At 71.5% G+C, this 55,633-nt stretch carries 55 protein-coding genes (1 of these 55 cut by a window edge); 22 read left to right on the forward strand and 33 right to left on the reverse strand.

All coding sequences use genetic code 11. From position 1 onward, the window contains the following. The first annotated feature begins 92 nt into the window (after nucleotides 1-92). Complete coding sequence (locus tag ABT232_RS29085) at nucleotides 93-1,100, forward strand: hypothetical protein (protein ID WP_502975491.1); 1,008 nt, start codon at nucleotides 93-95, stop codon at nucleotides 1,098-1,100. Nucleotides 1,101-1,281: 181 nt separating this feature from the next. Continuing rightward, on the forward strand, nucleotides 1,282-2,157 hold the full coding sequence (locus ABT232_RS29090; RefSeq protein WP_351845212.1) for an alpha/beta fold hydrolase: 876 nt from the start codon (nucleotides 1,282-1,284) through the stop codon (nucleotides 2,155-2,157). A gap of 96 nt (nucleotides 2,158-2,253) precedes the next feature. On the opposite strand, the gene ABT232_RS29095 is transcribed toward ABT232_RS29090, so the two are convergent. After that, nucleotides 2,254-3,159, reverse strand: coding sequence for an NYN domain-containing protein (locus tag ABT232_RS29095; RefSeq protein WP_351845346.1), 906 nt, complete (start codon nucleotides 3,157-3,159; stop codon nucleotides 2,254-2,256). 225 nt (nucleotides 3,160-3,384) lie between these two features. On the opposite strand from ABT232_RS29095, the gene ABT232_RS29100 reads away from it, so the two are divergent. Continuing rightward, nucleotides 3,385-3,537 carry a DUF8834 family protein gene (locus ABT232_RS29100; RefSeq protein WP_166002179.1) on the forward strand — a complete coding sequence of 51 codons (153 nt, stop codon included), beginning with the start codon at nucleotides 3,385-3,387 and terminating at the stop codon, nucleotides 3,535-3,537. A gap of 80 nt (nucleotides 3,538-3,617) precedes the next feature. Here ABT232_RS29100 and ABT232_RS29105 read toward each other — a convergent pair whose 3' ends face one another. The 3 genes from ABT232_RS29105 to ABT232_RS29115 form a co-directional block, all read right to left on the reverse strand. Next, nucleotides 3,618-4,223 (reverse strand): MarC family protein, encoded by a 606-nt coding sequence (locus tag ABT232_RS29105; RefSeq protein WP_351845214.1) that lies wholly within the window; start codon nucleotides 4,221-4,223, stop codon nucleotides 3,618-3,620. A 73-nt stretch (nucleotides 4,224-4,296) separates the two neighbouring features. Then, complete coding sequence (locus tag ABT232_RS29110; protein WP_351845216.1) at nucleotides 4,297-5,157, reverse strand: PHP domain-containing protein; 861 nt, start codon at nucleotides 5,155-5,157, stop codon at nucleotides 4,297-4,299. 251 nt (nucleotides 5,158-5,408) lie between these two features. Continuing rightward, the gene (locus tag ABT232_RS29115; protein WP_351845218.1) at nucleotides 5,409-6,050 is read right to left on the reverse strand and encodes a DUF6758 family protein; all 642 of its coding nucleotides are present in this window, start codon (nucleotides 6,048-6,050) and stop codon (nucleotides 5,409-5,411) included. 170 nt (nucleotides 6,051-6,220) lie between these two features. Here ABT232_RS29115 and ABT232_RS29120 point away from each other — a divergent pair, with 170 nt between their 5' ends. Then, a complete protein-coding gene (locus ABT232_RS29120) occupies nucleotides 6,221-7,444 on the forward strand; it encodes an MFS transporter (RefSeq protein ID WP_351845220.1) in 1,224 nt (407 codons plus the stop codon). Nucleotides 7,445-7,489: 45 nt separating this feature from the next. On the opposite strand, the gene ABT232_RS29125 is transcribed toward ABT232_RS29120, so the two are convergent. Continuing rightward, on the reverse strand, nucleotides 7,490-8,086 hold the full coding sequence (locus tag ABT232_RS29125; RefSeq protein WP_351845222.1) for a suppressor of fused domain protein: 597 nt from the start codon (nucleotides 8,084-8,086) through the stop codon (nucleotides 7,490-7,492). A gap of 494 nt (nucleotides 8,087-8,580) precedes the next feature. Between ABT232_RS29125 and ABT232_RS29130 the strand changes: the two genes are divergently transcribed. Beyond that, nucleotides 8,581-9,696: a magnesium and cobalt transport protein CorA gene (locus ABT232_RS29130; RefSeq protein ID WP_351845224.1), complete on the forward strand. Its 1,116-nt coding sequence runs from the start codon at nucleotides 8,581-8,583 to the stop codon at nucleotides 9,694-9,696. Nucleotides 9,697-9,768: 72 nt separating this feature from the next. Continuing rightward, a complete protein-coding gene (locus ABT232_RS29135; RefSeq protein WP_351845226.1) occupies nucleotides 9,769-10,281 on the forward strand; it encodes a hypothetical protein in 513 nt (170 codons plus the stop codon). Nucleotides 10,282-10,321: 40 nt separating this feature from the next. Here the strand turns inward: ABT232_RS29135 and ABT232_RS29140 are convergent, their stop codons facing one another. Next, complete coding sequence (locus ABT232_RS29140) at nucleotides 10,322-11,065, reverse strand: hypothetical protein (RefSeq protein WP_351845228.1); 744 nt, start codon at nucleotides 11,063-11,065, stop codon at nucleotides 10,322-10,324. 189 nt (nucleotides 11,066-11,254) lie between these two features. Between ABT232_RS29140 and ABT232_RS29145 the strand changes: the two genes are divergently transcribed. The 3 genes from ABT232_RS29145 to ABT232_RS29155 are packed head-to-tail and all read left to right on the forward strand — an operon-like array spanning nucleotide 11,255 to nucleotide 14,319. After that, on the forward strand, nucleotides 11,255-12,538 hold the full coding sequence (locus ABT232_RS29145) for a magnesium transporter MgtE N-terminal domain-containing protein (RefSeq protein WP_351845230.1): 1,284 nt from the start codon (nucleotides 11,255-11,257) through the stop codon (nucleotides 12,536-12,538). Beyond that, nucleotides 12,528-13,142: a DUF1003 domain-containing protein gene (locus ABT232_RS29150; RefSeq protein ID WP_351845232.1), complete on the forward strand. Its 615-nt coding sequence runs from the start codon at nucleotides 12,528-12,530 to the stop codon at nucleotides 13,140-13,142. The genes ABT232_RS29145 and ABT232_RS29150 overlap by 11 nt, the downstream gene beginning before the upstream one ends. A 43-nt stretch (nucleotides 13,143-13,185) precedes the next feature. Then, nucleotides 13,186-14,319 carry an Mrp/NBP35 family ATP-binding protein gene (locus ABT232_RS29155; RefSeq protein WP_351845234.1) on the forward strand — a complete coding sequence of 378 codons (1,134 nt, stop codon included), beginning with the start codon at nucleotides 13,186-13,188 and terminating at the stop codon, nucleotides 14,317-14,319. Between the two features lie 114 nt (nucleotides 14,320-14,433). Here ABT232_RS29155 and ABT232_RS29160 read toward each other — a convergent pair whose 3' ends face one another. From ABT232_RS29160 to sigE, 5 genes are all read right to left on the reverse strand, one after another. Beyond that, the gene (locus ABT232_RS29160) at nucleotides 14,434-15,093 is read right to left on the reverse strand and encodes a hypothetical protein (protein ID WP_351845236.1); all 660 of its coding nucleotides are present in this window, start codon (nucleotides 15,091-15,093) and stop codon (nucleotides 14,434-14,436) included. 202 nt (nucleotides 15,094-15,295) lie between these two features. Further along, a complete protein-coding gene (locus ABT232_RS29165) occupies nucleotides 15,296-15,748 on the reverse strand; it encodes a sec-independent translocase (RefSeq protein ID WP_351845238.1) in 453 nt (150 codons plus the stop codon). A gap of 189 nt (nucleotides 15,749-15,937) precedes the next feature. After that, a complete protein-coding gene (locus ABT232_RS29170) occupies nucleotides 15,938-18,130 on the reverse strand; it encodes a S1C family serine protease (RefSeq protein WP_351845240.1) in 2,193 nt (730 codons plus the stop codon). A gap of 134 nt (nucleotides 18,131-18,264) precedes the next feature. Further along, a complete protein-coding gene (locus ABT232_RS29175; RefSeq protein ID WP_351845242.1) occupies nucleotides 18,265-19,242 on the reverse strand; it encodes a zf-HC2 domain-containing protein in 978 nt (325 codons plus the stop codon). Next, nucleotides 19,239-19,940: an RNA polymerase sigma factor SigE gene (gene sigE, locus ABT232_RS29180; protein WP_351845348.1), complete on the reverse strand. Its 702-nt coding sequence runs from the start codon at nucleotides 19,938-19,940 to the stop codon at nucleotides 19,239-19,241. Before sigE ends, ABT232_RS29175 begins: the two co-directional genes overlap by 4 nt. A gap of 237 nt (nucleotides 19,941-20,177) precedes the next feature. Between sigE and ABT232_RS29185 the strand changes: the two genes are divergently transcribed. After that, a complete protein-coding gene (locus ABT232_RS29185; RefSeq protein ID WP_351845350.1) occupies nucleotides 20,178-20,891 on the forward strand; it encodes an O-methyltransferase in 714 nt (237 codons plus the stop codon). A 134-nt stretch (nucleotides 20,892-21,025) separates the two neighbouring features. Here ABT232_RS29185 and ABT232_RS29190 read toward each other — a convergent pair whose 3' ends face one another. After that, a complete protein-coding gene (locus ABT232_RS29190) occupies nucleotides 21,026-21,193 on the reverse strand; it encodes a DUF3117 domain-containing protein (protein ID WP_003966491.1) in 168 nt (55 codons plus the stop codon). A 377-nt stretch (nucleotides 21,194-21,570) separates the two neighbouring features. Between ABT232_RS29190 and chcB the strand changes: the two genes are divergently transcribed. Beyond that, nucleotides 21,571-22,374 carry a 2-cyclohexenylcarbonyl CoA isomerase gene (chcB, locus tag ABT232_RS29195; protein ID WP_351845244.1) on the forward strand — a complete coding sequence of 268 codons (804 nt, stop codon included), beginning with the start codon at nucleotides 21,571-21,573 and terminating at the stop codon, nucleotides 22,372-22,374. 9 nt (nucleotides 22,375-22,383) lie between these two features. On the opposite strand, the gene ABT232_RS29200 is transcribed toward chcB, so the two are convergent. Together ABT232_RS29200 and ABT232_RS29205 are read right to left on the reverse strand one after the other, a co-directional pair. Next, nucleotides 22,384-22,971 (reverse strand): DNA-3-methyladenine glycosylase I, encoded by a 588-nt coding sequence (locus ABT232_RS29200; RefSeq protein ID WP_351845246.1) that lies wholly within the window; start codon nucleotides 22,969-22,971, stop codon nucleotides 22,384-22,386. After that, nucleotides 22,968-23,330 (reverse strand): DivIVA domain-containing protein, encoded by a 363-nt coding sequence (locus ABT232_RS29205; protein WP_351845248.1) that lies wholly within the window; start codon nucleotides 23,328-23,330, stop codon nucleotides 22,968-22,970. The genes ABT232_RS29200 and ABT232_RS29205 overlap by 4 nt, the downstream gene beginning before the upstream one ends. A gap of 136 nt (nucleotides 23,331-23,466) precedes the next feature. On the opposite strand from ABT232_RS29205, the gene folP reads away from it, so the two are divergent. Next, a complete protein-coding gene (gene folP / locus ABT232_RS29210; RefSeq protein WP_351845250.1) occupies nucleotides 23,467-24,327 on the forward strand; it encodes a dihydropteroate synthase in 861 nt (286 codons plus the stop codon). A gap of 217 nt (nucleotides 24,328-24,544) precedes the next feature. Here folP and ABT232_RS29215 read toward each other — a convergent pair whose 3' ends face one another. Together ABT232_RS29215 and dapE are read right to left on the reverse strand one after the other, a co-directional pair. After that, nucleotides 24,545-25,303: an LOG family protein gene (locus ABT232_RS29215; protein WP_351845252.1), complete on the reverse strand. Its 759-nt coding sequence runs from the start codon at nucleotides 25,301-25,303 to the stop codon at nucleotides 24,545-24,547. 117 nt (nucleotides 25,304-25,420) lie between these two features. Further along, nucleotides 25,421-26,500, reverse strand: a complete 1,080-nt coding sequence (gene dapE / locus ABT232_RS29220; protein WP_351845254.1) for a succinyl-diaminopimelate desuccinylase — start codon at nucleotides 26,498-26,500, stop codon at nucleotides 25,421-25,423. Between the two features lie 74 nt (nucleotides 26,501-26,574). Here dapE and ABT232_RS29225 point away from each other — a divergent pair, with 74 nt between their 5' ends. Further along, nucleotides 26,575-27,549 carry a VldE C-terminal domain-containing protein gene (locus tag ABT232_RS29225; RefSeq protein ID WP_351845256.1) on the forward strand — a complete coding sequence of 325 codons (975 nt, stop codon included), beginning with the start codon at nucleotides 26,575-26,577 and terminating at the stop codon, nucleotides 27,547-27,549. A gap of 282 nt (nucleotides 27,550-27,831) precedes the next feature. Further along, nucleotides 27,832-28,281 (forward strand): ATP-binding protein, encoded by a 450-nt coding sequence (locus tag ABT232_RS29230; protein WP_351845258.1) that lies wholly within the window; start codon nucleotides 27,832-27,834, stop codon nucleotides 28,279-28,281. 72 nt (nucleotides 28,282-28,353) lie between these two features. Here ABT232_RS29230 and ABT232_RS29235 read toward each other — a convergent pair whose 3' ends face one another. Together ABT232_RS29235 and fdxA are read right to left on the reverse strand one after the other, a co-directional pair. Beyond that, nucleotides 28,354-29,451 (reverse strand): bifunctional succinyldiaminopimelate transaminase/glutamate-prephenate aminotransferase, encoded by a 1,098-nt coding sequence (locus tag ABT232_RS29235; RefSeq protein ID WP_351845260.1) that lies wholly within the window; start codon nucleotides 29,449-29,451, stop codon nucleotides 28,354-28,356. Nucleotides 29,452-29,563: 112 nt separating this feature from the next. After that, nucleotides 29,564-29,884: a ferredoxin gene (gene fdxA, locus ABT232_RS29240; protein WP_351845262.1), complete on the reverse strand. Its 321-nt coding sequence runs from the start codon at nucleotides 29,882-29,884 to the stop codon at nucleotides 29,564-29,566. 141 nt (nucleotides 29,885-30,025) lie between these two features. Between fdxA and ABT232_RS29245 the strand changes: the two genes are divergently transcribed. Continuing rightward, entirely contained in the window at nucleotides 30,026-31,054 is a 1,029-nt protein-coding gene (locus ABT232_RS29245; protein ID WP_351845352.1) for a GNAT family N-acetyltransferase, read from the forward strand. Nucleotides 31,055-31,069: 15 nt separating this feature from the next. Beyond that, the gene (locus tag ABT232_RS29250; protein ID WP_351845354.1) at nucleotides 31,070-31,921 is read left to right on the forward strand and encodes a transglutaminase family protein; all 852 of its coding nucleotides are present in this window, start codon (nucleotides 31,070-31,072) and stop codon (nucleotides 31,919-31,921) included. A 101-nt stretch (nucleotides 31,922-32,022) separates the two neighbouring features. Here ABT232_RS29250 and ABT232_RS29255 read toward each other — a convergent pair whose 3' ends face one another. The 4 genes from ABT232_RS29255 to ABT232_RS29270 form a co-directional block, all read right to left on the reverse strand. After that, a complete protein-coding gene (locus tag ABT232_RS29255; protein ID WP_351845264.1) occupies nucleotides 32,023-34,212 on the reverse strand; it encodes a hypothetical protein in 2,190 nt (729 codons plus the stop codon). 208 nt (nucleotides 34,213-34,420) lie between these two features. Continuing rightward, nucleotides 34,421-34,831 (reverse strand): DUF6113 family protein, encoded by a 411-nt coding sequence (locus ABT232_RS29260; protein WP_351845266.1) that lies wholly within the window; start codon nucleotides 34,829-34,831, stop codon nucleotides 34,421-34,423. Next, on the reverse strand, nucleotides 34,828-35,706 hold the full coding sequence (gene mshB / locus ABT232_RS29265) for an N-acetyl-1-D-myo-inositol-2-amino-2-deoxy-alpha-D-glucopyranoside deacetylase (RefSeq protein ID WP_351845268.1): 879 nt from the start codon (nucleotides 35,704-35,706) through the stop codon (nucleotides 34,828-34,830). Before mshB ends, ABT232_RS29260 begins: the two co-directional genes overlap by 4 nt. Before the next feature lie 27 nt (nucleotides 35,707-35,733). Then, a complete protein-coding gene (locus ABT232_RS29270) occupies nucleotides 35,734-35,928 on the reverse strand; it encodes a hypothetical protein (RefSeq protein ID WP_351845270.1) in 195 nt (64 codons plus the stop codon). Nucleotides 35,929-36,101: 173 nt separating this feature from the next. Between ABT232_RS29270 and ABT232_RS29275 the strand changes: the two genes are divergently transcribed. Further along, on the forward strand, nucleotides 36,102-38,219 hold the full coding sequence (locus ABT232_RS29275; protein WP_351845272.1) for a S9 family peptidase: 2,118 nt from the start codon (nucleotides 36,102-36,104) through the stop codon (nucleotides 38,217-38,219). 121 nt (nucleotides 38,220-38,340) lie between these two features. On the opposite strand, the gene ABT232_RS29280 is transcribed toward ABT232_RS29275, so the two are convergent. From ABT232_RS29280 to ABT232_RS29300, 5 genes are read right to left on the reverse strand one after another with little or no spacing between them, the layout of a single operon-like run. Then, nucleotides 38,341-39,378 (reverse strand): ABC transporter ATP-binding protein, encoded by a 1,038-nt coding sequence (locus tag ABT232_RS29280; protein WP_351845274.1) that lies wholly within the window; start codon nucleotides 39,376-39,378, stop codon nucleotides 38,341-38,343. After that, nucleotides 39,371-40,345, reverse strand: a complete 975-nt coding sequence (locus ABT232_RS29285; RefSeq protein ID WP_351845276.1) for an ABC transporter ATP-binding protein — start codon at nucleotides 40,343-40,345, stop codon at nucleotides 39,371-39,373. Before ABT232_RS29285 ends, ABT232_RS29280 begins: the two co-directional genes overlap by 8 nt. Nucleotides 40,346-40,354: 9 nt before the next feature. Beyond that, nucleotides 40,355-41,335 (reverse strand): ABC transporter permease, encoded by a 981-nt coding sequence (locus ABT232_RS29290; RefSeq protein ID WP_351845278.1) that lies wholly within the window; start codon nucleotides 41,333-41,335, stop codon nucleotides 40,355-40,357. Beyond that, complete coding sequence (locus tag ABT232_RS29295; RefSeq protein WP_351845280.1) at nucleotides 41,328-42,251, reverse strand: ABC transporter permease; 924 nt, start codon at nucleotides 42,249-42,251, stop codon at nucleotides 41,328-41,330. Before ABT232_RS29295 ends, ABT232_RS29290 begins: the two co-directional genes overlap by 8 nt. 9 nt (nucleotides 42,252-42,260) lie before the next feature. After that, nucleotides 42,261-43,889: a peptide ABC transporter substrate-binding protein gene (locus ABT232_RS29300; protein ID WP_351845282.1), complete on the reverse strand. Its 1,629-nt coding sequence runs from the start codon at nucleotides 43,887-43,889 to the stop codon at nucleotides 42,261-42,263. 474 nt (nucleotides 43,890-44,363) lie between these two features. On the opposite strand from ABT232_RS29300, the gene ABT232_RS29305 reads away from it, so the two are divergent. The 5 genes from ABT232_RS29305 (at nucleotide 44,364) to ABT232_RS29325 (ending at nucleotide 50,478) form a co-directional block, all read left to right on the forward strand. Continuing rightward, nucleotides 44,364-45,392: an ABC transporter permease gene (locus ABT232_RS29305; protein WP_450871805.1), complete on the forward strand. Its 1,029-nt coding sequence runs from the start codon at nucleotides 44,364-44,366 to the stop codon at nucleotides 45,390-45,392. An 82-nt stretch (nucleotides 45,393-45,474) separates the two neighbouring features. Beyond that, nucleotides 45,475-47,235 (forward strand): ABC transporter substrate-binding protein, encoded by a 1,761-nt coding sequence (locus ABT232_RS29310; RefSeq protein WP_351845286.1) that lies wholly within the window; start codon nucleotides 45,475-45,477, stop codon nucleotides 47,233-47,235. 101 nt (nucleotides 47,236-47,336) lie between these two features. Further along, the gene (locus ABT232_RS29315; protein WP_351845288.1) at nucleotides 47,337-48,317 is read left to right on the forward strand and encodes an ABC transporter permease; all 981 of its coding nucleotides are present in this window, start codon (nucleotides 47,337-47,339) and stop codon (nucleotides 48,315-48,317) included. A gap of 50 nt (nucleotides 48,318-48,367) precedes the next feature. Further along, the gene (locus ABT232_RS29320) at nucleotides 48,368-49,402 is read left to right on the forward strand and encodes an ABC transporter ATP-binding protein (protein WP_351845290.1); all 1,035 of its coding nucleotides are present in this window, start codon (nucleotides 48,368-48,370) and stop codon (nucleotides 49,400-49,402) included. Between the two features lie 26 nt (nucleotides 49,403-49,428). Then, entirely contained in the window at nucleotides 49,429-50,478 is a 1,050-nt protein-coding gene (locus ABT232_RS29325) for an ABC transporter ATP-binding protein (RefSeq protein WP_351845292.1), read from the forward strand. A gap of 135 nt (nucleotides 50,479-50,613) precedes the next feature. Here the strand turns inward: ABT232_RS29325 and ABT232_RS29330 are convergent, their stop codons facing one another. The 6 genes from ABT232_RS29330 to ABT232_RS29355 all read right to left on the reverse strand — a co-directional run. Continuing rightward, nucleotides 50,614-51,117: a DinB family protein gene (locus tag ABT232_RS29330; RefSeq protein WP_351845294.1), complete on the reverse strand. Its 504-nt coding sequence runs from the start codon at nucleotides 51,115-51,117 to the stop codon at nucleotides 50,614-50,616. A gap of 38 nt (nucleotides 51,118-51,155) precedes the next feature. Continuing rightward, nucleotides 51,156-51,560, reverse strand: a complete 405-nt coding sequence (locus ABT232_RS29335) for a VOC family protein (protein ID WP_351845296.1) — start codon at nucleotides 51,558-51,560, stop codon at nucleotides 51,156-51,158. Between the two features lie 23 nt (nucleotides 51,561-51,583). After that, the gene (locus tag ABT232_RS29340) at nucleotides 51,584-52,711 is read right to left on the reverse strand and encodes an ABC transporter ATP-binding protein (RefSeq protein ID WP_351845298.1); all 1,128 of its coding nucleotides are present in this window, start codon (nucleotides 52,709-52,711) and stop codon (nucleotides 51,584-51,586) included. 12 nt (nucleotides 52,712-52,723) lie between these two features. Further along, the gene (locus ABT232_RS29345; RefSeq protein WP_351845300.1) at nucleotides 52,724-53,785 is read right to left on the reverse strand and encodes an ABC transporter ATP-binding protein; all 1,062 of its coding nucleotides are present in this window, start codon (nucleotides 53,783-53,785) and stop codon (nucleotides 52,724-52,726) included. Between the two features lie 10 nt (nucleotides 53,786-53,795). Then, nucleotides 53,796-54,776, reverse strand: coding sequence for an ABC transporter permease (locus ABT232_RS29350; RefSeq protein WP_351845302.1), 981 nt, complete (start codon nucleotides 54,774-54,776; stop codon nucleotides 53,796-53,798). Between the two features lie 95 nt (nucleotides 54,777-54,871). After that, nucleotides 54,872-55,633: the 3' portion of an ABC transporter substrate-binding protein gene (locus tag ABT232_RS29355; RefSeq protein WP_351845304.1), read on the reverse strand. 1,053 nt of this gene lie beyond the right edge of the window; only the last 762 of its 1,815 coding nucleotides appear in the window; its start codon lies beyond the right edge, outside the window; it ends in the stop codon at nucleotides 54,872-54,874.

Genomic DNA, 55,633 nt, shown 5'->3' on the forward strand with positions numbered 1-55,633 from the left:
CGCGCGCGGACACGGTGATGCCCGTGCGGGCGGTGAGCAGTTCCCCGGGCAGTGTCCGCCGGGACACGCCCTGACGTATCGTCAGGAAGTCCGTGGCGCCGCGCACCCCGCGCCGCCGTCGCCGCACCCGCAACGGAGCCCCGGCGCAGCCGGCGGCGACCGTCGAGGCGGTGGCTCCCGCCGCCGAGGCCGCGGTGACCACGGCCGAGGGTCCGGGCACGCTGGACGCGCCGGAGGCCCCGGCACAGCCGCGCCGCCGCCGTACCCGCCGGTCCGCCGAGACCGCGCCGGCCGTCGAGCAGACGGCCGCCGTGACGGCACCGGAGCCTGCCGAGGCCCCGGCCCCCGTCGAGACCGTCGTCGAGGCCGCCGTCGTCGAGGCGCCGGAGGCCAAGCCGCGCCGCACCCGCAAGACCGCCGCCCCGGCGGAGACCGCGGTCGACACGGCCGAGGCCACCGAAACCAAGCCGAGGACCCGTCGTACCCGTAAGGCCGCCGAGCCGGTGGAGGCCGCGGAGGTCGCCGCTGTGGACACGGCACAGACGGCCGAGACGGTCGAGACGGTCGAGGCCAAGCCGAGGACCCGTCGTACCCGTAAGGCCGCCGAGCCGGTGGAGGCCGCCGAGGTCACCGCCGTGGACACGGCCGAGGGCGCGGAGGCGAAGCCGAAGGCCCGCCGTACCCGGAAGACCGCCGAGGCCCCCGCCACCACGGAGGCCCCGGAGGCCGAGGCCAAGCCGCGCCGCACCCGCAAGACCGCGGCGAGCGCGACCGCCCCGGCGGCCACGGCGGAAGCCGCGGTCGACACCGCCGAGGGCACCGAGGCCAAGCCGAAGGCCCGCCGTACCCGGAAGACCGCCGAGGCCCCCGCCATCACGGACGCCCCGGAGGCCGAGGCCAAGCCGAAGCGCACCCGCAAGACCGCGGCGAGCGCGACGGCCGAGATCCCGGCACAGGCCGCCGACGAGCCGGAGGCCAAGCCGCGCCGCACCCGTAAGGCGACGGTCCCGGCCGCCGCCACCGCGGAGGCGACGGAGGCCAAGCCGAGGGTCCGCCGCACCCGCAAGGCCACGGCCGCCGCGGAGCCCGCGGACAGCTGACCGCACCTGCCGTACGAGGGCCCGGCCCACCACATGTGGGCCGGGCCGTCGGCGTTCCCGCCCCCATGCACCCCACGCACCGGGCCCCCAGCGCACCCCCACACCTCCCCGAACGCCCCCGCACGCCCCCACCCACCCCGGGCCCCACCGCCCCACCGCCCCGCCCCGCTACCCTCCCCCCGTGACCACCCCCACCCCCCTCGCCCCTCCCCCGGGCGCCCGTTCCTATCCCCTGCGGACCGCCCGCGGTGACTTCGCCGTGGTGGACGTGCCCGTGGCTCCCGGTGTGGCGCAGCGCGGTGTCGCGCTGCTGCTGCCGGGGTTCACCGGCAGCAAGGAGGACTTCCATCTGATGCACGAGCCGCTGGCCGTGCGCGGGTACCGGACGATCGCCGTGGACGGGCGCGGGCAGTACGAGTCGAAGGGGCCGTCGGACGACGAATCGGCTTACCAACAGGCCGAGTTGGCGCAGGACGTCCTGGCTCAGACCGAGGCCCTCGGCACGCCGGTGCATCTCCTCGGCCACTCGCTCGGCGGGCAGATCGCCCGCGCTGCCGTCCTCCGCGACCGCTCCCCCTTCGTGTCGCTCACCCTGGTCTCCTCGGGCCCGGCCGAGATCTCGGAGTCGCAGCGGCAGCGGGTGCGATTGCTGCGGGACGCGCTGGCGGTGATGACGATGGCCGAGGTGTGGGAGGCGATCCTGGCCATGGGCGCACCGGAGGACGTCGGCGGTCCGGCGCGTGGTCTGGGCGGTCCGGAGCAGCTGCGCCGCCGCTGGCTGGGCCACTCACCCGCCCAGCTGACGGCCACGGGCGGGCAGTTGTGCGCCGAGCCGGACCGGGTCGGCGAGCTTGCGGCCGTACGGCTGCCGTGCCATGTGCTGTCCGGTGTCCGGGACGGCACCTGGCCGGTGCCGCTGCTGGACGGGATGGCGCTGCGGCTGGGCGCGCATCGCACGGTCGTGACGGGTGCGGAGCACTCCCCGAACCTGGACCGCCCGCTGCCGACGGCCCGCGCGGTGGCCGACTTCTGGGACCGGCACCCGGCCGGCCAGTGAGCCGCAGCGACTCCCGCCACTACCGCCACCACCAGTCACCAGCCACCAGTCCCACCGCAGCCTGCCCTCGTGGCCGCCCCGGCCGCGGCACGCCCGCTAGTACTGCGTCTGGAGGTGCACCCAGAAGCCGTCGCGCAGCGCCCGCCGCAGGTCCGCCTGCCCGCGCAGGGAGTACTGGAGGATGCCCTCCGCCTCGACCAGCAGGTCCTGGTCGACCGAGCCGGGCAGGTAGGGGTGTCCGGGCAGCAGCTCGACCAGGGCCTCACGGCCTCGCGCGGCCAGCCACTTCGCGGCGATCTGGGCGCCGACGAAGCGCACGTCCTCCCGGGTGGGGCGGGCGGCGCCGGCGGTGTCGAAGGCGGCGGCGGTGCGCCGGGAGACGTACGGCTTGAAGAAGTCCAGGTCGAGGGTGCGCTGGCTGTCGACCTCCCAGAGCAGCGGCTCCGCCTGGTTGCGGCCCTCGGGTGCCTCGATGCCCCACAGGTGCACCCGCGCGCCGTAGCCCTGCGCCGCCTCGACGGCGGAGACCAGGTCCTCGTCGCCGCCGAGCAGGGCGGCGTCGCTGATCGCCCGGTGCCGGGCCAGGGACTCCAGGTCGGTCCGGATCAGGGAGTCGACGCCCTTCTGCTGGTTGTTGGCGTTGAGGTTGCCGAGCCGGACCTTGACGTCGGGCAGCTCGGCGATGGTCTGCTGCTCGGCGGTGTGGATCCGGCGTCGGGCGCCGTCGTACCAGTAGACGCGCAGCAGCCGGCTGTCGGCGAAGACGGTGCGGGCCCGGTCGATGAGGGCGTCGATCAGCCCTTCGGCGTCCAGGTCGAAGGCCCGCCGGTCCTCGGTGCCGGCGACCAGGCGTCCCGCCGCCGCGTAGAGGTACCCGGCGTCGACGAAGATCGCGTGGGTCGAGGGCGTCTTCGCCACCTCGGCGAGCATGCGCTGGAGCAGCTCGTTCGTTCGGTCGAGGCGGGCGGCCAGGGCCGCCAGGTCGTCGTTCATCGCCTCCATTGTCCCGGTCGTCACGCTGCGAACACAACCGGTCCCGGTCGGTCCCGGAATGATCACCCACTTGCTTACGCGTCAGTAATTAGTCGTTCGAAAAATTTCTTTAGCGTAGGGAATGTTTGTAACAGACATCGCGTTGCATAGGTACGGAACACGGGGCACTGTCGCCCCATGCGCCCTCCACCAGTAGTTCTCCTCAGGGAGGATGACCAGACGAAGGGAGAAGCCATGCGCTTCGAGATTCTGCGACTCGACGACGTCGACGGCACGCCCGTGGACACCACCGTCGTGGACGCCGCCTCCGTCAACCGGATCGTTCAGCAGGCCGCCGCGATCGGCCAGCGCCTGTGGATCCGCCCGGCCGACACCCCGGCCTCATAACGCGGACCTCGCACACACGCTTCGAAGCCCCCGCCCCGGCAGCGCCGGACGGGGGCTTCCTCATACTCGACTCGCCCTGCTCAACTCGCCTGGATCACCTGGGTGACACCGTTGATGATCTGCTGCACGGCGATCGCGGACAGCATCATGCCCGCGAGCCTGGTCACCAGGACCACACCGCCGTCCTTGATGACCCGGATGATCAGCAGCGAGTAACGCATCACCAGCCACAGCACGACATGGATGGCGAGGATCGCCGACCACACCGACACCTGCATGCCGACGCTGTCGGCCTTCTGCACGGCGAGGATGACGGAGACGATCGCACCCGGACCCGCCAGCAGCGGCATGCCCAGCGGCACCAGGGCGACGTTGACGTCCTTGGTCTGCTTGGGCTCGTCGGTCTTGCCGGTGAGCAGGTCGAGCGCGATGAGCAGGAGCAGCAGTCCACCGGCGATCATCAGGGCCGGCACGGACACATGCAGGTAGTCGAGGATCTGGTGGCCGAGGAGACCGAAGACGGTGATCACACCGCCGGCGACACAGACGGCCTGGAAGGCCATCCGCTTCTGCACCTTGGCGGGCCGCCCGGCCGTCAGGGCGAGGAAGATCGGGGTGATCCCAGGGGGATCCATGATGACAAAAAGAGTGAGGAACAGGGAGCCGAAGACGGCGATGTCGAACATGGGGGAGCTACGAGCCTTGCGCTGAAAGAAGGAAGTACGGGCGTGAGCGGGGAACGGGGAGCGGGACGCTCCCTCAGATCGCTCCGCCGGTCCCCGGCACCGGGAACGCCCCGGTCGCCCGCCGGGTGATCTCCCCGTAGACCTCGGGGTCGGTGGTGTACTCGCCGAGCACACAGGTCTTGCGGCTGCCGTGGTAGTCGCTGGAGCCGGTGACCAGCAGTCCCAGCTCCTTCGCCAGGCCGCGCAGCCGCGCCCGGGTGTCCGGGTCGTGGTCCATGTGGTCGACCTCGATGCCGTCGAGGCCGGCGGCGGCCATCTCGGCGATCGCGGACTCCGGGACCGTACGACCGCGCTTGGCGGCCGCGGGATGGGCGAACACCGCGACGCCGCCCGCGCCCTTGATCAGCCGGATGGCCTCGAAGGGGTCGGTCTCGTGCTTCTCGACGAAGGCCCGGCCGCCGTCGGCCAGCCACTCCTGGGTGAACGCGTCGCCCACGGTCGGTACGACGCCCAGTTCGACCAGCGCGGAGGCGACGTGCGGCCGCCCCACGGAACCGTCCCCGGCGATCCGCGCCACCTGCTCCCAGGTGACCGGCACGCCCAGCTGGTTCAGCCGGGAGACCATGCCCTTGGCCCGGGGCACCCGGTCGTCGCGCACCAGCTCACGCTCGGCGAGCAGTGCGGGCTCCTCGGGATCGAAGAGGTAGGCCAGCATGTGCATGCTGACGCCGTCGATCCGGCAGGACAGCTCGGCGCCGGTGACCAGGGTCAGCCCCTCGGGCAGCGCGGCGATCGCCTCGGCGTACCCGCGGGTGGTGTCGTGGTCCGTCAGCGCGACGACGTCCAGCTTGGCCGCGGCGGCGTTGCGCACCAGCTCAGCGGGGGTGTCCGTGCCGTCGGAAGCGGTGGAGTGGCTGTGCAGGTCTATGCGCACGACGCGGACTCCAGGCGGTGACGGTACGGAAGGGGACACCCAAGGATAGCCTCAACCGACACCCCGATGTCACACCCGCTCCCGGCATGCGCCCTTTACACCCGGGTAACGCCACCGCCCCCTGAAGGCCACCGACGGCCACCTCAGGACACCTACGGACACCTACGGACACCGGCAACCCGCCAGGATGTCGGCGGCCCCTCAGCGCCGCACCGGCCCCTCACCGCCGCACCGCCCTCAGCTCCGCACCGTCACGGCGAGAGCAGGCGCGGCGACAGCGCCCCGCAGGGCACCAGCTCCATCTCCGCCCCCGCGTCCCGCAGATCCGTCAGCACCAGCTCGTCGTACATCAGCAGCCCCGACTGCTCGGGCCAGACCACGGCCCACAGCCACAGCCCCCGCGCCTCGCCCGCGAACACCGCGCGGTCGTCGGGGGTGCCGGAGACGTGCCAGAGCGGGGTGGGACGGCCGGCGGCGAGGACCTTCGCCTGCGGCGGCTTCTCGACGTTCACATACGGCCCCGGGTCCGGCCCGTCGACACCGGCGTACCGCGCGCCGAGTCCGACGCCGAGCTCCTCGGCCACCAGCACGAGTTCACCGACCCCGCCGAGCGGACTGGGCCCCGAGCAGGCCAGCGCGGTGGCGCGGCCGCCACTGCGGTCGTCACCCGCGCAGAGCACACCCGTGTAGAGCCAGCCGATCGGCAGCGGCCACGGCATCCAGACCGGCACCTGCGCCCGACGCACCGCGACGGCGAGGGCGTCGACGCTGGGCGGGACCACGGGCTGCAGCGGATAGACCGCGCCATGGACATCGCACTGCCAGGAGTCGGCAAAGAGACCGGGCGCCCTGACCCGGCCACCGCACTTCGGGCAACTGGGTTCGCCCCTCATAGAGCCCCACGGTCCTACCCCCGCTCCGTCACGTCAAGGACGATCACCCGTCCGGACGGAACGCCGCACGCGGAAACATAGATGTATGTTGCATTTATTAGTCGCTCTAACTTACCGTGTGCATACACCAACCATCTCCTCGTCGGACGTCGTCCGGATCCGGAGCGACCATGGACCCCATCGACGCGGGAGCGGGCAGCCTCCTGCGGCAGCCGAAGGCCGTCTGGGCCACCGCCGGCGCATCCGTCGTCGCCTTCATGGGCATCGGACTCGTCGACCCGATCCTGCCGTCCATCGCCGAGGGCCTCGACGCCACCGCCGGCCAGGTCTCCCTGCTCTTCACCTCGTACTTCCTGATCACCGCCGTCGCGATGCTGCTCACCGGATACGTCTCCAGCCGGATCGGCGGCCGCAGGACCCTGCTGCTCGGCCTCGCGCTGGTCGTGGTCTTCGCCGGCCTGTCCGGCACCTCCGGCTCGGTGGGCGAACTCGTCGGCTTCCGGGCCGGCTGGGGCCTCGGCAACGCGCTCTTCGTCTCGACGGCCCTCGCGGTCATCGTCGGCGCGGCGGCCGGCGGCAGCGCGGCGGCGATCCTGCTGTACGAGTCCGCGCTCGGCCTCGGCATGGCGTGCGGCCCGCTGCTCGGCGCCCTGCTCGGCGACGCCAGCTGGCGCTACCCGTTCTTCGGCACCGCGTTCCTGATGGCGGTCGGCTTCCTGTGCATCACCGCGTTCCTGAAGGAACAGCCGAAGCCGGCCCGCAGGACCGCGCTGCTCGACCCGATCCGGGCGCTCGGCCACGGCGGCCTCGCCACGGCGGCCGTCTCGGCGTTCTTCTACAACTACACGTTCTTCACCGTGCTGGCCTTCACCCCCTTCGTGCTGGACATGACGCCGTACAAGTCGGGTGCCGTGTTCTTCGCCTGGGGTGTGCTGCTCGCGGTCTTCTCGGTGATCGTGGCGCCCCGGATGCAAAAGCGCCTCGGTTCGCTGAAGGTGCTCGGCGGCTCCCTGGTGCTGCTCGCCGCCGACGTCCTCGTGCTCGGCTACGGCGACCACACCACGGCCGTCGTCTGCACGATCCTGTCGGGCGCCTTCATCGGAGTGAACAACACCGTCTACACCGAGCTGGCGCTCGGCGTGTCGAACGCGCCGCGCCCGGTGGCGAGCGCGGGCTACAACTTCGTCCGCTGGTTCGCGGCGGCGGCCGCTCCCTACTTCGCACCGAAGATCGAGGAGTGGACCGACGTCCACATCCCGTTCGTGGTCGCCGCGGTCACGGCGGTGGCGGGCGCGGCGGTGGTCGCCGTACGGCGCAAGGCCCTCGGCCACGAGGCGGAGGAGCTTCAGCCGCGGCACGCCACGGAGGACGGGGTCGGGGTCTTCGCCGACTGAACCCTCGTCACCCGAGGCCCACGGGGCGGAGGTTGGTGAGATCCGTCACCCGAGCGGGACGGAGGTGCGCAGCGGATCCCGCAGGTCCGTCCCGTGCGTGAGCCAGCGCTCCTGGAGGGCCTGGGCGCCGTGCACCCGCTTCCAGGCGGCCTCGTTGGGCGTCATCGGCAACAGCGGCAGGAACCGCACCGGGTCCATCGGCGCGTCCAGCTCCAGGTCCTCGACCAGGCCGCCCGGCTCGGCGACCAGCACCGAGGTGAACGTGGCGCCGGGCCACAGCGGCTCGCCCACGTCCAGCGAGGCGCCCGGGGCCACGACCACGCCCTCGACCTGCGGGGACGCGGCGAGCACGGCGAGCGGGCGGAGCACCTTGCCGGTGTCGGCCAGCCCGGCGCGCACGGACAGCACCAGCTCGACGCGGGGTCCCTTGACCGGGTCGGCGAGCATCGCGGTGGGGTCCGTCATGGGCTGGGCGGACATGCCGAGGGTGGCGTAGCGGACGATGGCTCCTTCGGGGCCGGAGGCCTGGAAGCGCAGCACCTCGATGCGGTCCGTGCCGAGGAAGGTGACGGCGGCGCGGGCGTCGGGCTCGCCGAGCGCGGTACGCAACCGGGCCTCGACCAAAGGAAGAACATCAGCCATGCGGCGAGCATAGAACTCGTCAGGTACGGGCAAAGCAGCGCCTTGACACTTCGACCGGCTGATACTCTTGGCCGGTGGTCGGGCAGCACGCAGAAGCGTCGCGGTCTAAGTCCCGACGCCACGGGAACCCTTAAGAGGGTTGGGATCGTCCCTCACCAGGGACCGGCCGGAGGAGGTGGGGCTGTCATGGATCGAAGTCGACCGTGCAGTACCACCGGTTCTTCCGGCTACTGACGCAGCTCTGGCTCTAGCTGGCGGCCGCCTCTCGCGTGCGCGTCTTCATCCGGAAGAGCACTTCGTTTCGCCTCATCTGATTTGTCTGATCTGTCTGGTCTGCATCAGCAGCTGACTCAGTGACGAAGCTCGCCACCGCAACGGTGCGGTGCTCCCCGCTTTGTGGACGTGCCAAACATCCGCAGTCAGGACGTCCCCATTCCGGGTAGTTCCACCCGTTGCCGGCGGTCATTCGTTGCCCGTTGCGAAGGAGCCTGCCCATGTCGATGATTCGCGACCTGCGCGCCGCCGTGCGTCCGTCCCGTCCCGCGCTGCGCAAGGACACCGGCACCTACGACACCACCCGTGACCCGGCGACCGCCTCCGCCGTCGTCGACTGCGCCGTCTACCGCGACGGCGCCCGGGTGCCGACCGCCCGGCCGCTGACGCCGCAGGAGGCGATGCGCCAGGTGCGCCGCGACGGCGGCTTCGTCTGGATCGGGCTGCACGAGCCGACCGAGGCCGAATTCGCCGGGATCGCCAGCGAGTTCGGGCTGCACCCGCTGGCCGTGGAGGACGCGGTCCAGGCCCACCAGCGGCCCAAGCTGGAGCGCTACGACGACTCCCTCTTCACCGTCTTCAAGACCATCCACTACGTCGAGCACGACGAACTCACCGCCAACAGCGAGGTCGTCGAGACCGGCGAGGTCATGTGCTTCACCGGCCAGGACTTCTTCATCACCGTCCGGCACGGCGGCCAGGGCTCGCTGCGCGGACTGCGGCACCGCCTCCAGGACGACCCCGAACTGCTGGCGAAGGGCCCCTCGGCCGTGCTGCACGCCATCGCCGACCATGTCGTCGACGGTTACCTCGCGGTCGCCCACGCCGTGCAGGACGACATCGACGAGGTGGAGACCGAGGTGTTCTCGCCGGGCCGCAAGGGCACCCCGCGCGGCACCGACGCCGGCCGGATCTACCAACTCAAGCGCGAGGTGCTGGAGTTCAAGCGGGCCGTGGCGCCGCTGGTGCGGCCGCTGCAACTGCTCAGCGAGCGGCCCATGCGGCTGATCGACCCGGACATCCAGAAGTACTTCCGGGACGTCGCCGACCACCTGGTCCGCGTGCAGGAGCAGGTCATGGGCTTCGACGAACTGCTGAACTCCATCCTCCAGGCCAACCTCGCGCAGGCGTCCGTGGCCCAGAACGAGGACATGCGCAAGATCACCTCCTGGGCGGCGATCATCGCCGTGCCGACCATGGTGTGCGGGGTGTACGGCATGAACTTCGACCACATGCCCGAACTGCGCTGGCGGTTCGGCTACCCGATGGTCCTCGGCATCACCGCGGTGATCTGTCTCGGCATCCACCGCACCCTGAAGCGCAACGGCTGGCTCTGAGCCGCCTCCGGGCGCCCTGGGCCGTCCGGAGCGGCCCCACCTGCTCCGGTCCGGCCTGGATAGGCTGGGCCCATGACAACCGAGCTGCTCGACCGGGCCCTCGTCGAGGAGGCCACCAAGAAGTCCGGCCTCGTCTGGGTCAAGGGGCCCGGCGTCCCCGCCCGTGCGCTCTGGCACGCCTGGCAGGACGGCGCCGCCTGTGTGGTCGGCGACGGACCGGGCGAGCAGCCGCTGCCCGGACTGGCCGACGGCGTCACGGCCGAGGTGACGGTGCGCAGCAAGGACAAGGGCGGCCGGGTGGTCGTATGGACCGCCACGGTGGCCGAACTGGCGCCGGGCTCCGAGGCGTGGGAGGCCGCGGTCGCCGAGCTGAAGGGCAAGCGGCTGAACGCGCCCGACGGCGAGGCGATGCCGGAGCGCTGGCGCCGTGAGTGCCGGGTGCTGCGGCTGGAGCCGACCGGCACGACCCTGCCGCTGCCGGCGGAGTCCCTCGCCGAGGCCCCGCTGCCCAGCCCGGCGACCACCCGCCGCCCGATCCCGGCGGCCCTGCCGCGGCTGCTGCTGAAGCGACGCAAGCGCAAGTGACCACAGCCGCGGATCGGCCACCGCGGCCTCGGACGCGCCGCTACGACGTCGGCAGCTGCTTGCCGTAGTCCACCGTCTCGCTCTTCTTCGGCTCGGACAGGGCGAAGTCCTCGCCCCAGGACGAGAAGGTCAGCGTGCCCGCGCCGCCGCCGCGGACCAGGCGCAGCGGGTACGGCTTGCCCTCCAGGGAGACGTCGAGGGTGCCGCCGGAACCCTTGTCGCCGGAGATGCGGATGGTGCGTATGCCCGCCTGCTCGTGGTGGCCGTCGGTCGCCAGCGTGCCGTGCAGGGTGAGCAGGCCGTCGAGCAGTACGTCCTTGTCGGTGAAGCCGCTGAACCGCTGGTAGGAGGGGTCGCCCTCGGGCACCTTGACGTACTTGTCGTCGAGCTTGTCCGCGGCGGCCGCGTCGCCCTCGCCGCCCTCGGGGTTCCAGAACGCCGTGTCCGCCTTCAGATACAGCTCCTCGCCGACCCGCAGCAGCTGGAACGCCGCGCCGTCGGCGGTGACCGAGCCGGTGCCGCCGTCGGCCTTCAGCCGCATGTCGAGCTTGTAAGTGCGCCCGCTGGTGACCACGGTCCCGGACAGCCGTACCGCCGCGGCGGACTCCGCGGCCGCCCGGGTCTTCGTCTGGATCTTCTCGGGGGCCAGCCTGCCCACGCCGTTGGTGCCCGCGTCCGGGTCCTCGCCACCGCATCCCGTCAGCCCCACGCCTGTCACCACCAGCGCGCACAGCGCGCTCATCAGCGTGGCCCGGCGGGTACGGCCCTGGGGGATCGCAGTCACAGGTGGGGCTGCCTTTCTGACGGGGGTCCGGTCGGCGTACCGCAGAGTACCGGGGCCCGCGGGGGGCGGCTGAGCCAGACCGTCCGGACCGCTCACCAGGGCGTATCCGACCGGGACGGGCTAGCCTGAAGGCCACCCGAACGGGCAACCCGGACAACACACGCGCTCCGGAATCGAAAGGTGCGGAACATGGCAGCGGGCGCCCCCCGGATCTTCGTCTCGCACCTCGCCGGCGTCGCCGTCTTCGACCCCACCGGCGACCAGGTCGGGCGGGTGCGCGACCTCGTCGTGATGCTGCGCGTCGCCCGGCGTCCTCCCCGGGTGCTCGGACTGGTCGTGGAACTGGCCACCCGCCGCCGGATCTTCCTGCCCATGACCCGGGTGACCGGCATCGAGTCCGGCCAGGTCATCACCACCGGTGTGCTCAACGTCCGCCGCTTCGAGCAGCGGCCCACCGAACGGCTGGTCTTCGGCGAGCTGCTGGACCGGCGCGTCACGCTGGTGGAGAGCGACGAGGAGGTGACCGTACTCGACCTGTCGGTGCAGCAGCTCCCGGCCCGCCGCGACTGGGAGATCGACCGGGTGTTCGTACGGAAGGGCCGCAAGGGCAGTGCCTTCCGCCGGGCCAAGGGCGAGACGCTGACCGTCGAGTGGTCGGCGGTCACCGGTTTCTCGATGGAGGAGCACGGGCAGGGCGCCGAGAACCTGCTGGCCACCTTCGAGCAGCTGCGCCCCGCCGACCTGGCCAACGTGCTGCACCACCTCTCCCCCAAGCGGCGCGCCGAGGTCGCCGCCGCGCTGGACGACGACCGGCTGGCCGACGTCCTGGAGGAGCTGCCGGAGGACGACCAGATCGAGATCCTCGGCAAGCTGAAGGAGGAGCGCGCCGCCGACGTCCTGGAGGCGATGGACCCGGACGACGCGGCCGACCTGCTGTCGGAGCTGCCGACCGAGGAACAGGAGCGGCTGCTGAGCCTGATGGAGCCCGCCGACGCGGCCGACATGCGGCGGCTGATGTCGTACGAGGAGCACACCGCCGGCGGTCTGATGACGACCGAGCCGATCGTGCTGCGCCCGGACGCCACCGTCGCCGACGCCCTCGCCCGCGTCCGCAACCCCGACCTCTCCCCCGCCCTCGCCGCCCAGGTCTACGTCTGCCGCCCGCCCGACGAGACACCGACCGGCAAGTACCTGGGCACCGTGCACTTCCAGCGGCTGCTGCGCGACCCGCCGTACACGCTGGTCAGCTCGCTCGTCGACGACGCCCTCCAGGCGCTCGCGCCGGACGCCGCGCTGCCGGTGGTCGCCGGGTTCTTCGCGACGTACGACATGGTCGCGGCGCCCGTGGTGGACGAGTCGGGCTCGCTGCTCGGCGCGGTCACCGTGGACGACGTGCTGGACCACATGCTGCCGGAGGACTGGCGCGAGACCGAGTTCCACCTGGACGAGGGGGCGGCCGCCCATGGCTCCTGAGCGGGAGACGACCCGGGAGACCGCCCGCGAGCGCGTGCCCGCCGGGGCCACCGCGACCAGCCGGCCCCGCGCCCGGCTGGACCAGCCGCGCCCGCCGCGGCCGCGGATCCTGCCCGAATGGGACCCGGAGGCCTTCGGGCGGCTCTCGGAGCGCATCGCGCGCTTCCTCGGCACCGGCAGGTTCATCGTCTGGATGACGGTGGTGATCATCCTGTGGGTGCTGTGGAACGTGTCCGCGCCGCGGGATCTGCGGTTCGACCAGTACCCGTTCATCTTCCTGACCCTGATGCTGTCGCTCCAGGCCTCCTACGCCGCCCCGCTGATCCTGCTCGCGCAGAACCGGCAGGACGACCGCGACCGGGTCAACCTCGAACAGGACCGCAAGCAGAACGAGCGGTCGATCGCGGACACCGAGTACCTGACCCGGGAGATCGCGGCCCTGCGGATCGGCCTGGGCGAGGTGGCGACCCGTGACTGGATCCGCTCGGAGCTCCAGGACCTGGTGAGGGAGCTGGAGGAGCGGGCCGAGGCGCACCAGGGGAAGGACGGCCACCGCGTATTCCCGGCGGATCGGTCGCCCGGACGTGACGTAGACGACCGCTGACGGGCATCCCGGGGCCCCTGTGCGGCGCCGTACCATCGTCACTATGGCTACGGAAGACGCGGTGCGCGAAGCACTGGCGACGGTGAACGACCCCGAGATCAACCGCCCCATCACCGAACTCGGGATGGTCAAGTCGGTGGACATCGGGGCGGACGGAGCGGTCGCCGTCACCGTGTACCTGACGGTCTCGGGCTGCCCGATGCGCGACACGATCACCCAGCGCGTCACCGAGGCGGTCTCCCGCGTCGAGGGCGTCACCCGCGTCGACGTCACGCTGGACGTGATGAGCGACGAGCAGCGCAAGGAGCTGGCGACCGCGCTGCGCGGCGGCCAGACCGAGCGCGAGGTGCCCTTCGCCAAGCCCGGCTCCCTGACCCGGGTGTACGCGGTGGCCTCCGGCAAGGGCGGCGTCGGCAAGTCGTCGGTGACGGTGAACCTGGCGGCCGCGATGGCGGCGGACGGCCTGAAGGTCGGTGTCGTCGACGCCGACATCTACGGCCACTCCGTGCCCCGCATGCTGGGCGCCGACGGCCGTCCCACCCAGGTCGAGAACATGATCATGCCGCCGTCGGCGAACGGCGTGAAGGTCATCTCCATCGGCATGTTCACCCCGGGCAACGCCCCCGTCGTCTGGCGCGGCCCCATGCTCCACCGCGCCCTCCAGCAGTTCCTGGCGGACGTGTACTGGGGCGACCTCGACGTGCTGCTCCTGGACCTGCCGCCCGGCACCGGCGACATCGCCATCTCCGTGGCCCAGTTGGTGCCGAACGCCGAGATCCTGGTCGTGACGACCCCGCAGCAGGCGGCCGCCGAGGTGGCCGAGCGGGCCGGTTCCATCGCCGTCCAGACCCACCAGAAGATCGTCGGCGTGGTCGAGAACATGTCCGGCCTGCCCTGCCCGCACTGCGGCGAGATGGTCGACGTCTTCGGCACCGGCGGCGGCCAGCTCGTCGCCGACGGCCTCACCCGCACCACCGGCACCAATGTCCCGGTACTCGGCTCCATCCCGATCGACGTCCGCCTCCGCGAGGGCGGCGACGAGGGCAAGCCGGTCGTCCTGACCGACCCCGCCTCCCCGGCCGGCGCCGCCCTGCGCGCCATCGCCGGCAAGCTGGGCGGGCGCCAGCGCGGCCTGTCGGGGCTGTCGCTGGGCATCACCCCGAAGAACAAGTTCTAGCCCGCGAGCGAGGCCGCGGCGCGCTCCGGCCCGTGTACGACAGGAGGGGGCGCCGTCCAGCCGGACGGCGCCCCCTCCTCGTACGCTCCCGCGCGCTGCCTTCGCCGCGTCCGCCTAGGCGTACGCGGCGATGTCCTTGACCATCGCGAAGCCCAGCCCGTACGCGCTCATCCCCCGGCCGTACGCGCCCACATGGACCCCTTCCTGCGTGGACCCGGCGAGCACCCAGCCGAACTCGGACTCGCGGTAGTGGAACGGCGTGGGCACCCCGTCCACCGGCAGGGACAGCGTCGACCACTCCGAACCGTCGAGGTCGTCGGCGAGGGCCCACGCCGTCTCGGTCTGCTGCTCCAGCCAGTCGTCCCGCAGGCTGTGGTCCATCTGCCCCGGCCAGGTGAAGGACAGCAGCCCCACCCCGGCCAGCCACGCCGCCGAGGACACCGAGGTGGCCTCCAGCAGCCCGGTGCCGTCCGCGCTGCGGCGCACCGGGTTCGCCGCCACCGTCACCACGACCGCGAACCGCTCACGGTCCTCCGCCGTCGCCTCGGCCCGTACCGAGGGCTCGTCCCCATGACCGATCGAACCGTGCTCCACGGCTCCGTCGGCCGCCGTGCCGACCTGCATCAGCCAACGCGGCCCCGTGAAGGCCTCGTCGAGGCCGTACCACGGGAAGGACGCCCGCAGGTAGCCGTCGACCGTACGCCGGGCGGAGGGGACCTGTTGTCCACCCTCCGCGGCCGGCGCCTGCGCGACTGACCGACTCGTCGTCTCCATCTGCCCGGACGCCTCCTCGCTCTCGTCGGACCGGTCCGCCCGCCCCCCTTCGGGCGGCGTCGCGAATCTGCGTACGGTCCGCACAACAACTCGGCAGCATATCCACACCGGTCGGGGCAGCCGGGAACGCGCCCGGCGCGTGAGTCGCCCGAGGGACGGGATCAGGCCGTGCGAAGGGCGCGCGACGCGGCGCGCGCCGGGCTCAGGTGGCGTCCGCGTCGAACGGCGGACGGTCCTCCGTCTTCTTGCTCATGTCGACGCGGCCGCCGGACGGCGACGCGGCCGAGGACGACGAGGAGGAGGAAGCGGCGGACGAGGAGGAGCCCTCGGACTCGCGGCCGTGGACCGCGTCCGTGACCTCGGCCATCTCCTTCTTCAGGTCGAAGCCGTTGCGGATCTCCTTCAGCCCCAGGTCCTCGTTGTCCAGCTGCTTGCGGAGGAAGTTCTTGGGGTTGAGGTCCTCGAACTCGAAGTCCTTGAACTCCGGGCCCAGTTCCTGCCGGATGTCCTGCTTGGCGCTCTCCGAGAACTCACGGATCTTCCGGATCGTGCGCGTCACGTCCTGGATGACCTTCGGGAGCTTGTCCGGACCGAACACGAGCACGGCGAGGACGATGAGCGTCACCAGCTCAAGCGGTCCTATGTCATTGAACACCTGAAGCTCCTTGCGATGTCCTCCCGTGGTCCGGGCCGGATCCACGGTACCCGCCGTTCCTGTCCGACCGGTACCGTCCCGTGACCTCCGAGTGCGTGTATTTGAGCGGTTTTCGGGTCGCCGCCCTTGTGGGAGGCACGGAAGCGTCCTGTCTGTGAGGTTCCTGTCACTTCCTGAGGGGTCCTCGGATCAGTCCCCCGACGATCCCAGCACCAGGGAGATCGTCCGCTTCCGGCCGTCGCGCAGGACGGTCAGCTCCAGGCGGTCGCCGGGCCGGTGGGCACGGGTCTTGACGATGAGTTCCTCACCGGAGTGGACGCGCTGGCCGTCGACCGCGGTGATGACGTCACCGGGCTCGATGCCCGCCCGGTCGCCGGGGCCGCCCGCGGTGACCGCGGAGCCGCCGTCGCTGCCCTTGGTGCCGACGCGGGCGCCGTCGCCGGTGTAGTTCATGTCGAGGGTGACGCCGATCACCGGATGTGTGGCCTTCCCGGTGTTGATCAGCTCCTCGGCGACGCGCTTGCCCTGGTTGATGGGGATGGCGAAGCCGAGACCTATCGAGCCGGACTGCCCGCCGTCCAGCTCGCCGCCGGTGTCGGCGGAGCGGATGGCGGAGTTGATGCCGATGACCCGGGCGCGGGAGTCCAGGAGCGGTCCGCCGGAGTTGCCGGGGTTGATGGGCGCGTCGGTCTGGAGGGCGTCGACGTACGAGACGTCGCTGCCGTCGCCCTTCTCGCCGCCGGCCGTGATGGGGCGCTCCTTGGCGGAGATGATGCCCGAGGTGACGGTGCCGGCCAGGTCGAAGGGCGCGCCGATGGCGACGACCGGGTCGCCGACCTGGACGTTGTCGGAGTTGCCGAGCGGCAGCGGCTCCAGCCCGCTGACGCCGCGCACCCGGACGACGGCCAGGTCGTAGCCGCTGTCCCGGCCGACTACCTCCGCCTCGGCGGTGTCGCCGCTGTGGAAGGTCACGGTGATCTCGCCGTCCGCGCCGGCGGGCTCGACGACGTGGTTGTTGGTGAGGATGTGGCCGCGGTCGTCGAGCACGAACCCGGTGCCGGTGCCCGACTCCTCGCTGCCGGAGACATGCAGGGTGACCACGCTCGGCAGGGCCCGGGCGGCGATGCCCGCGACGCTGTCCGGGGCCCGTCCCTCGGGCTCCTTCCCGGCCTGCGGCAACTCCACCTGCCCGATGCCGCCGTTGCGCTCCAGATAGACGCCCACGGCCCCGCCGACGACCCCGGACACCAGGGCGAGCAGCACCATCACACCGGTCAGTGCCCGCTTGGCCCGCTTGCTCCGCTGCTGCCGCGAGGGCACCGCGGCGCCGCTCTGCTGCAAGGGACCGGCTGCTGCCGCCGCCCACGGGTCGTAGCGCTGCCAGGGGCCGGGGGCGGCGGGGGCGGACTCGCCGGGCCCGAGCGCGGGCGCGGGACCGCCGGGAGCGCCCGTCCGGGGATCGGCGGGCACACCGTGCGCGGAAGCCACGGCTTGCGCCGGGGCGACGCCGTGCGCGGGAGGGGCGCCGTGCGCGGGTGCGCCTCCTTCGGAGTCACGGTGCGCCTCGTGCGTCCCAGGCGCCACGGGAGCCGGTGGGGTCGGGTGCGGTGCGGGCATGCCCAAGGCCGTCTGCGGCACGGCGGGTATCGCCGTGCCGTGGGCGGGGGTCGTCGCCGGGTGCTGGACGGGCGGTGCGGGGGCCCAGGGACCCGGCCGGCCGTACGGCGGGGTGCTGTAGGGGTCGGGGTCATGCAGGGGCTTGGGGGCCTCGGCGGAGGGGGCTGGGGCGGGAGCCGCAGCTGGAGCGGGGGCGCCGGCGGGCGCGGCGGGCGCGGGCGCCGTGACGCGCCACGGCTCCTCGGCGGAGAGGGCTGGGGCGGGGACCGCAGCTGGAGCGGGTGCGGGCGCGGCAGCGGGGGCCGAGGCGGCGGCGGGCGCGGGCGCCGTGGTGGGCCACGGCTCCTTGGCCCCGGCGGCGTCCGGTGCGGACCGCTCCGGCTCGGGTGTCGTCCCGGCGGCGTCCGGGGAGGCCGTGCCCAGGCTGGGGCCCTCCGGAGGGGCGGCGGGCGCTGCGGCGGGCCACGACTCCTCGGCCCCGGCGGCGTCCGGTGCAGGCCGCTCCGGCGAGGGTGTCGTCCCGGCGGCGTCCGGTGCAGGCCGCTCCGGCTCGGGTGCCGTCCCGGCGGCGTCCGGGGAGGCCGTGCCCAGGCCAGGGCCCTCCGGCTTCCTCAGCTCGAAGTCGCCCTCGGCCGAGGCACCCGGCACCGCCGGCGCGGGCGCACCGAGCCGGAAGTCGCCGTCGGCGTCGGTGTCGGAGGCGTCCGGCGGCGGGACCGCGTCCGGTCGGCCCGAAGGGCTCTGCGTGGGCTTCCCCTCGTTCATGCTCTCCCCACAGCTGTCCGCGGCCCGGCGCGTCGGTGGTGGCCGCGGTTCGTCGACTCCGCGTCCGGTGTGTGCCGGGGGCGCGGTCCTTCCCGGGATTCAACCAGGTTCGCGGGCCGGTCCGCAGGGGCCGGTCAGCGGGCGGTGCGGGGTGTGGCCGGTGTGGGGGTGCCGGTGGGGTGGGGCGTGGCGGACGTGGTGACCAGGCCGGGAGCGACGACCTCGGGTGCCATGGACCAAGCGGTCAGGCTGATCGGCGGGGTCTCGGTCAGCGGACGTATCAACGGGGACATGGCGGCGGCGCCGGCCACCACGGGTGTGGTGAGCGCGTTCTGGGAGTCGTGGTGCGGTCCGGTGACGCCGGGCAGCAGCGGTGCCGACACCTGTGTGGGAGCCGCCGGGGTCTCGCCCAGCATCCGTCCGCCCTGGACCTGCGCCAGCAGCGGTCCGACCGCGCGCCGCCGCTGGTTCTCCGGCGTGGAGGGCGTGCCGGTGCCCGGTGACCGCATCGGTGTCACATTGCTGCCGGAGCCGCCGCGCGCCTCGGGGTCGCCGGGTGCGCCGATGGTGACCCCGCCGAGGGCGATGGCTGCCAGCGACACCGCTCCGGCGGCGACGAACGCGAACCGGCGCCCGCGCGAGGCCCGCTCGCTGTCGGCGCGGCCGACGTCATGGATACGGAAGCCGCGCTGTCCGGCGGCCGGGAGCACGGAGGTGTGCGGCCCTGCGGGCACATAGTCGAACTCGAAGCGTTCGCCGCCCCGCCGCATCCCGAAGACGCCGCCCGCGCCGGGCCGGCCGGGCAGACCGCCGGTCAGTCCGCCCCCGCCGAACGGCGTGCCGCCGCCGTCGAGGTCACCGCCTGCGGGCAGCCCTTGGAGGCGGGCCAGGAAGCTCTCGGACAGCGGCGGCGGGGCCGCTTCCGCGAAGACGTTCTTCAGACGGCGCTGGGCGTCCACCTCCGCCTTGCACTTCGGGCAGGTCGCCACATGCGCCAGCACGCGCTCGCGCGCGTCATGACCGAGCTCACCGTCCACCAGGGCGGCGAGTCGATCTCCCAGGTGCTGCTCTGCGAGGTGTCCCTCGGCAGGTTTCGGCCGTGATCCACTCACGCGGACGCGCCCCCTCCTCCCAGTGCGGGGACACGGGCGACGAAGGAGCGGCGCTCGGCGCGCGCCTTCGGGGAGCGGTGCGCCAGGGCCTTGCGCAGCTGGGAGCGGCCGCGGTGGATCCGGGAGCGGACGGTGCCGAGCTTCACGCCGAGGGTCGCGGCGATCTCCTCGTACGACAGTCCTTCGATGTCGCACAGGACGACCGCGGCGCGGAACTCGGGCGCGAGGGTGTCGAGGGCCTGCTGGACGTCGGCGTCGAAGTGCGCGTCGTTGAGGACCTGCTGCGGGGACGGCTCGCGGCTGGGCAGGCGCTCCGCCGCGTCCTCGCCGAGGGCGTCGAACCGGATGCGCTGCTTGCGGCGGACCATGTCCAGGAAGAGGTTGGTGGTGATGCGGTGCAGCCAGCCCTCGAAGGTGCCGGGGGTGTAGGTGGACAAGGAGCGGAAGACGCGGACGAAGACCTCCTGCGTGAGGTCCTCCGCGTCGTGCTGGTTGCCGGTGAGGCGGTAGGCCAGCCGGTAGACCCGTCCGCTGTGCGTGCTGACGATCTCCTCCCAGGTGGGCGGAGTCCACGCCTGCCCGTCCGCGTCGGTGGAGAAGGTCGCGGTCCGGTCGTGGCCAGCGGCTTGGCTGGGGTCAGCAGCGGTGTCGTTCACGGATTTCGGCCTGCCTGCCGAGCCGAGGAAGCGCCGCAGCACTCCGCCTCGGTCCACAGGCGCGGCCGCACCTCCCCTGTCGGCTCTGGTGGTGTCCAGTGGAGCCCCTACCATAGCCACCTCGTCCGTTAGCTCCGGATAAGCGGTTTTACGAGAATTTGATCTGGGCTGATACGGCTCATACGGCTGCGTCAGCACTTGCTCGGCGTCCCGCTCGGCATCGTGATCCAACTGTGTCCCCCGCTCCTGTCTCCCACCCCTCTAAACGCCCGGTCCCATCTGCGGGTTCCCGACGCCAACGGATACAGTCACGCCGAGGCAACCAGGGGACAGGAGAGGGTCATTACCGGCAACCGGCAGACGAGCTGGGCGTTCGCCGACGCCTTTGTCGCCGAGGACGAAGCGCTGCACTGGGCCCGCGACCGGGCCCGTGAGGCAGGGCTGCGCCCGGTGTCGCCCGGCACGGGCGCCGCGCTGCAACTGCTGGCCGCCTCCGTGGACGCCAAGGCGGTCGCGGAGATCGGCACCGGCACCGGTGTCTCCGGGATCCACCTGCTGCACGGCATGCGCCCCGACGGCGTGCTGACCACCGTCGATCCCGAGCCGGAGCACCAGCAGTCGGCGCGGCAGGCGTTCCGCGCCTCCGGCTTCGCCAGCAACCGGGCCCGGTTCATCCCGGGGCGGGCGCTGGAGGTGCTGCCGCGGCTCGCGGACGCCGGCTACGACCTCGTCTTCTGCGACGGCGACCGGCTGGAGGTGCTCGACTACCTCGCTGAATCGTTGCGCCTGCTGCGGCCGGGCGGCCTGGTGGCCTTCGAGGGCGTCTTCGCGCACGGCCGCACGGTGGACTCGGGCCCGCAGCCCACGGAGGTGCTGCGGCTGCGCGAGCTGCTGCGCGCGGTGCGCGAGAGCCCGGACCTGGTGCCGTCGCTGCTGCCGCTCGGGGACGGGCTGCTGTGCGCGGTCAAGCGCCCCGACCCGGCCCGCGGCTAGAGCGGACCAGGCACGCGGGTACGCGGGCCAAGGCGGATGCGGGCACGCGGGCCGGGGCGGATGCGGATACGCAGCCGCCCCGGCACCTTGTGCGGTGCCGGGGCGGCCGGAAGGGTATGGTCGCTTGCGCGCGTTCAGCCCACAACCTTCTTGAGGGCGTCGCCGAGCGCGTCGGCCTCGTCCGGGGTCAGCTCGACGACGAGCCGACCGCCGCCTTCGAGCGGAACGCGCATGACGATGCCCCGCCCCTCCTTGGTCACCTCGAGCGGGCCGTCACCCGTTCGCGGCTTCATGGCCGCCATGCTCGTTCCCCTTCCTGAAACCAGCTCATCGTCAAAGCCGACGGCCCACTGGGGGGCACGCGGATCCGCGAGCGGGACACGCGACACCGGCATCGAACACATTGCTTCCAGGCCATTATCCCGCATCTCACGACCCGATGACCAACATCGGTCCGCATCGCTTGGGCAACGCACGCGAGCAAAACCACCCAATTCGGCGATGTGACTGCGATACTGCGCACCCGCACGGAGCTCCGCCGTCCGCAGCGGGCCCGGGTTTCTTTGACGCAGGTCACACGCGCGGTCCGGCCCGTCACCGGCGATCTCCGCCATGCTGTCCTCGGACACCGGACGTACCGACCGGTACGCCCATACCGCGACACCGGAGGGGACACACCATGGCCGACACCGTGCTCTACGAGGTGAGCGACGGGCTCGCGACGATCACGCTGAACCGCCCCGAGGCGATGAACGCGCTGAACATCGCGACCAAGGTCGCCCTCCGGGAGGCGGTCCAGTCCGCGGCGGCCGACGACGCCGTCCGGGCGGTGCTGCTGACCGCCGCCGGTGACCGGGCGTTCTGCGTGGGCCAGGACCTCAAGGAGCACATCGGGCTGCTGGCCTCCGACCGGGAGACCGGCGAGGGCCAGACCATGAGCACCGTGCGGGAGCACTACAACCCGATCGCGCGGGCGCTGGTCGGCATGGCGAAGCCGGTGGTCGCGGGCGTGAACGGGGTCGCCGCCGGGGCCGGCTTCGGGTTCGCGCTCGCCGCCGACTACCGGGTGGTCGCGGACACCGCCTCCTTCAACACCTCGTTCGCCGGGGTCGCGCTCACCGCGGACTCGGGCATCTCCTGGACCCTGCCGCGGATCGTGGGCCCCGGCCGGGCGTCCGACCTGCTGCTGTTCCCGCGCGGCGTCAAGGCCCAGGAGGCGTACGAGCTGGGGATCGCCAACCGCGTGGTGCCGGCCGCCGACCTGCGGGCCGAGGCGGAGCGGGTGGCCCGCGCGCTGGCCGAGGGGCCGACGGTGGCGTACGCGGCGCTGAAGGAGTCCATGGCCTACGCCCTCACCCACTCCTTCGACGAGGCGCTGGAGAAGGAGGACGAACTCCAGGCCCGGGCCGGTGCCTCCGAGGACCACGCGATCGCCGTGCGGGCGTTCGTGAACAAGGAGCGGCCGAAGTACCTGGGCCGGTAGCGGCCGCGGTCAGCCGGCGCGGCGTGCGGTGCAGTCGGCGAGGTGGTCGTCGACCAGCCCGCACGCCTGCATCAGCGCGTACGCCGTGGTGGGCCCGACGAAGCGCAGGCCGCGCCGTTTGAGCGCCTTGGACAGGGCGGTGGACTCCGGGGTGACGGCCGGGACGTCGGCCAGCACCTTGGGGACCGGGCGGGCGGCCGGGTCCGGGGCGTGCGACCAGATCAGCTCGTCCAGCTCGCCCGGCGCCCAGTCGGCGAGCACGCGCGCGTTGGCCAGGGTCGCGTCGACCTTGGCGCGGTTGCGGATGATGCCGGCGTCGGCGAGCAGCCGTTCCCGGTCGGCCTCGGTGTAGGCCGCCACCGAGGCGATGCGGAAGCCGGCGAAGGCGGCGCGGAAGCCGGGGCGGCGGCGCAGGATGGTGATCCAGGACAGCCCGGACTGGAACGCCTCCAGGGTGAGGCGTTCGAAGAGCGCGTCGTCGCCGTGGACCGGGCGCCCCCACTCCTCGTCGTGGTACGGGAGGTAGTCGGGCGCGGAGAGCGCCCAGGGGCAGCGGAGCCCGCCGTCGGGGCCGGCCAGGGGCGTGCCGTCGGTCACTGTTCGCCGTCCTGCGGAGTGTGGTCCCGCTTCTCGAAGGAGACGCGGTCGGCGGCGGCCCGGGCGCCGGTCAGGGCGGACTCCAGGTCGGCGATGCGGGCGTCGCGCTCGGCGAGTTCGGCGGCGAGGCGGTTCAGGACGTCGTCGACGTCGCTCATCCGGTAGCCGCGGACGGCGAGCGGGAAGCGCAGGGAGTCGATGTCCGCGCGGTCGACGGGCCGGTCCGGGGGCAGCGGGTCGTACAGCCGCTCGGGTGCCGCCTCCGGCAGCGGCGCCTGCTCGCCGCCGCCCACCACGGCGAGGGTCACCGCGGCGACCACCACGGCGAGCGCGACGACCAGGAACAAGAACATAACCATCGCTGTGGTCCCCACGGTCGGATCGGTCGGGTCGGATGTGTCAGGGTCCGATCGTGCCATGCGAGTCTGGCGGTTAAGGTCGCAGGCGGCCCAAAGGCCGGACGCGGACGGATACCACTAGGAGAGGTCACAGGGGATGCTCAGGCTGGGCAGGCGTGAATTCGACCCGCACGAGCCGGTGATCATGGCGATCGTGAACCGGACCCCGGACTCCTTCTACGACCAGGGGGCGACGTTCCGCGACGAGCCCGCCCTCGCCCGGGTGGAGCAGGCCGTGGCCGAGGGCGCCGCGATCATCGACATCGGCGGGGTCAAGGCCGGTCCCGGTGAAGAGGTGACGGCCGAGGAGGAGGCACGGCGCACGGTCGGGTTCGTGGCCGAGGTGCGGCGGCGCTTCCCGGACGTGGTGATCAGCGTGGACACCTGGCGGGCCGAGGTCGGCGAGGCCGTCTGCGCGGCCGGCGCGGACCTGCTGAACGACGCCTGGGGCGGTGTCGACCCGCGGCTCGCGGAGGTCGCGGCCCGGCACGGCGTGGGGCTGGTGTGCACGCACGCGGGCGGCGCACAGCCCCGGACCCGCCCGCACCGGGTGACGTACGACGACGTCGTGGCCGACATCCTGCGGGTGACCGTGGGGCTGGCGGAGCGGGCGGCGGCGCTGGGCGTGCCGCGGGAGTCGATCCTGATCGACCCCGGGCACGACTTCAACAAGAACACCCGGCACAGCCTGGAGGCGACCCGGCGGCTCGGCGAGATGGTCGAGACGGGGTGGCCGGTGCTGGTGTCGCTGTCCAACAAGGACTTCGTCGGGGAGACGCTGGACCGTCCGGTCAAGGAGCGGGTGATCGGCACCCTGGCGACGACGGCCGTGTCGGCGTGGCTCGGCGCGCAGGTCTACCGCGTGCACGAGGTGGCGGAGACCCGCCAGGTCCTGGACATGGTGTCGTCGATCGCCGGGCACCGTGCCCCGGCGGTGGCCCGCCGCGGCCTGATGTGATCCCACCGGCGCCGCGAGCGGGCCGGTGCCGCTAGGGCCTGTCGTTTGGATCATGTCGGCGTCGCGGGGTCTGGCACGCACATCTGCGGCGTTGTCGTCGGTTGTCGACGCTCCGCGTCGACGCCCTCCTCCGCCTTGCAGCTGCACGCACCAGACCCCGCTCGACCCGGTCGAGAGGCGCAGTCACTCACGGCCGACCTGATCCAAACGAAAGGCCCTAGCGGCCCGCCTCCTTCGAGACCAGGGCGACCGCCTCGTCCACGTCGTCGGTGAGGTGGAACAGGGCGAGGTCCTTCTCGGCGGCCTTGCCCTGGGCGATCAGCGTGTGCTTCAGCCAGTCGACCAGACCGCCCCAGTACTCGGTGCCGAACAGGACGATCGGGAACTGGGTGACCTTCTGCGTCTGGACGAGGGTCAGGGCCTCGAAGAGTTCGTCGAGCGTGCCGAGCCCGCCGGGCAGCACCACGAACCCCTGGGCGTATTTGACGAACATCATCTTTCTGACGAAGAAGTACCGGAAGTTCAACCCGATGTCGACGTAGGGGTTGAGGCCCTGCTCGAACGGCAGCTCGATGCCGAGCCCGACGGAGATGCCGCCCGCCTCGCAGGCGCCCTTGTTGGCGGCCTCCATCGCGCCGGGCCCGCCGCCCGTGATGACGGCGAAGCCGGCCTGGACCAGTCCGCGGCCGAGCCGCACGCCCATCTCGTACTCGTACGAGTCGACCGGTGTCCGGGCCGAGCCGAACACACTGATCGCGGGCGGCAGTTCGGCGAGGGTGCCGAAGCCCTCGATGAACTCGGACTGGATGCGCAGGACCCGCCAAGGGTCGGTGTGCACCCAGTCGGAGGGGGCCCGCTCGTCCAGCAGCCGCTGGTCCGTGGTGCCCGCCTGCACCTGATCCCGCCTGCGGAGGACCGGTCCGAGGCGCTGCTCCTCCGGCGGCTGCTTGCTGCCCTCAGGGTTGCCGGTAGCCATGTGCGCTCCCTCCGCTTGCCACGTCTTTCCGTCTCAGCGTAGATCTACGCGGGTTACGGAGGGGGGACGTGCGCGTGTCCGCCACGAAGCGCCCGGCACACGGAGCGCGCAGCGCGCTCAGGCCGTCAGCCAGGAGCGCAGCCGCTCCTCCGCCGCGAGGATCTTCGTTGTCTCTACCCGCTCGTCCCGCTTGTGTGCCAGATGCGGGTTGCCGGGGCCGTAGTTGACCGCCGGGACGCCGAGCGCGGAGAAGCGGGAGACGTCCGTCCAGCCGTACTTGGGCATCGGGGTGCCGCCCACGGCCTCGATGAAGGCCGCGGCGGCCGGGTGGGACAGGCCGGGCAGCGCGCCGGGGCTGTGGTCGTCGACGACGAACTCCGTCACCCCGCAGTCCGCGAACACCTCGCGCACGTGGGCGATCGCCTCCTCGGGGGTGCGGTCCGGCGCGTAGCGGAAATTCACGGTGACCACGCACTCGTCGGGGATCACGTTCCCGGCGACACCGCCCGAGACGAAGACCGCGTTCAGGCCCTCCCGGTACTCCAGCCCGTCGATCACCGGCCACCGCGGCTCGTACTCCGCCAGGCGCCGGAGGATCGGGGCCGCCGCGTGGATGGCGTTGGAGCCCATCCAGCCGCGCGCCGAGTGGGCCCGCTCGCCCGTCGTCCTCAGCAGCATCCGCAAGGTGCCCTGGCAGCCGCCCTCGACCTGGCCGTCCGAGGGCTCCAGCAGCACCGCGAAGTCGCCCTCCAGCCACTCCGGGTGCGCCTCGCAGACGTGCTTGAGGCCGTTGAGGTCGGCCGCGACCTCCTCGTTGTCGTAGAAGACGAAGGTCAGGTCGCGGTTGGGCGCGGGGACCGTGGCGGCGATGCGCAGCTGGACCGCCACCCCGGACTTCATGTCGCAGGTGCCGCAGCCCCACAGCACGCCGTCCTCGTCCAACCGGGACGGCACGTTGTCCGCGATCGGCACGGTGTCGATGTGCCCGGCGAGGATCACACGCTCCGGCCGGCCCAGATGCGTGCGCGCCACGACGTTGTTGCCGTGCCGTTCGACGGTGAGGTGCGGCAGGGCGCGCAGCGCGGACTCGACGGCGTCCGCGAGCGGCTTCTCGCCGCCGCTCACGGAGGGGAAGTCGACGAGCTGCGCGGTCAGCCGCGCGGCGTCCAGCGTGAGGTCAAGCGGGGTATCGGCCATGGCGTCGACCCTAGCGCCAAGGAGTCGCGGACCGCCGGGCCCACCCGTCGCACCCGCTCCAGTACCTTGTACGCGTGCCAGAGCCGTCCACCACTCCCAAGCGTCGCGGCCGCCTCCTGCGTTGCGGGGCGGCCTTCGTGGTCCTGCTCGCGGTCGCGGGGTATCTCGCGGTGCAGTACGTGACCGGTGGCCGGAGCGGTCCGGGGTGCACCGTGGTCTCGGGCGAGGGCGACGGGGCGACGTACGAGTTCTCCCCGGAGCAGGCCGTGAACGCGGCGACGATCACGGCCGTCGGCACCGCGCGCGGGCTGCCCGAGCGGGCGGTGACGATCGCGCTGGCGACGGCGTTGCAGGAGTCGGCGCTGCGCAACATCGAGCACGGCGACCGGGACTCGCTCGGCCTGTTCCAGCAGCGTCCCTCGCAGGGCTGGGGCACCGAGAAGCAGATCATGGACCCGATCTACTCGGCGGGCATGTTCTACGACCATCTGGTCGAGGTGCCCGGCTACACCCGGCTGCCGCTCACCGTCGCCGCGCAGCGGGTGCAGCGCAGCGGCTTTCCGCAGGCGTACGCCAAGCACGAGCCGGACGCCACGCTGCTGGCCGCCGCCCTGACCGGCCGCGCGGCGGCCACGCTGACCTGCGAGGGGCGCCCGGACGCCACCCGGCTGACCGGGCCGGACGCGGTGCGCTCGGCGCTGGTGCGGGACTTCGGCCGGGACGCGATGCAGGAGGCGGGCGCGGAGGTCGGCGCCGAGACGGCTGCCCCGGCGACGCCGGAGCCCTCGGTGACCGCGCGGACCAGCGGGCGGACCGTGACCGTGCCGGTCCCGGCGCGGGCGGAGACGGGTGACGAGCGGGTGCGCGGCTGGCAGCTGGCCCACTGGGCGGTCGCCAACGCCTCGGCGCTGCACATCGAGCGGGTCTCGTACGCGGGCCGTGAGTGGGTCGCCGGCACCACCGACAGCCGGTGGCGCGAGGCGGAGCCGTCGGCCGACGCGAAGAGCGGCGAGGCCGCCGACGCGGTCCGGATCGTCACTGCGCAGTAGTACGGACGCTCACCCGCACGGGTTAATGCCGGGTGTCCGGCCACGGCGGTGCGGGCGGGTTTTCGCACGGTCACCCTGCCGTTCCCGGAATCCCTTGCGGGCAAAGGGCTGTAAGGATTCGGCAGACTTTCGGACGAGGCTCCTTTTGTACCTTTTCATCCGCAGCCGATAATGCGACGCATTACCAACTCTTTACGTTTGGTCTGCGCAACCTCGGCGGGGGGTCGAGCGGTAGTCACGGCGCACGTTGTCTTTACGTCTTCTCCCGTCATAAGGAGCATCATGTCCCTCCCCCTGACCCGCCGGATCGCCCGTGCCGCGCTGCTCACCGCAGCGGGAGCGGCCTCCGTGGTCGGTGCGACCGGCTCCGCCACCGCGGCTCCCGAACTGCCGGCCGCGCAGAACCTCGGCGGGCTGACCGCGCTGGACGGCGCGAACGTCGGCAACACCGTCGACGGCGCCGCCCAGAACGTCACCGGTCTCGCGGGTGCGACCGGCGGCAAGGCGGTCGAGCAGTCGGTGCCGGCCGCCGGCAAGACCACCGGCAAGGCGGTCAAGAAGGCCACGCCCGCCGCGCAGAAGGCCGCCGGGGACGTGGCCGGCTCCGCCGGGGACATCGTCGGCGACACCGCCAAGACCGCCACCAAGGGCGGGCTGCCGACCGACAGCCTCACCCAGGGCGGCGGACTGCCCACCGAGCAGCTGCCGACGAAGGGCCTCCCCCTCGGCTGACGCCGCGCCGGTACGACGAAGGGCCCAGGGACGCCGTCCCTGGGCCCTTCGCCCGTGTCACGGTCGGTCCGGCTACCGCGCCAGCCGCTCCACCGCGGCCCGCACCCGCTCGTCCGAGGCGGTCAGCGCCACCCGCACGAACCGGTCGCCCGCCGAGCCGTAGAAGTCGCCCGGCGCGACCAGGATGCCGCGCTCGGCCAGGTGCGCCACCGTCTCCCAGCAGGACTCGTCCCGGGTGGCCCACAGGTAGAGGCTGGCCTCGCTGTGCTCGATGCGGAAGCCGTGGCCGAGCAGGGCCTGGCGCAGCAGGGTGCGGCGGGCCGCGTACCGCTCGCGCTGCACCCGCACGTGCTCGTCGTCGCCGAGGGCCGCCACCACGGCCGCCTGGGTCGGAGCGGAGGTCATCATGCCGCCGTGCTTGCGGATCTCCAGCAGCGGGCCGAGCACGGCCGGGTCACCGGCCAGGAAGGCGGCCCGGTAGCCGGCGAGGTTGGAGCGCTTGGACAGCGAGTGCACCGAGACGATGCCCTCGTAGGAGCCGCCGTTGACGTCCGGGTGCAGCACCGAGACCGGGTCGGCCTCCCAGCCCAGCTCGATGTAGCACTCGTCGGAGACGAGCAGCACGCCGTGCTCCCGGGCCCAGGCCACGATCCGGGTCAGCTCCTCCTTGGCGAGGACCTTGCCGGTCGGGTTGGACGGCGAGTTCAGCCACAGCAGCTTCAGGCCGGCCGGGTCCAGCTCGGTCGGGTCGTCGTACACCTCGTACCCGGCGCGGGCCAGGCGGGCGCCGACCTCGTAGGTCGGGTAGGCCAGGCGCGGGTGGGCGACCCGGTCGCCGGGGCCGAGACCCAGCTGGGTCGGGAGCCAGGCGACGAGTTCCTTGGAGCCGACGATCGGCAGGACGTGGTGGTGGGTGACACCGCGCGCGCCGAGGCGGCGCTCCAGCCAGCCGGTGATGGCGTCCCGCAGTTCCGGCGTGCCCCACACCGTCGGATAGCCCGGCGAGTCGGCCGCGTGCACCAGCGCCTTCTGGATCAGCTCGGGCACCGGGTCGACCGGCGTGCCGACGGACAGGTCGACGATGCCGTCGGGGTGCGCGGCGGCCGTCGCCTTGTAGGGCGCGAGCTTGTCCCAGGGGAAGGTGGGCAGGCGGTCGGAGACTGCGGACACGGTTTCTCGCTCACTCTCAACGGTTGGGCGAACGCCTCGGTCCCGCACGGCGACCGGGACGATCGGACCGTACGGGACCGGGGCGGCGCGGGCTGCGGCCGCCGGCGCGGTGTTACTCGCCCTGCGGCGGCAGACCGGCGATGAACGGGTGGTCGCGCTCGATCAGGCCGAGCTTGCTGGCACCGCCGGGCGAACCGAGCTCGTCGAAGAACTCGACGTTCGCCTTGTAGTAGTCCTTCCACTCCTCCGGAGTGTCGTCCTCGTAGAAGATCGCCTCGACCGGGCAGACCGGCTCACAGGCACCGCAGTCGACGCATTCGTCCGGGTGGATGTACAAGGACCGCTGGCCCTCGTAGATGCAGTCGACCGGGCACTCCTCGATGCACGCCTTGTCCTTGACGTCGACACAAGGCTGCGCGATGACGTAGGTCACGCTGTCGTTCCTCCTCGATACGGGCGCTGGCGGGCCTCCTCAGGCTCCGCCGCCTGGCGCGCGGGAGCGCGGCGTCGTCGATGCCCGCCCCTAGTATCTCCGTTCTTGGGCATGATCCGAACAGGAGGGGTGAACCGACCTGTGGAAATCTCCGCGGCAGGGCGCCTTGAGGTCCGTATCACCGCTGCTGACGTGGGCAAACGCGTCTCCGTGCGGCGCGTGGGCAACCCTAGCGTCAGTGCGGTAACCGAGGAGAAATTCACCGACACGGTGGGTGTTCTCACATCCTGGAACGGCGGTGTGCTGGTGATCACACGCCGGGACGGCGAACTCGTCCGCATTCCGGAATCGTCGCTGGTCGCGGGCAAGGTGGTGCCCGCCGCGCCGGCCCGGCGCCGGGGCCCCGCCGCCTCGTATCCGGAACTCGCGCGGATCTCCGCCCGGGCGTGGCGGCCGGTGGAGAGCGAGCGGCTGGGTGACTGGGAACTGCGGGCGGCCGCCGGATTCACCCGGCGCGCCAACTCGGTGCTGCCGCTGGGCGACCCGGGCATGCCGCTGGACGACGCGCTGAGCGCCGTACGGCGCTGGTACGGCGACCGGGGGCTGCCCGCGTACGTGCAGACCGCCACCGGCGCCGAGGGCACCGAGGAGCTGCTGTCCGCCCGGCTGGCGGAGCGCGGGTGGGTGCGGGAGGTGACCGCGGAGCTGTGGATCGGCTCCCTGGCGCCGGTCGCCGACCGGGACGTGCCCGCCGAGGTGCTGCTGTCGCGCACGGCCGACGAGGCCTGGCTGGCGCGGTACCAGCGCAAGGGGCTCGGCGAGGTGGCGCTGCGGGTGCTGGGCAGCGGGCCGTCCGTGTGGTTCGCGAGCGTGCCCGGCGAGAGCCCGGACGCGCCGCCCGCCGCGATCGGGCGCTGTGTGGTCGACGGCCGGTGGGCCGGGTTCGCCGCCGTGGAGGTGGATCCGGCGCTGCGGCGGCGCGGGCTGGCCACCGCCGTGGTGACCGCGCTCGCCGGGCGGGCCCTGGAGGAGGGCGCCTCCGCGGCGTGGCTCCAGGTCGAGACGGACAATGCGGGCGCGCGCGCGATGTACGGCCGGCTGGGGTTCGCCGCGCACCACGCGTACCACCACTACCGGGAGCCGGGGACCTCCGGCGCCGGCCGGGGCTGAGAGGTGAGTTCCGTGCTGCTTCCGCCCTTCCCTCCGCCGCCCGAGCGGGCCGCCGAGCTGCGGCTGCGGTTCGCCGACGAGGCCCGCGCCGAGCGGCCCGATGTGGCGTTGCTGTGCCTGCTGGTGGGCGCTGCGGGCGACTCCGCCCTGGACGAGGCGGGGATCGACGCCGCGCAGATGGAACTGGACCGGCTCGCCGGACTCCTGCCGTTCCGGCCCGGCGGGCCGCTGGACTGGGCGGAGGCGGCCCGGGAGCTGCTGGGTGACCGGCTGGGCTTCCGGGGCACGGCCGGGGACTACCAGCGGCTGGAGTCGTCCCTGCTGCACGAGGTGCTGCGGCGGCGCCGCGGGCTGCCGATCCTGCTGTCGGTGGTGTGGATGGAGGTGGCCCGGCGGGCCGGGGCGCCGGTCTACGGCGTCGCGCTGCCCGGGCACTTCGTCGTGGGCTTCGGGGCGGCCGGGGAGCGGGTGCTGGCCGATCCGTTCGACGGCGGGCGGGTGCTGAGCGGCATGGACGCGGAGCTGCTGGTGGTGGGGGCCACCGGGGTGCCGCTGGAGCCGTCGGTGCTGGAGCCGGCGGAGCCGCTGGACGTGGTGCTGCGGATCCTCAACAACGTGCGGGCGTGGGCCGCCGCCCGGCCGGAGCGCTCGGATGTGGCGCTGTGGGCCGTGGAGCTGTCGCTGCTGCTGCCGTCGCACCCGGCCCGGCTGCGGTACGAGCGGGCCCGGCTGCTGGTGCGGCGCGGCGAGTTCGTGGCGGGCGCCGAGGAGCTGGAGGCGTACGCGGAGGTCGTCGCCGCGGTGGACGAGGCGGCCGGGGAACGGCTGCGCGGGGAGGCCCGGTCGGCTCGGGCGATGCTGAACTAGCGCCGCCGCCGCGAGGACCGGCGAGCAGACGAGCAGACGAGATGAAGGGCACCCCGCACTCGCGGGGTGCCCTTCATCTCGTCTTCTCGCCGGTGGGCGGGTCAGCTCGGGTTCGTCTCGATGACTGCGACCCGGTTCGTCTTGCTCACCAGGGCCGTGCGCAGGGCGCTGTAGACGTCCTGGACCGTGACGGGGGTCTTCTGGCCGGTGCCGCGGGTGATGAGGACACCGTCGAAGGTGCTGCCGTAGAGCTGCTTCAGGGCGGCCGTGTCGGGGCTGTCGACCAGCTTGCCGTCGACGGCCTGCACGCGGAGGAACTTCCACAGGGAGTTCTCCGGGCTGAACTGGATGGAGTGCGCCGCGTCGGTCTGGACCGTGACGGTGGCGGACATCGCGGGCTGCGCGAACTCCTTCATCATCCGGTCGACCTCGGCGTCGGACACCGTCGGCTGCTCGGTGGCGGTCGGCAGCGCGACCGCCTCGGCGGCGCCGGTCTCCACCTGGGTGCGGTAGGCCGCCGCGACCGCGTCGGTGGCGGAGTCGACGTCGATGCCCTTGCCCGGCTTGCCGTAGACGGCGACGGCCTTGCCGGAGACGAACTTGATGGTGCCGTCGGCGGCGGTGCCCGCGCCGCCCGCCGCGTCCTCCAGGGCGGAGTGCAGCTTCTCCTCGTCGACCGGCATGACCGGTTCGACGACCCGCTGTTGGCCGAAGAGCGAGCCGATCACGGAGACCGGGTTGTAGTCGCTGGTGGCGGCCTCGCGGACGGTGGCCTGGGCGTCGAACTGGAGGCCCGCCTGGTCCGGCTTGAGGGTCACCGTGTCGCCGTCGACGGTGAGCTTCAGCGGGTTGTCGACCTGGTCGCCCAGGGCCTCGTCGAGCTTCTTGACGGCGTCGTCGCGGGTGCCGCCGCCGATGTCCACCCCGAGCACGGTGGTGCCCTTGGGCACGTCGGAGTGGTTCATCAGCAGACCGGCGCCGTAGGCGACACCGGCGAGGACGACCACACCGCCGCCGAGCAGCGCCAGCTTGTTGCGGCCCTTCTTCTTGCGGGGGGCCGCGGCTGGCGTGCTCTGCTGGGCGGGCGGCTGTGGGGGCGTGGGCGCCGACGGGCCGGCCGGCGGGAAGCCGGCGTCGTGGTCAGGGCTCGGCACGACCGGGATGCCGCTGGTGACGGTGTGCCCGGAGACGTTGTCCGGCGGCGTGGTGTAGACACCGGCCGGGGGCTCGGGGACCTGCACCTGCGGGGTGAGGATCGCGGTGTCGTCGCTGAGGCCGCCGCCGGGAGCGGCGTCGGGGGCCGCGAGGGGGTTGGGGGTGGTGAAGGCGGCGGGCGGGAGCAGGGGGCCGTCGCCGGTGGCGGGGCCGCCGGTCGGGCCGGCCGGGTCGCCGCCGCGCGGGCCCGGACCGGGGTAACCGGCCTGACCGTTCTGCCCGTTGCGCGGGGACTGCCCGCTTCGCGCACCCGGTCCGCTCTGCGTTCCCGGTCCGCTCTGTGCTCCCGGCCCGTTCTGCGCGCCCGGTCCGCTCTGTCCGGTCCGCTCGTTCTCCGCGAAGTACGGCAGCTGGTCGCGGCGGGTCTCGCCGGTGCGCGAACCGTTGCCCAGCGGGCCGGCCGCCAGCGCCTCGGTGACGTCGAAGGAGCCGGTGCCGCCGCCGTGTCCGGGCGCCACGGGGCCGCCGGTGGCGCCGGACAGGCCGGAACCGCCGGTGCCGCCGGTGCCGCCGGGGCGGTTGCCGCCCGGTGCGTTCATGGAGCCTACGACTCCGCCGGGCCGGCCGGAGCCGGCCGCGGGCCGCGCACCGCCGGACGGGGCCGCGCCGGGGCTCGGAGCGCCGGAGCCGGTGGCGGCGGGGCCGCCCGAACCGGCGGGCGCGCTCGTGCCGTTGGCGGGCGCGCCGGCCTTGCGGGGCGCGAACCAGTCGCTGGTCTTCTCCTCGGCCTGCGGTGCGGGCTCGGCGGGAGGCTCGACGGCGCCCGCGGCACCGCCGGCGCCGGGCACCGGCGGCTGGGTCGCGGTGTCCTCGGCGGGCTCCGCGGGCGGCTCGGCGTCACCGACGGGCTTGCGCACGACGACCGGCGGAATGGGCCGTGATCCGGGGATGTTGATCCGGATCCGGGTCGTCAGCGTGGTCTCGGTCTTGCGCTCCTCCGGCCGAGCGGCCGAACGCCCCGCGTCCGGGCCGCCGTCGGAAGCCGTGGGGGTGCCGTACGGCGGCGTGCCCGAGGGGTATGCGGCTCCGCCGCGCCCGTGGGGCCCGGAGGACGGACTGTCAGTTTCACGACTCAAGGCAGGTTCTCCCGGTTGGCTCCGCCGCCCGTTTACGACCTACGACCTCACGTAGCTCGAGGGGGTCCCCCTGCACGAGCGAAGCCGGAGTGCTCGGGGGAAGCTCGGCGGCGCGCACCACCATACTGGCCACTTCCGGCGCTTATCCCACGACCGCTGGGGAAACCCACACGGGACTCGCACGTGCGCGTGACGGCGAAGTGGTACGTCACTTGCCAAGTCGGACGGAGGGCCCCGAGGGTTGCCGCCCCGGACCGAGGGTGGCGCAGATCACAGCCACCGCCATTCCTCCGAGCAGGAAGAGGTACGAGCCGCCGCCCGCGGCGAAGACGAAGTCGCCCTCGGGGCGGCTGGCGGTGAGCAGGACGACGGCGATCATCCAGCCCGCGCCGGACGCGACGGCCCCGCCCCGGCCGCCGGTGGCCCGTGCCGCGCCCAGGAACAGACCGGCCGCTCCCGCGAGCGCGAGCAGCAGCCCGCCGGGGAACCAGCCGCCCTGCACCAGCGCGCCGGCCGCGCCGACCACCGCGCCGAGCAGCAGAAGTCCCAGGTGTGCGGCGATCCGCCCGGCGGAGGGGCGGGCCAGGGGCTGGGCCAGCAGGGAGCCGCGGTCGTTCATGACGCCTCCTCGGTGTCGGTCCCGGCGAACAGGTCGGCCTCCCGGGCGGCTCCCGGTGCCACGGCCGGCTCCCCGCGTACCAGTTCGTAGTACTCGGTACGGAAGACCGGCTGGGCCAGTTCATTGGAGAGCACGAACCAGTCGCCGTCCACGGTGATCTGGGTGGCGTGCGCGGCCATCGCGGCGGTCTTGGCGGCGGCATGGACCTCGCCGCCGTCGATCTCGGCGGTGACGTGTTCGTCGTCGACGACGCCGGGGACGTCGGCGAGGACACCGGCCTTGGTGAAGGAGAGGCCGGGCAGCGCCTGGTGGAGGCGGGCGAAGGCGGCCTCGCCGGCCGTGCGCGGCACGCGGTTCCAGTAGACCTTCGCGGGGGCGCAGCCGGCCTCGGCGGCCAGCTCGACGGCGCGCATGGCGACGCGGTGGGCCTGGATGTGGTCGGGGTGGCCGTACCCGCCGTGCGGGTCGTAGGTGACGAGGACCTGGGGGCGCACCTCGCGGATCACCTGGAGGAGGTGTCCGGCGGCCTCGTCGACGTCGGCCTGCCAGAAGCAGGTGGGGTCGTCGTTGTCGGGGAGCCCCATCATCCCGGAGTCGCGGTAGCGGCCGTCGCCGCCGAGCCGTCGGAAGTCGGTGACGCCCAGCTCGGCCATGGCGGCGGTCAGCTCGCCCAGCCGGTGCATGCCGAGGGCGGCGCCGGTCAGGTGCGCGAGCTCGGGCGGGATGACCTCGCCGCCCTCACCGAGGGTGCAGGTGACCAGGGTCACATGAACACCCTCGGCCGCGTACCGGGCCATGGTGGCGCCGTTGTTGATCGACTCGTCGTCCGGGTGCGCGTGCACCAGCAGCAGGCGCCGGGAGGGCAGGTCCGTCATGGAGCCCACCCTAAGCGCCCGCCCGGGTCAGAATTTGATGCTGCCGATCATCCCGGCGATGTTGGTGGTGAGCTCGCTGATGGTCGGCGCGACCGTCGACGAGGCGAGGTAGAAGCCCAGGAGCATGCAGACCACGGCATGCGCGGCCTTCAGTCCTGACTTCTTGATGAGCAGGATGACGATGATCGCCAGCAGCACCACCGCCGAAATCGAGAGTGCCACGGCGGCTCACCTCCAAGGACCCGGGAACGTGGGGGCAGAGCAGGGGAACGGTAAATCCTTACAGCAGCCAGCAGGTTGATACCCACACAGCGCTAGTGATCATAACTATCCGTACGCGCGCATCGATCGGCGCACGGCCGCACAAGGGGGCGCATGGCCAATATGGTCGGGTCATGACGACCGAGGCTGACTCCTTCCCCAGACGGCACGCCCGGACCCAGCGGTTCACGCTCGGCGCGCCGCGTTCGTTCACCGTGGCGCCCGACGCGTCGCGTGTCGTGTTCCTGCGCTCGCGTTCCGGCACGGACCGGGCGAACGCCCTGTGGGTGCTCGATCCGGCGGACGGCGCCGAACGGGTGGCGGCGGACCCGCGGGTGCTGCTCGGCGGCGCCGCGGAAGACCTCCCTCCGGAGGAGCGGGCGCGGCGCGAGCGCAGCCGCGAGGGCGGCGCCGGCATCGTCGGCTACGCCACCGACTCCGCGGTGGAGCTGGCGTCTTTCGCCTTGTCAGGGCGGCTTTTCGCGGCCGAGCTGCGGGCCGGTACGGCACGTGAGCTGCCCGCCGCGGGACCGGTGATCGACCCGCGCCCCGCCCCCGACGGACGGCTGGTCGCGTATGTGGCGCACGGGGCGCTGCGGGTCGTCGGCGCGGAGGGCGAGGACGATCGCGCGCTCGCGGAACCGGAATCGGACGGGGTGTCCTACGGGCTGGCCGAGTTCATCGCGGCCGAGGAGATGGGGCGGTCGCGCGGCTTCTGGTGGGCGCCGGAGTCGGACCGGCTGCTGGTGGCGCGGGTGGACGACACGCCGGTGCGGCGGTGGTGGATCTCGGATCCGGCCCAGCCGGAACGTGACCCACAACACGTCCCGTATCCGGCATCCGGGACGGCGAACGCGGACGTGCGGCTGTTCGTGATCGACCTGGGCGGGGTGCGCACAGAGGTCGTCTGGGACCGGGCGCGGTACCCGTATCTGGCGCGTGTGCACTGGTCAGCGGCGGGTGCGCCGCTGTTGCTGGTGCAGGCGCGGGACCAGCGCAGCCAGCTGTACCTGGCCGTGGACCCGGACACCGGTGCGACCCGGATGGTGCACGCCGATGAAGATCCGATTTGGCTTGATCTTTTCCCTGGAGTGCCCTGCTGGTCCCCCTCCGGGCAGTTGGTCCGGATCGCCGACGAGGGCGGCTCGCGGCGCCTCGCGGTCGGGGAACGGCCGCTGACCGGAGCGCAGTTGCATGTGCGCGCGGTGCTCGACGTCTCGTCCGACGACGTCCTCGTCTCGGCGTCCGCGGGCGCGGAAGCGGAACGCCCGGAGACCGGCGAGGTGCATGTCTACCGCGTCAACGAGCTGGGTGTCGAGCGCCTGACCCAGGAGCCCGGGGTGCACTCGGCGGTGCGGTCGGGAGACGTGACCGTGCTGGTGTCGGCGACCCTGGAACACCCGGGGGCGCGGGTGCGGGTGCTGCGCGAGGGGAAGCAGGTGGCGGTTGTCCCGTCGTACGCCGAGGATCCTGGTCTGTCCCCGCGCATCACGCTCACCGAGGGGGGCGCACGCCGAATTCCGTGCGCCCTGCTTATGCCACGTGACTACCACGGTGACACTCCCCTGCCGGTCCTCATGGACCCCTACGGCGGCCCCCACGGTCCCCGTGTCGTCGCCGCCCACAACGCCCATCTGACCTCGCAATGGTTCGCCGATCAGGGCTTCGCGGTGGTCGTCGCGGACGGCCGCGGCACACCGGGCCGCTCTCCGGCGTGGGAGAAGGCCGTCCACCACGACTTCACGGTTTCCCTGGACGACCAGATCGAAGCGCTCCAGGATCTGGCGCGGAACCACCCCCTGGACCTGACCCGGGTCGCCGTCCGCGGCTGGTCCTACGGCGGCTGGCTGGCCGGTCTGGCGGTGCTGCGCCGCCCGGACGTCTTCCACGCGGGCATCGCGGGCGCGCCGGTGACGGACTGGCGGCTGTACGACACCCACTACACCGAGCGGTACCTGGGCACCCCGCAGGCCCACCCGGACGCGTACACCCGCAGCTCGCTGGTGACCGACGAGGGCCTGTCCGCGCCCGCCGAGCCGCACCGCCCGCTGCTGATCGTGCACGGCACGGCCGACGACAACGTGGTCTTCGCGCACGCCCTGCGGCTGTCCTCGGCGCTGCTGGCCGCCGGCCGCCCGCACGAGGTCCTGCCGCTGTCCGGCGTGACCCACATGACCCCGCAGGAGCAGGTCGCCGAGAACCTGCTGCTGCTCCAGGTGGACTTCCTGAAGCGGGCGCTGGGCCTGGCGTAGACGGGTAACGGGCCGGGACGACATGGCGCGTCCCGGCCCGTTCACGGCACCCGCACGGCCGTACGTCCCTCAGCCTGACGCGTCCGTATATCGGAACAGGGTCGGGCGAGTTGCCTGTGTGTTACCGCGGTTCCTCCGGCGGGACCACCTGCTTCTCCTCGGCGAAGTGGCAGGCGCTGGGGTGCGCGGCGGGGCCGGTGGCCCGCTGGAAGGCCTCGGGGACGGCCAGCGCCGGGACCTCCTGGGCACAGCGTTCGCGCGCCTTCCAGCAGCGGGTGCGGAAGCGGCAGCCGGAGGGGATGTTCGTCGGGGACGGCACGTCGCCGTGCAGGATGATCCGCTCGCGGTGCTCGCGGGCCTCGGGGTCGGGGACCGGGACGGCGGACAGCAGGGCCTGGGTGTAGGGGTGCGTGGGGTGGTCGTAGATCTCGGCGTCGCGGCCGATCTCGACGATCCGGCCCAGGTACATCACCCCCACCCGGTCCGAGATGTGCCGGACGATCGACAGGTCGTGGGCGATGAAGATGTACGAGAGGTCGAACTCGCTCTGGAGGCGGTCCATCAGATTGATGACCTGGGCCTGCACGGAGACGTCCAGGGCCGACACCGGTTCGTCGGCGACGATGATCTCCGGGCGCAGCGCCAGGCCGCGGGCGATGCCGATGCGCTGGCGCTGGCCGCCGGAGAACTGGTGCGGATAGCGGTTGATGTACTCCGGGTTGAGGCCGACGACGTCCAGCAGGTCCTGGACCTTGCGCCGCCGGTCGCCCTTGGGGGCCACCTCGGGGTGGATGTCGAAGGGCTCGCCGATGATGTCGCCGACCGTCATCCGCGGGTTGAGGGAGGTGTACGGGTCCTGGAACACCATCTGGATGTTGCGGCGTACGGCCTTCAGGGCGCGGCCGGTCAGGCCGGTGACGTCCTCGCCCTTGTACCGGATCTCACCGGCCGTCGGCCGCTCCAGGTTGACCAGCATCTTCGCGACCGTGGACTTGCCGCAGCCGGACTCGCCGACGATGCCCAGGGTCTCGCCCCGGTCGAGGGTGAAGTCGACGCCGTCCACGGCCCTGACCGCGCCGATCTGCTTCCTGAAGACGATGCCCCGCGTCAGCGGGTAGTGCTTGACCAGCCCGCGCACCTGAAGGATCGGCTCAGCCATGCAGGCACTCCGTCCAGAAGTGGCAGGCGCTGCCGCGCTCCCGGTCCACGTCGTACAGCGGGGGCACGTCGGTGCGGCAGACGTCCCGGGCCATCGGGCAGCGCGGATGGAAGGCGCAGCCCGGCGGGATGTTCAGCAGGTTGGGCGGCAGGCCCTTGATGGCGTACAGCTCCTGGCCCTTCTGGTCCAGGCGCGGGATGGAGTCCAGCAGGCCGCGCGTATAGGGGTGGGCGGGGGCCTTGTAGATGTCGTGGACCGGCGCCGACTCCACGATCCGGCCGGCGTACATCACCGCGATCCGGTCGGCGACGTCGGCGACCACGCCGAGGTCGTGGGTGATCAGGATCAGCCCCATGTGGTACTCGCGCTGGAGCTCGGCGAGCAGTTCCATGACCTGCGCCTGGACCGTCACGTCCAGGGCCGTCGTCGGTTCGTCGGCGATGATCAGGGCCGGTTCCAGGGCCAGCGCCATGGCGATCATGATGCGCTGGCGCATGCCGCCGGAGAACTGGTGCGGGTACTGCTTCACCCGCTCCCGGGCGGCCGGGATGCGCACCCGGTCCATCAGCTCCACGGCCTTCGCGCGGGCGTCCTTGCGGGACATGCCCCGGTGCACGACGAACATCTCGCCGAGCTGGTCGCCCACGGACAGCACCGGGTTCAGCGAGGACAGCGCGTCCTGGAAGATCATCGCCATCTCGGCGCCGCGCACCTTGCGCCTCTCGTCCTCCTTCAGCTTCAGCAGGTCGCGGCCCTGGAAGAGGATCTCGCCGCCGGCGATCCGCCCCGGCGGCATGTCGAGGATGCCCATGATCGCCTGCGCGGTGACGGACTTGCCGGAGCCGGACTCGCCGAGCACGGCCAGTGTCTCGCCGGCGTCCACGTGGTAGGTGACCCCGTTGACGGCCCGGGCGATCCCGTCCCGGGTCCGGAACTCCACCTGGAGGTCGCGCACTTCGAGCAGCATGACGGCGGCTCACCTCAGCTTCGGGTCGAGGGCGTCGCGCACCGCGTCGCCGAGCATGATGAAGGCCAGGACGGTGATCGCCAGCGCGCCGGAGGGCCAGAGCAGGGCGTGCGGGGCGGTGCGGATGTACGGGGAGGCGGCGGAGATGTCGATGCCCCAGGAGACGCTGGGCGGCTTCAGGCCGACGCCGAGGTAGGACAGGGTCGCCTCCAGCGAGATGTAGGTGCCGAGCGCGATGGTCGCCACGACGATCACCGGTGCGACGGCGTTCGGTGTGATGTGCCGCAGCAGCATCCGCGCGTTGGAGGCGCCGAGGGCGCGGGCGGCCTGCACGTAGTCGTTCTGCTTGGCGGTGATGACCGAGCCGCGGGCGATCCGGGAGATCTGCGGCCAGCCCAGCAGCACCATGAAGCCGATGACCGGCCAGATGGTGTTGCTGGTGACGACCGACAGCAGCACCAGGCCGCCGAGGACGACCGGGATGGCGAAGAAGATGTCGGTGATCCGGGAGAGGAAGGAGTCGGAGGTGCCGCCGAAGAACCCGGCGAGCCCGCCGAGCACGCTGCCGAGCAGGGCGACGCCGAGGGTGGCGCAGACGCCCACCGCGACGGAGGTGCGGGCGCCGTAGACGGTGCGGGTGTACACGTCGCAGCCCTGGCCGTTGAAGCCGAAGGGGTGGCCGGGCTGGGAGCCCTCCTGGGCCTTGGCGAGGTCGCACTGGAGGGGGTTGCCGGAGGCGATCAGGGACGGCCACAGGGAGATGACGACCAGGAAGAGGATCACCAGGCCGGAGACGATGAAGACCGGGTTGCGGCGCAGGTCGTGCCAGGCGTCGGACCACAGCGAGCGGGGCTTGCCGGCCGGGCCGGTGCCGTCGGGGCCGGCCGGCGGTTTCTCCAGGGTCAGCGCCTCGCTCGCCGCGAGGTCCATCTGGCCCCCCATGCCGGTGCCCGCGATGGCGCGCTCGGGCTCGTAGGGCTCGTCATGCATAGCGGATCCTCGGGTCGAGTACGGCGTACAGGAGGTCGACGAGGAGGTTGGCGACGAGGAAGACCAGCACCAGGACGGTGACGAAACCGACCACGGTCTGGGTGTTCTGGCGCAGGATGCCCTGGTAGAGCTGGTAGCCGACGCCGTGGATGTTGAAGATCCGCTCGGTGACGATGGCGCCGCCCATCAGCGCGCCGATGTCGGTGCCGATGAAGGTGACGACCGGGATCAGTGAGTTGCGCAGCAGGTGCCGGGTGACCACCCGGCGCCGGGGCAGGCCCTTGGCGATCGCCGTACGGACGTAGTCGGAGCGCTTGTTCTCGGCGATGGAGGTGCGGGTCAGCCGGGTGACGTAGGCGAGCGAGACCGAGGCGAGGACCAGGCCGGGGACGATCAGCTCGTCGAAGGGGGCCTCCGGCGACACCGAGGGTTTGATCCAGCCCCATTCGACGCCGAGCAGCAGCTGGAGCAGCAGGCCGGTGACGAAGGTCGGCACGGAGATGACGACCAGGGTGACCAGCAGCACCGAGGTGTCGACCGGCCGGCCGCGGCGCAGGCCGGTGACGACGCCCAGGGTGATGCCGATGACGATCTCGAAGACGATGGCGACGATGGTGAGCCGGATGGTGACGGGGAAGGCGGAGGCCATCAGCTCGGTGACCGGCTGGCCGTTGAAGGCGGTGCCGAAGTCTCCGGTGAAGACGTTGCCCATGTAGGTCAGGTATTGCTGCCAGACCGGCTTGTCGAGGCCGAACTCCTTGCGGAGCTGGGCGGCCGTCGCCGGGTCGCACTGCCGGTCACCGCACAGGCCCGCGATGGGGTCGCCCATCACGTTCACCATCAGGAAGATCAGCAGCGTGGCCCCGATGAAGACCGGGATCATCTGGAGCAGCCGCCGGACGACGTACCGTCCCATGGCGCCGCCTCAGCTGACCTTGATCTCGTTGTACACCGGGACGCTGAACGGGTTGAGCTTCACGTCGGACAGCCGCTCCGAGTAGCCCGCGCTGCCGTTCTGGTACCAGAGCGGGATGGCCGCCATGTTGTCCCGGACGACCTCCTCGGCCTGCTGGAAGGTCTGGACGGCCTTGGCGGTGTCGCTCTCGGCGTTGGCCTCGTCGACGAGCTGGTCGAACTCCTTGTCGGACCACTTGCCGTCGTTGGAGGAGGCGTTGGTGTAGTAGAGCGGCTGGAGGAAGTTCTGGATCAGCGGGTAGTCCATCTGCCAGCCGGCCCGGAACGGTCCGCTCATCTTCTCGTCGGTGATCTGCTTGCGGAAGTCGGCGAAGGTGCCGACCGGGTTGCCGACGCAGGCCTGGTCGTCGCCGAGCGCGTTGTTGATGGAGTTGCAGACGGCGTCCACCCACTCCTTGTGCGAGCCGGTGTCCGCGTTGTAGGTGATCTTGACCTGGCCGCCGGGCAGCCCGCCGCCCTCCTGGATCAGCTTCTTGGCCTGGTCGGGGTCGTAGTCGCAGAACTCGCCGCACAGCCCTGCCTTGTAGCCGCCGTCCTCGCCGAGCACGGGTGAGGTCCAGTCGGTGGCGGGGGTGCGGGTCTTCTGGAAGATCGTCTCGGTGATCTGGTCCCGGTCGATGGCCATGGACAGGCCCTTGCGGACCTTGTCCGTGCCCGGCTTGTTCCAGGCGCTGTCGTAGTACGGGAAGGCGAGGGTCTGGATGATGCCGGCCGGGGTGTTGAGGTACCGGTCGCCGAGGTCGCTCTGGACGTTGCGCAGCTGGGCGGCGGGGACGTCGTCGACGAGGTCGAGGTTGCCGGCCATGAGGTCGGTGTAGGCCGTGTTGTTGTCGGTGTAGACCTTGAGGTCGACCCCGCCGTTCTGCGCCTTGTCCTCGCCGGGGTACTCCTCCCATGTGCGCAGGGACATCTGCGAGCCGCGGGCGTAGGACTGCACGGTGTACGGGCCGTTGCCGACGGGCTTGGCCAGCCAGGCGTCGTGGTCGTCGAAGAACGCCTTGGGCAGCGGGACGTAGGCGTTGTAGCCGAGGGTGTCGGGGAAGGTCGAGAACTTCTGGGTGAGCTTGACGGTGAAGGTGCGCTCGCCGGTGACCTTCAGCCCGGAGAGCGTGTCGGAGCTCTGCTCGCCGCTCTCCGGGTGCACCTTGTCGTAGCCCTCGATGTAGCTGAAGAAGTAGGCGTTGCGCTGGTTGTTCTTCAGACTGGCGCCGTAGTTCCAGGCGTCGACGAAGGACTGGGCGGTGACCTTCTCGCCGTTGCTGAAGGTCCAGCCGTCCTTGACGGTGATGGTGAAGTTCTGCGAGTCGGAGGTCTCGATGCTCTCGGCGAGCATGTCCTGGGCCTCGCCGGTCTCCGGGTCGTACCGCTTGAGCCCGCGGAAGATCATGTCCAGCACCTTGCCGCCCTGCACCTCGTTGGTGTTGGCCGGCTCCAGCGGGTTCTGCGGGTCGCCCCAGGAGGAGCTGAGCACCGCGCCGCTCTCCCCGCCGCCGCCGTCGCCGCCGCCTCCGCAGGCGGTCGCCGCGAGGGCGGCCGCCGTGGCGCATGCGACCCATCTGGCGTGCGTGGCTCCGCGCATGGTGTGCCTCCTCAGACCCAGCTGATGCCTTGTCGGGAAATGACGCTCCGTTATCGCCAAATATCGACCCAATCAGGGCACATCGCACATGCAGCCCACCCTTTGGGGTGATCTTGTGCGCCGACCGCCCGGGAGGCGAAGTGGATCTTCGAAAGTCACGCAACAGATCGACGGAATCCGATGCAGAACCGTTGGAAAACGAACCCGGCATGTACGCATTTCGATACCCAGGCGTCCGCATAACGAACGCATCGCCCGCTTCGCGTAGTTGGTCCGATGTAAGACACGACTTGATCACGGTAGTGCTACCCGCGTAGCTACGGATCGGTCAAGCAGAGGCAAAGAAAGTAAAGAGAAACCCAACTCGGACCAGAATTTGTTGACCTTGAATGAATTGCGTTGAAAAAGTCCCGCGTAGCCCGTAGGGGAGCGCCCTGCGGAGTCACTCAGACCCTCCCTTGGGCCAGGAGCACCATGACCCCCCCATCTCCATCCGCGGCTGCCCCGCTTGAGGTGACCGACGCGAGCGTCGAGACGTCGCCCGCGCCCTCCACCCCTCAGGGCAACGAGAGCCGCTCCCCCGGCCGCCTGGCCTGGAACCGCTTCAAGCGGGACCGTACGGGCGTCATATCCGCCTGCATCGTGATCTTCTTCTTCGTGATCGCGATCTGCGCCCCTCTGATCGCCTCGCTCTACGGCAAGAACCCGTACGACCAGTACGGCCAGGAGATCCCCGGTCTGCTCAACGACGCCGGCTTCCCCGTCAAGGCCAACGGCGGCATCGACGGCGACTTCTGGTTCGGCGTCGAGCCCTCGATGGGCCGTGACGTCTTCACCTTCCTGCTCTACGGGATCCGCACCTCGCTGCTGATCGCGACCGCCACCACGCTGCTGGTCACCGTGATCGGCGTGGTGGTCGGCATCACCGCCGGCTACCTGGGGGGCCGGACCGACTTCCTGATCGGCCGGGTCATCGACATCCTGCTGTCGTTCCCCTCGACGCTGTTCTTCATCGCCTTCATGCCGGTCGTCTACGGCCTCTTCGTGGCACCGGACGAGGAGATCCCGACCTCGCTGCGGGCGACCTGTCTGATCCTGGTCCTCACGGCCTTCGGCTGGGCCTCCATGGCCCGGTTGCTGCGCGGCCAGGTGCTGGCCCTGCGGGAGAGGGAGTTCGTGGAGGCCGCGAAGGTGACCGGTGCCTCGCCGGGCCGGATCATCTTCAAGGAACTGCTGCCCAACCTGTGGACCCCGATCCTGATCCAGTCCACGCTGGCCCTCCCGGCCTTCGTCACCGCGGAGGCGGGCCTCGCCTTCCTCGGCGTCGGCATCATCGATCCGACCCCCGACTGGGGTGTGATGATCCAGCGCGGCGCGTCCTTCTACACGGACGACATCACGTTCATGATCTTCCCGGGCGTGTCGATGATCATCTTCGTCCTCGCGTTCAACCTGCTCGGCGACTCCGTCCGTGACGCCCTGGACCCCAAGTCCAAGCGCTGAGCCCTCGCACCACCCCCGCGCCCGGTCACCGACGTCCGGCGAGCAGCACCTTCGTCAAACCTTCACCCTAGGCAGGTACGCCATGTCCTTTTCCCGCAGAAACTTCCTGATAGCCACCGGTGTGGCCGCCGGCGCCACCACGGTGCTGAGCGCCTGCAGCAGCGGCAACGCGGGCGGCGGCGGCTCCAGCAAGGCCCCGTCGGTGGACAAGGCCGAGGCCGCCACCATCACCGTCGGCACCAAGGCCGACTCCCAGGGCCCGGCCCCGGAGATGCCCGGCGCGACGAAGGGCGGCACGCTCTACACGCTGGACCAGATCGACTTCGACCACCTGGACCCGGCCCAGATCTACTCCTCGTACACGGGCGCCGGCTCGGTCCTGTTCCTGCGCGGCCTGACCGGCTACCGCGTCGACGCCAAGGGCAACACCACCCTGGTCGGCGACCTGGCCACCGACGCCGGCACCATGAAGGACGGCGGCAAGACCTGGTCCTTCACGCTGAAGGACGGCATCAAGTGGGAGGACGGCGCGGCCGTCACCATCGAGGACGTCCGCCACACCTTCGAGCGCCTCTTCGCCGACTTCGTCACCGAGGGCCCGCGCTACCCGCAGAACTGGCTCGAGGGCGGCGACAAGTACAAGGGCCCGTACGAGGGCAAGCACCTGAAGTCGATCGAGATCGACGGCAACACCGTCACCTTCCGTCTGAAGGAGGGCCACGCCGACTTCCCGTTCATGCTGGCCATGCGCGGCTTCGCGATCGTGCCGAAGAAGCACGACACGAAGAAGAAGTACGACAAGCGCCCGTACTCCTGCGGCCCGTACAAGATCGAGAGCCGCAGCATCGACAAGTCCCTCACCCTGGTGCGCAACGAGCACTGGGAGGCCGACAAGGACCCGGTCCGCAACGGTTACCCGGACAAGGTCGTCATGCAGTTCGGCTACCAGTCGCTGGCCTCCACCGACCGGTACATCGCCGACAAGGGCAACGACCAGTACGCCCTGTCGCTGCTGAACGAGGTCGCCTCCGAGCGCATCCAGAAGGTCATGGGCGACGCCACGCTGAAGAAGCGCGTGCTGACCCAGGTCGACACGACCTGCTACTACTTCCCGATCAACATGACCCGGATCAAGGACCAGAAGGTCCGCCAGGCCATCAACTGGGCGTGGCCGGCGCAGCAGCTGAAGCAGCAGCGCGGTGGCTCGCTGGTCACCGAGTCCGCGACCACGATCATCTCGCCGCTCACCCCGGGTCACACCGACTTCGACCTGTACGGCAAGAAGACCAAGCCGATGGGCGACCCGGAGAAGGCCAAGGCGCTGCTGAAGGAAGCGGGCAAGGAGGGCCAGAAGCTCGTCATCGCCTTCCAGCAGTCCGACAAGGCCGTGAAGGAAGCCGTCACCGTCAAGAACGCCCTGGAGAAGGCGGGCTTCAGCGTGGTGACCAAGCAGGTCGACAAGACCACCTTCTACAGCGAGATCAGCCAGCTGGACAACGAGTTCGACATGTTCGCGGCCGGCTGGGGCCCGGACTGGCCGGCCGGTTACGCGGTCATCCAGCCCTGCTGGGACGGCAGCCAGATCGCCGACGGCGGTGTCAACTGGTCGCAGCTCGACAACACCGGCGTCAACAAGGCGATCGCCGCGGCGACCGTCGAGACCGACCCCGAGGCGGCCAACAAGGCCTGGGGCGAGATCGACCGCCAGATCATGGAGCTCGCGGCCTGCGTCCCGGACTACAACCCGATCCGCAACTACTTCCACGGCTCCAAGGTCGGCGGCGTGATCTACAACGCCGGTGACACCTGCGTCGCCATCGGCAAGGTCTTCGTCCAGGCCTGACGCCTTCGCGGGGCGGCGGACCGCACAACGGCCCGCCGCCCCGGCCCCCTCCACGCTCCCCACACCCCGGCGACGGCGCCCCGTCCGGAAAGTCCACACCCATGTTGCGTTTCCTGGTACGCCGAGTGATCGGCGCACTCGTCATTCTGCTGATCATCAGCGCCGTCACCTTCTTCCTCTTCTACGCCATCCCGCGCGACCCCGCCCGGATGGCCTGCGGCAAGGTCTGTGACGACGAGCTGCTCCAGCAGGTCCGGCTGAACCTCGGGATCGCCGACCCCATGCCGGTGCAGTACTGGCACTGGCTCCAGGGCATCTTCGTGGGCCGTGACTACACCGGGATCGGGCACTGCCCGGCGCCCTGCCTCGGCTACTCGTTCACCAACGACCAGCCCGTCTTCGAGACGATCACGGGCGACCTGCCGACCACCATCTCGCTGGCCCTCGGCGCGGCCTTCTTCTTCCTGATCATCGGCATCGGCGCGGGCATGATCGCCGCGGTCAAGCAGGGCACCTGGCTCGACAAGGCCGCCAGCTCCGTCTCGCTGCTCGGCTCCTCGCTCCAGATCTACTTCGTCGGCTACATCGCCATGTTCTTCCTGGTGCAGCAGCTCGGTCTGCTGGACCCGCCGTCGTACACGCCGTTCAGCGAGGACCCCGGCGCCTGGGTCTCCGGCCTGCTGCTGCCGTGGATCGTGCTGTCGATCATCTTCACCGCCAACTACACCCGGATGACCCGCTCGCAGCTGGTCGAGCAGCTGAGCGAGGACTACGTCCGCACGGCCCGGGCCAAGGGCCTGTCCGGCCGCAACGTCTTCTTCCGGTTCGCCTGGCGCGGCGCCATGGGCCCGATCGTGACGATCTTCGGCATCGACATGGGCACCCTGATCGGCGGCGCGATCATCACGGAGTCGACCTTCAGCCTCCAGGGGCTCGGCACCCGCGCCGTGCGCGCGGTCACCGACAGCGACCTGCCCATGCTGCTCGGCGTCACCGTCGTCGCGGCGTCGGCGATCGTCTTCGCCAACATCATCGTGGACCTCGTCTACGCCCTCATCGACCCGCGCATCCGGCTCGCCTGACCCGGTCCCCACCAGCTAGCCCCGGCATCACCCCCCTCAGGAGCGTCCCCGTGACGAGCACAGACCAGCAGCCCTTCCTGTCCGTCAGGGACCTGAAGGTCCACTTCTCCACCGAAGACGGCGTCGTCAAGGCCGTCGACGGTCTCTCCTTCGACCTGGCGAAGGGAAAGACGCTCGGCATCGTGGGCGAGTCGGGCTCCGGCAAGTCCGTGACCAACCTGGCGATCCTGGGCCTGCACGACCGCCGGCGCACCAGCCTCGACGGGGAGATCCTGCTCGACGGCCAGGAGCTGCTGACGGCGTCCGAGCGCGAGCTGGAGAAGCTGCGCGGCAACAAGATGTCGATGATCTTCCAGGACGCGCTGGCCTCGCTGTCGCCGTACCACACCATCGGCACGCAGATCGGTGAGACGTACCGCAAGCACACCGGCGCCTCCAAGAAGGAGGCCCGGGCGCGGGCGATCGAGATGCTGCGCCGGGTCGGCATCCCGCAGCCGGACATCCGGGTGGACGACTACCCGCACCAGTTCTCCGGCGGTATGCGCCAGCGCGCGATGATCGCCATGGCGCTGGTCTGCGACCCGGAGCTGCTGATCGCGGACGAGCCGACCACCGCGCTCGACGTGACCGTGCAGGCGCAGATCATGGACCTGCTCAAGGACCTCCAGCAGGAGTTCGGCACCGCGATCATCTTCATCACCCACGACCTGGGCGTGATCGCGGACATCGCCGACGACGTGCTGGTGATGTACGGCGGCCGGTGTGTGGAGCGCGGCACCAAGAAGGAGGTGCTGCGCAGCCCGCAGCACCCCTACACCTGGGGTCTGCTCAGCTCCATGCCGAGCCTGGACGGCCCGGTCGACGTGCCGCTGAACCCGATCCCGGGTTCGCCGCCGTCGCTGCTCAACCCACCGTCCGGCTGCCGCTTCCACCCGCGGTGCGCGTTCGCGGAGAAGGTCCCGGGCGACCGGTGCTCGACCGAGCGGCCGGTCCTCGACGTGGTGGACGGGCGCGGATCCGCCTGCCACCTGACCGCCGAGCAGCGCGCCGACCTCCTCGCCGACCTCGCCGCGACCCGGCACTGACGTACAAGAGACGGGATTTCACGATCATGAGCAACACGAACCCCCTCCTGGACGTCAAGGGCCTGACCAAGCACTTCCCGGTGATGGGCGGCTTCCCGTTCAAGCGGAAGATCGGCGCCGTGCAGGCCGTGGACGGCCTCGACTTCCAGGTCGGCGAGGGCGAGAGCCTCGGTCTGGTGGGCGAGTCGGGCTGCGGCAAGTCGACGACCGGCCGGCTGATCACCCGGCTGCTGGAGCCGACGGCCGGCACGATCTCGTACCGGGGCCAGGACATCACGCACGCGGGCCGCAAGGGGCTGGCGCCGGTCCGCTCCGAGATCCAGATGATCTTCCAGGACCCGTACGCCTCGCTCAACCCACGGCAGACGGTCGGCAAGATCATCTCCGGTCCGATGGAGATCAACGGCATCGACCCGGCCGGCGGCCGGGAGAAGCGCGTGCGCGAGCTGCTGGAGATCGTCGGCCTCAACCCCGAGCACTACAACCGCTTCCCGCACGAGTTCTCCGGCGGCCAGCGCCAGCGCATCGGTGTGGCCCGCGCGCTCGCCCTGGAGCCGAAGCTGATCGTGGCCGACGAGCCGGTCTCCGCGCTGGACGTCTCCATCCAGGCGCAGGTCGTCAACCTGCTCCAGCAGCTCCAGCGGGACATGGGCATCGCGTTCGTCTTCATCGCCCACGACCTCGCCGTCGTCCGGCACTTCTCGCAGCGCGTGGCGGTCATGTACCTCGGTAAGATCGTGGAGATCGCCGACCGCGACGACCTGTACGGCAACCCGCGGCACCCGTACACCCGGGCGCTGCTGTCCGCCGTACCGGAAGCCACGGTCGACGACGACGGTCCGGCTCGTGAGCGCATCCGCCTCACCGGTGACGTGCCGTCTCCGATCAACCCGCCGTCGGGTTGCCGCTTCCGCACGCGCTGCTGGAAGGCGACCGACAAGTGCGCGTCGGAGGCGCCGCCGCTGGTGCAGGTGGAGGGCAACAAGCCCGGCCATCTGACCGCCTGCCACTACCCCGAGACGGAGGGAACCGTTCCGGCACCCCGTCTGTCCAAGGACCCCCAGGCAGCGGCCTGACAACACCCCTTTTCCGTCAGCCGCCGCCACGGAACGGACCTTCACCGGCCCATTGACCCGAGCCCGCGAACGTCCGCTTCCCGGGGCAGAAGGCCCGCGCCTCCCCAGGCGCGGGCCTTCGCCGTACGGGCGGGCTCAGACGCCGGTCGTGCCGTCGACCAGCTCCCGGAGGATGTCCAGGTGGCCGTTGTGGCGGGCGGTCTCCTCGATCAGGTGGAGCAGGATCCAGCGCAGGTCCACATGGCGGCCGTCGCTGATGGTGCCCTTCGCCCGGGCGTCCAGGTCGTGGGCGGCGACCAGTTCGCGGTAGCGGGCGGACTGCTCGGCGTACTCGCGCAGCACGTCCTCCAGCGGCATGTCCACCGCGATGCGCATCTCCCGGTCCGGGTCCTCCTCGGTCCACGGGCCGTCGTCCTCCTCGCCGAGGAAGACCACCTGGAACCACCAGTACTCCACCCACCGCAGATGGTTGACCAGCCCGGACAGGGTCATCAGCGGCGAGCCGGGCAGCGGGGCCCGGCGGGCGTTCTCGGCGGAGACGCCCTCGCACTTGGCGCGGGCGGTGTCACGGGCGTAGTCGAGGAAGGTGGTCAGCTGGGTGCGCTCGTCCCAGGCGGGAGGCGTGTCGGTACGTGTCATCGCAGGGAGCATGACGGGACATGTGTGCGACTGTCGAGTCAATTAGCCGAAGCCGTGGCGGACTTCGCCACCAGCTCCACCTCGAACCCGTCCGCGTTCTCCAGATAGGCCGCGCAGTGCCCCGGACCGCCCGCGTACGGGTACCGCTCGGGGAACAGCGGCGTCCACCCGTGCGCCACCGCCTCCTCGACCAGCGCGTCGAGCGCGGCCCGGTTGCCCGGCACATGGAAGGCGAGGTGGTTCAGGCCCGGCCGCATCCGGTCGTGGCGGTCGCCGCGCAGGGCCGGCGACCGCTCGACGACGAGGTACGTCTGTGCCAGCCGCCAGCTCCGCCCGGCCGGCCACTCCTGGTACGGCGCCCAGCCCAGCCGCTCCAGCAGCCAGCCGAGCGAGCCGGCCGCCCGGTCCAGGTCCGGCACCCACAGCTCCACGTGATGCAGCACGCGCCGATCCTGTCAGACGCCCCCTAGGGGGTGTCGTGCCCCTCCTCCAGCGCCGCCAGCGCCGGGTCCAGCACGATGTCCTCGGCGCGGGCCTCGGTCGTGGGGTCCTCGGGGAAGTGGCAGGCCGTCAGGTGTCCTTCGTGGTTGCCGGAGATCCGGACCAGCGGCGGCTCCTCGGCGGCGCACTTGTCCTGCGCCTTCCAGCAGCGGGTGCGGAACCGGCAGCCGGACGGTGGCGAGATCGGTGACGGCACGTCACCGGCGAGCCGGATCCGCTCGCGCGGCCCCGCCGAGCCGCCCGCCACGGTCACCTCGGGCACCGCGGAGAGCAGGGCGTGGGTGTAGGGGTGGCGGGGCCGGGTGTAGATGGACTCGCGGTCGCCGACCTCGATGACCTTGCCGAGGTACATGACGGCGACGCGCTGCGAGAAGTGCCGTACGACGGCCAGGTCGTGGGCGATGAACAGGAACGCGATGCCGAGGTCGCGCTGCACCTGCTGGAGCAGGTTGACGACCTGCGCCTGGATGGAGACGTCCAGCGCGGAGACCGGCTCGTCGGCCACGATCAGCTTGGGTTCGAGCGCGAGGGCGCGGGCCACGCCGATGCGCTGGCGCTGGCCTCCGGAGAACTCGTGCGGGAAGCGGTTGTAGTGCTCGGGGTTGAGGCCGACGATCTCCAGCAGCTCGCGCACGCGCTTCTCCCGGCCGCCGGCCGGGTCGATCCCGTTGACCTCCATCGGACCGGAGATGATCTTGCCGACCGTCTGCCGCGGGTTCAGCGACGAGTACGGGTCCTGGAAGATCATCTGGATCTCGGAGCGGATCGGCGCCAGCTGCTTGCGCGTGGCATGGGTGATGTCCTGGCCCCGGTACGAGATCGTGCCGGCCGTCGGCTCCATCAGCCGGGTGATCAGCCGGCCGGTCGTCGACTTGCCGCAGCCCGACTCCCCCACCAGACCGAAGCTCTCCCCGACCCGGACGGTCAGGTCGATGCCGTCCACCGCCTGCACCTGGCCGATCGTGCGCCGGACCGGGAAGCCGCCCTTGACCGGGAAGTGCTTGGTCAGGCCCTGCACCACCAGCAGGGGATCGCCGTCGGCGCCGGTTCCGGCCGCCTCGCGCGGGGCTGGGAGGACGAGATCCTCTTTCATGACGTGCTCCTCCTAGCCCAGTCGGGGCTTGATCTCTTCGATGAAGATGGTCCGCTTCTGCTCCGCCGTGAGATGACAGGCGGAGGCCCGGTCCGGCGCCAGCGACGGGCGTTCGCCGACGCAGCGGCCGCCGCCGACCCGGTCCTGGAAGGTGCAGCGCGGATGGAAGCGGCACCCGGAGGGCGGGGTGAGCAGGCTGGGCGGGCTGCCGGGGATGGGCGCGAGCGGGGTGGAGACGTCCGAGTCCAGCCGCGGCATCGAGTTCAACAGGCCCCAGGTGTACGGGTGCTGGGGTGCGCGCAGCACCTCCTCGGTGCTGCCGCGCTCCACCGCGCTGCCCGCGTACATCACCATGATGTCGTCGGCCATGTCGGCGATGACACCGAGGTCGTGGGTGATGAAGATGATCGCCGAGCCGAACTCCTGCTGGAGGTCCTTCAGCAGGTCGAGGATCTGCGCCTGCACGGTCACGTCCAGCGCGGTGGTCGGCTCGTCGGCGATCAGCAGATCGGGGTCGCAGACCAGCGCCATGGCGATCATCGCGCGCTGGCGCATACCGCCGGAGAACTGGTGCGGATAGTCCTTGGCCCGCTGCTGGGGGTTGGGGATGCCGACCTTGCCGAGCATCTGCACGGCCCGGTCCCAGGCCTCCTTCTTGGAGGCGCCGGTGTGCTTGCGGTACGGCTCGGCGATCTGCCGGCCGACCGTGTAGTACGGGGAGAGCGCGGTCAGCGGGTCCTGGAAGATCATGGCGACCTTGTTGCCGCGCAGCTTCTCCAGCTCGGACTCGCGGGCGGTGGTCAGCTCCTTGCCGTCCAGCAGGATCTCGCCCTCGACGGTGGTGAACATCGGGTTGTGCAGGCCGAGGACGGTCAGGTTGGTGACGGACTTCCCGGAGCCCGATTCGCCGACGATGCCCAGGGTCCGGCCGCGCTCCAGGTCGAAGGAGAGTCCGTCGACGGCGCGGACGATCCCGTCCTCGGTCCGGAAGCTGACGTGCAGGTCCCGTACCGAGAGGAAGGCGTCCCCGGCGGCCGGGCGCGGGGCACCGGCTTCCTTGGTCAGAGTGGTCACGACAGTGCTCCTAGGACAGCCGGACGCGCGGGTCGATGAAGGCGTAGGCGGCGTCGACGACGATGTTGAACAGCAGGATCATCGATGCCGAGAAGAGCATCACGCCGAGCAGCAGCGGCAGGTCGCTGAAGGAGACCGCCTCCACCGCGAGCCGGCCGAGCCCCGGCAGGCCGAAGGTGAACTCGGTGATGATGGCGCCGCCGAGCAGCGAGCCCATGTCGATGCCGAAGATGGTGACGATCGGGATCAGCGAGCCGCGCCAGGCGTAGCGGAAGAAGACGTACCGCCGGGACATGCCCTTGGCGCGCGCGGTGCGCACATGGTCCTCCTGGAGCTGTTCGATCATCGCCGAGCGGGCCATACGCGTGTACTGCGCGGCGAAGATCGTCGACAGGATCACCCAGGGGATGATCAGTCCGCCGAACCAGGCCAAGGGGTCCTGGGTGAACTCGTTGTAGGCCGGCTTGTCGAACAGCTGCATCTGGTAGACGAGGATCGCCAGCGCCAGCGGGCCGAGGAAGTAGATCTGCATGGAGCTGACGACCATCGCGGTGGCCGTGGCCGTCTTGTCGACGAGGGTGCCGCGCCGCCAGGCGGCGAGCAGGCCGGTGCCCAGACCGAAGACGAGGAAGCAGACGGCTCCGCCGATGGTGAGCGAGATGGTGATGGGCAGGCGGTCGATCAGGGTGTCCCAGACGGCTTCACCGGTGTGGAAGGAGTAGCCGAAGCAGGGCGCGGGGCAGGGGCCCTGCATGAACTCGTCGCTGCCCAGGACCAGGTTGTGCAGGAACAGCCAGTACTGCTCCGGGATCGACTTGTCGAGGCCGAGCACGTGTTGGATGTTCTCCAGGTTGGCCGGCGTGCACGACTTGCCGCAGATCAGCAACGCCGGATCGCGTGGCATCCCGAAGAAGATCAGGAACGTCACGATGCTCAGCAGGAAGAGGATGACGGCGGCGCCGAGGGCGCGGCGGACGAGGAAGCGCAGCATGGCAGGGGCAGCTCTCAGACGTCAGCGGGCCGGGCGGTACCCGGTGCCCGGCCGCGCGGTCGCGGCCGGGGCACCGGGCACCGGTGGGGCGGGGATTACTTGACGTACAGACGGCGCGGGTCGACACCGCTGATGACGTCGTCGTAGACGAGTCCGCCGATCTTGGAGCCGGCGATCTGGGTCTGCTTGTAGTACGCGGTCGGGACGACGTTGACGACGTCCTTGACGATGTACTCGTTGAGCTTGCCCCACTCGGCCGAGGCCTTGACCGGGTCGGTGATCTTGCTGATCCGGTCGATCTCGCTGTTGATCTTCGGGTCGTTGATCTGCGAGTAGTTCTGCGCGCCCTCGGCGATCGCGCGGCCGTCGTACAGCGGCGGGATCACGGTCGAGGCGGACGGCCAGTCGGCGCCCCACGCGGTGTGGAAGATGTCGAAGTTGTTGTCCAGCTTGCTGACCTGGTCGTAGAAGGTCTCGGCCGGGATCTCCTGGCGCTGGACGTCGAAGCCGGCCTTCTCCAGGCCCGCCGCCATGGCGGTGGAGTACTGCTGGCCCTCGGGGGTGTTGATGTAGCCGAAGGTCAGCTTCATGCCGACCTTGCCGGCCTCCTCCAGCAGCTTCTTGGCCTTCTCCGGGTCACCGGCGGGCTTCTTCTTCTTGCCCCACGGGTCGAAGGAGGCGTCGTAGCCGGCGACGGTCGGGCTGAGGATGCCGCCGGCGACCTCCATGGCGTCGGTGCCGCCGTAGGCGCGGACGAACGGCGTGACCGGCAGCGCGTAGGCGATGGCCTGCCGGATCTTGATGTCCTTCAGCTCCGGGTGGGCCTGGTTGATGTTCACCTGGCCGACGTACGGCTG

The organism is Streptomyces sp. NPDC001532 (genome assembly GCF_040298625.1).
GTDB lineage: Bacteria > Actinomycetota > Actinomycetes > Streptomycetales > Streptomycetaceae > Streptomyces.

Coding starts and splice junctions, on each gene's coding strand:
- ABT232_RS29295 (WP_351845280.1), bottom strand. CDS start 42,251: ATGGGACGGTACGTCGTCCGGCGGCTGCTCCAGATGATCCCGGTCTTC.
- ABT232_RS29315 (WP_351845288.1), top strand. CDS start 47,337: ATGTTGCGTTTCCTGGTACGCCGAGTGATCGGCGCACTCGTCATTCTG.
- ABT232_RS29290 (WP_351845278.1), bottom strand. CDS start 41,335: ATGCATGACGAGCCCTACGAGCCCGAGCGCGCCATCGCGGGCACCGGC.
- dapE (WP_351845254.1), bottom strand. CDS start 26,500: ATGGCCGATACCCCGCTTGACCTCACGCTGGACGCCGCGCGGCTGACC.
- ABT232_RS29150 (WP_351845232.1), top strand. CDS start 12,528: ATGGCTCCTGAGCGGGAGACGACCCGGGAGACCGCCCGCGAGCGCGTG.
- ABT232_RS29260 (WP_351845266.1), bottom strand. CDS start 34,831: ATGAACGACCGCGGCTCCCTGCTGGCCCAGCCCCTGGCCCGCCCCTCC.
- ABT232_RS29215 (WP_351845252.1), bottom strand. CDS start 25,303: ATGGCTACCGGCAACCCTGAGGGCAGCAAGCAGCCGCCGGAGGAGCAG.
- ABT232_RS29205 (WP_351845248.1), bottom strand. CDS start 23,330: ATGGTTATGTTCTTGTTCCTGGTCGTCGCGCTCGCCGTGGTGGTCGCC.
- ABT232_RS29100 (WP_166002179.1), top strand. CDS start 3,385: ATGCGCTTCGAGATTCTGCGACTCGACGACGTCGACGGCACGCCCGTG.
- ABT232_RS29190 (WP_003966491.1), bottom strand. CDS start 21,193: ATGGCGGCCATGAAGCCGCGAACGGGTGACGGCCCGCTCGAGGTGACC.
- ABT232_RS29155 (WP_351845234.1), top strand. CDS start 13,186: ATGGCTACGGAAGACGCGGTGCGCGAAGCACTGGCGACGGTGAACGAC.
- ABT232_RS29115 (WP_351845218.1), bottom strand. CDS start 6,050: ATGAGGGGCGAACCCAGTTGCCCGAAGTGCGGTGGCCGGGTCAGGGCG.
- ABT232_RS29310 (WP_351845286.1), top strand. CDS start 45,475: ATGTCCTTTTCCCGCAGAAACTTCCTGATAGCCACCGGTGTGGCCGCC.
- ABT232_RS29330 (WP_351845294.1), bottom strand. CDS start 51,117: ATGACACGTACCGACACGCCTCCCGCCTGGGACGAGCGCACCCAGCTG.
- ABT232_RS29120 (WP_351845220.1), top strand. CDS start 6,221: ATGGACCCCATCGACGCGGGAGCGGGCAGCCTCCTGCGGCAGCCGAAG.
- ABT232_RS29230 (WP_351845258.1), top strand. CDS start 27,832: ATGTCCCTCCCCCTGACCCGCCGGATCGCCCGTGCCGCGCTGCTCACC.
- ABT232_RS29325 (WP_351845292.1), top strand. CDS start 49,429: ATGAGCAACACGAACCCCCTCCTGGACGTCAAGGGCCTGACCAAGCAC.
- ABT232_RS29275 (WP_351845272.1), top strand. CDS start 36,102: ATGACGACCGAGGCTGACTCCTTCCCCAGACGGCACGCCCGGACCCAG.
- ABT232_RS29130 (WP_351845224.1), top strand. CDS start 8,581: ATGTCGATGATTCGCGACCTGCGCGCCGCCGTGCGTCCGTCCCGTCCC.
- ABT232_RS29105 (WP_351845214.1), bottom strand. CDS start 4,223: ATGTTCGACATCGCCGTCTTCGGCTCCCTGTTCCTCACTCTTTTTGTC.
- chcB (WP_351845244.1), top strand. CDS start 21,571: ATGGCCGACACCGTGCTCTACGAGGTGAGCGACGGGCTCGCGACGATC.
- ABT232_RS29170 (WP_351845240.1), bottom strand. CDS start 18,130: ATGAACGAGGGGAAGCCCACGCAGAGCCCTTCGGGCCGACCGGACGCG.
- ABT232_RS29135 (WP_351845226.1), top strand. CDS start 9,769: ATGACAACCGAGCTGCTCGACCGGGCCCTCGTCGAGGAGGCCACCAAG.
- ABT232_RS29340 (WP_351845298.1), bottom strand. CDS start 52,711: ATGAAAGAGGATCTCGTCCTCCCAGCCCCGCGCGAGGCGGCCGGAACC.
- ABT232_RS29305 (WP_450871805.1), top strand. CDS start 44,364: ATGACCCCCCCATCTCCATCCGCGGCTGCCCCGCTTGAGGTGACCGAC.
- folP (WP_351845250.1), top strand. CDS start 23,467: ATGCTCAGGCTGGGCAGGCGTGAATTCGACCCGCACGAGCCGGTGATC.
- ABT232_RS29125 (WP_351845222.1), bottom strand. CDS start 8,086: ATGGCTGATGTTCTTCCTTTGGTCGAGGCCCGGTTGCGTACCGCGCTC.
- ABT232_RS29300 (WP_351845282.1), bottom strand. CDS start 43,889: ATGCGCGGAGCCACGCACGCCAGATGGGTCGCATGCGCCACGGCGGCC.
- ABT232_RS29280 (WP_351845274.1), bottom strand. CDS start 39,378: ATGGCTGAGCCGATCCTTCAGGTGCGCGGGCTGGTCAAGCACTACCCG.
- ABT232_RS29145 (WP_351845230.1), top strand. CDS start 11,255: ATGGCAGCGGGCGCCCCCCGGATCTTCGTCTCGCACCTCGCCGGCGTC.
- ABT232_RS29285 (WP_351845276.1), bottom strand. CDS start 40,345: ATGCTGCTCGAAGTGCGCGACCTCCAGGTGGAGTTCCGGACCCGGGAC.
- ABT232_RS29350 (WP_351845302.1), bottom strand. CDS start 54,776: ATGCTGCGCTTCCTCGTCCGCCGCGCCCTCGGCGCCGCCGTCATCCTC.
- ABT232_RS29095 (WP_351845346.1), bottom strand. CDS start 3,159: ATGGAGGCGATGAACGACGACCTGGCGGCCCTGGCCGCCCGCCTCGAC.
- ABT232_RS29160 (WP_351845236.1), bottom strand. CDS start 15,093: ATGGAGACGACGAGTCGGTCAGTCGCGCAGGCGCCGGCCGCGGAGGGT.
- mshB (WP_351845268.1), bottom strand. CDS start 35,706: ATGACGGACCTGCCCTCCCGGCGCCTGCTGCTGGTGCACGCGCACCCG.